Origin of the sequence: Mesorhizobium sp. M0833 (assembly GCF_040319905.1) — a bacterium.
Lineage (GTDB): Bacteria > Pseudomonadota > Alphaproteobacteria > Rhizobiales > Rhizobiaceae > Mesorhizobium.
Genome location: NZ_JAMYOQ010000018.1, coordinates 55,911 through 113,581, shown reverse-complemented (window position 1 = coordinate 113,581; position 57,671 = coordinate 55,911). Strand labels below are relative to the sequence as shown.

Annotated in this window: 49 protein-coding genes and 1 pseudogene (2 of these 50 cut by a window edge); 29 read left to right on the top strand and 21 right to left on the bottom strand. The window is 62.9% G+C overall.

Translation table 11 applies throughout. From position 1 onward, the window contains the following. From NKH98_RS20805 to NKH98_RS20780, 6 genes are all read left to right on the top strand, one after another. Nucleotides 1–135, top strand: partial view of a hypothetical protein gene (locus NKH98_RS20805; protein ID WP_352901151.1) — the 3' portion only. It extends 51 nt beyond the left edge of the window; the window shows 135 of its 186 coding nt (coding positions 52–186); its start codon lies beyond the left edge, outside the window; it ends in the stop codon at nt 133–135. Between the two features lie 61 nt (nt 136–196). Next, the gene (locus NKH98_RS20800) at nt 197–1,498 is read left to right on the top strand and encodes an MFS transporter (RefSeq protein WP_352901148.1); all 1,302 of its coding nucleotides are present in this window, start codon (nt 197–199) and stop codon (nt 1,496–1,498) included. Between the two features lie 19 nt (nt 1,499–1,517). Further along, nucleotides 1,518–3,968, top strand: a complete 2,451-nt coding sequence (nirB, locus tag NKH98_RS20795) for a nitrite reductase large subunit NirB (RefSeq protein ID WP_352901145.1) — start codon at nt 1,518–1,520, stop codon at nt 3,966–3,968. Nucleotides 3,969–4,034: 66 nt separating this feature from the next. Further along, a complete protein-coding gene (gene nirD / locus NKH98_RS20790; RefSeq protein WP_352901142.1) occupies nt 4,035–4,364 on the top strand; it encodes a nitrite reductase small subunit NirD in 330 nt (109 codons plus the stop codon). A 3-nt stretch (nt 4,365–4,367) separates the two neighbouring features. Further along, nucleotides 4,368–7,229: a nitrate reductase gene (locus NKH98_RS20785; protein WP_352901139.1), complete on the top strand. Its 2,862-nt coding sequence runs from the start codon at nt 4,368–4,370 to the stop codon at nt 7,227–7,229. A 103-nt stretch (nt 7,230–7,332) separates the two neighbouring features. Further along, a complete protein-coding gene (locus tag NKH98_RS20780) occupies nt 7,333–7,818 on the top strand; it encodes a hypothetical protein (protein WP_352901136.1) in 486 nt (161 codons plus the stop codon). Between the two features lie 25 nt (nt 7,819–7,843). On the opposite strand, the gene NKH98_RS20775 is transcribed toward NKH98_RS20780, so the two are convergent. Continuing rightward, entirely contained in the window at nt 7,844–8,875 is a 1,032-nt protein-coding gene (locus NKH98_RS20775; RefSeq protein ID WP_352901133.1) for a hydroxyacid dehydrogenase, read from the bottom strand. Between the two features lie 178 nt (nt 8,876–9,053). Between NKH98_RS20775 and NKH98_RS20770 the strand changes: the two genes are divergently transcribed. Both NKH98_RS20770 and NKH98_RS20765 read left to right on the top strand, forming a co-directional pair. Further along, on the top strand, nt 9,054–10,490 hold the full coding sequence (locus NKH98_RS20770) for an aldehyde dehydrogenase family protein (protein WP_352901210.1): 1,437 nt from the start codon (nt 9,054–9,056) through the stop codon (nt 10,488–10,490). A 38-nt stretch (nt 10,491–10,528) separates the two neighbouring features. Continuing rightward, the gene (locus NKH98_RS20765) at nt 10,529–11,110 is read left to right on the top strand and encodes a DUF1349 domain-containing protein (protein WP_352649794.1); all 582 of its coding nucleotides are present in this window, start codon (nt 10,529–10,531) and stop codon (nt 11,108–11,110) included. A 40-nt stretch (nt 11,111–11,150) separates the two neighbouring features. Here the strand turns inward: NKH98_RS20765 and NKH98_RS20760 are convergent, their stop codons facing one another. Beyond that, nucleotides 11,151–11,903, bottom strand: a complete 753-nt coding sequence (locus tag NKH98_RS20760) for an SDR family NAD(P)-dependent oxidoreductase (protein ID WP_352901129.1) — start codon at nt 11,901–11,903, stop codon at nt 11,151–11,153. 329 nt (nt 11,904–12,232) lie between these two features. On the opposite strand from NKH98_RS20760, the gene NKH98_RS20755 reads away from it, so the two are divergent. Further along, the gene (locus NKH98_RS20755; RefSeq protein WP_352901126.1) at nt 12,233–13,504 is read left to right on the top strand and encodes an O-antigen ligase family protein; all 1,272 of its coding nucleotides are present in this window, start codon (nt 12,233–12,235) and stop codon (nt 13,502–13,504) included. Nucleotides 13,505–13,581: 77 nt separating this feature from the next. Here NKH98_RS20755 and NKH98_RS20750 read toward each other — a convergent pair whose 3' ends face one another. Then, nucleotides 13,582–14,829, bottom strand: a complete 1,248-nt coding sequence (locus NKH98_RS20750; RefSeq protein WP_254816387.1) for a polysaccharide biosynthesis/export family protein — start codon at nt 14,827–14,829, stop codon at nt 13,582–13,584. Between the two features lie 171 nt (nt 14,830–15,000). Then, complete coding sequence (locus tag NKH98_RS20745; protein WP_352479827.1) at nt 15,001–15,678, bottom strand: sugar transferase; 678 nt, start codon at nt 15,676–15,678, stop codon at nt 15,001–15,003. Nucleotides 15,679–16,236: 558 nt separating this feature from the next. Here NKH98_RS20745 and NKH98_RS20740 point away from each other — a divergent pair. The 8 genes from NKH98_RS20740 (at nt 16,237) to NKH98_RS20705 (ending at nt 25,050) form a co-directional block, all read left to right on the top strand. Further along, nucleotides 16,237–16,557: an exopolysaccharide production repressor protein gene (locus tag NKH98_RS20740; protein ID WP_352506982.1), complete on the top strand. Its 321-nt coding sequence runs from the start codon at nt 16,237–16,239 to the stop codon at nt 16,555–16,557. A 455-nt stretch (nt 16,558–17,012) separates the two neighbouring features. Further along, a complete protein-coding gene (locus NKH98_RS20735; protein ID WP_352901123.1) occupies nt 17,013–18,035 on the top strand; it encodes a glycosyltransferase family 2 protein in 1,023 nt (340 codons plus the stop codon). Nucleotides 18,036–18,304: 269 nt separating this feature from the next. Next, complete coding sequence (locus NKH98_RS20730; RefSeq protein ID WP_352901120.1) at nt 18,305–18,706, top strand: hypothetical protein; 402 nt, start codon at nt 18,305–18,307, stop codon at nt 18,704–18,706. 132 nt (nt 18,707–18,838) lie between these two features. Further along, a complete protein-coding gene (gene exoK / locus NKH98_RS20725; protein WP_352901117.1) occupies nt 18,839–19,705 on the top strand; it encodes an endo-1,3-1,4-beta-glycanase ExoK in 867 nt (288 codons plus the stop codon). A gap of 85 nt (nt 19,706–19,790) precedes the next feature. Then, nucleotides 19,791–21,122: a UDP-glucose dehydrogenase family protein gene (locus NKH98_RS20720; RefSeq protein WP_254816094.1), complete on the top strand. Its 1,332-nt coding sequence runs from the start codon at nt 19,791–19,793 to the stop codon at nt 21,120–21,122. A 31-nt stretch (nt 21,123–21,153) separates the two neighbouring features. Next, on the top strand, nt 21,154–22,233 hold the full coding sequence (locus NKH98_RS20715) for a glycosyltransferase (RefSeq protein WP_352479830.1): 1,080 nt from the start codon (nt 21,154–21,156) through the stop codon (nt 22,231–22,233). 187 nt (nt 22,234–22,420) lie between these two features. Beyond that, a complete protein-coding gene (locus NKH98_RS20710) occupies nt 22,421–23,590 on the top strand; it encodes a glycosyltransferase (protein WP_352901114.1) in 1,170 nt (389 codons plus the stop codon). Then, nucleotides 23,587–25,050: a lipopolysaccharide biosynthesis protein gene (locus NKH98_RS20705; protein ID WP_352800229.1), complete on the top strand. Its 1,464-nt coding sequence runs from the start codon at nt 23,587–23,589 to the stop codon at nt 25,048–25,050. Before NKH98_RS20710 ends, NKH98_RS20705 begins: the two co-directional genes overlap by 4 nt. Nucleotides 25,051–25,272: 222 nt before the next feature. Here the strand turns inward: NKH98_RS20705 and NKH98_RS20700 are convergent. Next, nucleotides 25,273–26,325 (bottom strand): annotated as a pseudogene (locus NKH98_RS20700) (polysaccharide pyruvyl transferase family protein); the annotation flags it as partial. Nucleotides 26,326–26,627: 302 nt separating this feature from the next. Between NKH98_RS20700 and NKH98_RS20695 the strand changes: the two are divergent. The 6 genes from NKH98_RS20695 to NKH98_RS20670 all read left to right on the top strand — a co-directional run bounded on the left by NKH98_RS20695 (nt 26,628) and on the right by NKH98_RS20670 (nt 34,231). Further along, nucleotides 26,628–27,800 (top strand): glycosyltransferase family protein, encoded by a 1,173-nt coding sequence (locus NKH98_RS20695; RefSeq protein ID WP_352901109.1) that lies wholly within the window; start codon nt 26,628–26,630, stop codon nt 27,798–27,800. Between the two features lie 11 nt (nt 27,801–27,811). Then, on the top strand, nt 27,812–28,804 hold the full coding sequence (locus tag NKH98_RS20690) for a glycosyltransferase family 2 protein (protein ID WP_352901106.1): 993 nt from the start codon (nt 27,812–27,814) through the stop codon (nt 28,802–28,804). Further along, nucleotides 28,804–29,754 carry a glycosyltransferase family 2 protein gene (locus NKH98_RS20685; protein ID WP_352901103.1) on the top strand — a complete coding sequence of 317 codons (951 nt, stop codon included), beginning with the start codon at nt 28,804–28,806 and terminating at the stop codon, nt 29,752–29,754. Before NKH98_RS20690 ends, NKH98_RS20685 begins: the two co-directional genes overlap by 1 nt. Then, nucleotides 29,744–30,694, top strand: a complete 951-nt coding sequence (locus NKH98_RS20680) for a glycosyltransferase family 2 protein (RefSeq protein WP_352901101.1) — start codon at nt 29,744–29,746, stop codon at nt 30,692–30,694. Before NKH98_RS20685 ends, NKH98_RS20680 begins: the two co-directional genes overlap by 11 nt. 70 nt (nt 30,695–30,764) lie before the next feature. Continuing rightward, nucleotides 30,765–31,661 (top strand): UTP--glucose-1-phosphate uridylyltransferase, encoded by an 897-nt coding sequence (locus NKH98_RS20675; RefSeq protein WP_352649782.1) that lies wholly within the window; start codon nt 30,765–30,767, stop codon nt 31,659–31,661. 149 nt (nt 31,662–31,810) lie between these two features. Beyond that, entirely contained in the window at nt 31,811–34,231 is a 2,421-nt protein-coding gene (locus NKH98_RS20670; RefSeq protein ID WP_352901098.1) for a polysaccharide biosynthesis tyrosine autokinase, read from the top strand. 16 nt (nt 34,232–34,247) lie between these two features. On the opposite strand, the gene NKH98_RS20665 is transcribed toward NKH98_RS20670, so the two are convergent. Together NKH98_RS20665 and NKH98_RS20660 are read right to left on the bottom strand one after the other, a co-directional pair. Next, on the bottom strand, nt 34,248–35,012 hold the full coding sequence (locus tag NKH98_RS20665; RefSeq protein WP_352901095.1) for a metallophosphoesterase family protein: 765 nt from the start codon (nt 35,010–35,012) through the stop codon (nt 34,248–34,250). 129 nt (nt 35,013–35,141) lie between these two features. After that, nucleotides 35,142–37,049, bottom strand: a complete 1,908-nt coding sequence (locus NKH98_RS20660) for a propionyl-CoA synthetase (RefSeq protein ID WP_352901092.1) — start codon at nt 37,047–37,049, stop codon at nt 35,142–35,144. A gap of 172 nt (nt 37,050–37,221) precedes the next feature. Between NKH98_RS20660 and NKH98_RS20655 the strand changes: the two genes are divergently transcribed. Next, nucleotides 37,222–38,019, top strand: coding sequence for a DUF2259 domain-containing protein (locus NKH98_RS20655; protein WP_352901089.1), 798 nt, complete (start codon nt 37,222–37,224; stop codon nt 38,017–38,019). A gap of 283 nt (nt 38,020–38,302) precedes the next feature. On the opposite strand, the gene dhaK is transcribed toward NKH98_RS20655, so the two are convergent. The 14 genes from dhaK to NKH98_RS20585 all read right to left on the bottom strand — a co-directional run bounded on the left by dhaK (nt 38,303) and on the right by NKH98_RS20585 (nt 51,025). Further along, nucleotides 38,303–39,289: a dihydroxyacetone kinase subunit DhaK gene (dhaK, locus tag NKH98_RS20650; RefSeq protein WP_352901086.1), complete on the bottom strand. Its 987-nt coding sequence runs from the start codon at nt 39,287–39,289 to the stop codon at nt 38,303–38,305. Nucleotides 39,290–39,315: 26 nt separating this feature from the next. Beyond that, entirely contained in the window at nt 39,316–39,738 is a 423-nt protein-coding gene (locus NKH98_RS20645) for a hypothetical protein (RefSeq protein ID WP_352479842.1), read from the bottom strand. An 8-nt stretch (nt 39,739–39,746) separates the two neighbouring features. Further along, nucleotides 39,747–41,363 carry a phosphoenolpyruvate--protein phosphotransferase gene (ptsP, locus tag NKH98_RS20640; protein WP_352901083.1) on the bottom strand — a complete coding sequence of 539 codons (1,617 nt, stop codon included), beginning with the start codon at nt 41,361–41,363 and terminating at the stop codon, nt 39,747–39,749. Further along, entirely contained in the window at nt 41,347–41,649 is a 303-nt protein-coding gene (locus NKH98_RS20635; RefSeq protein ID WP_023676329.1) for an HPr family phosphocarrier protein, read from the bottom strand. Before NKH98_RS20635 ends, ptsP begins: the two co-directional genes overlap by 17 nt. Before the next feature lie 22 nt (nt 41,650–41,671). After that, on the bottom strand, nt 41,672–42,061 hold the full coding sequence (gene dhaM / locus NKH98_RS20630) for a dihydroxyacetone kinase phosphoryl donor subunit DhaM (protein ID WP_352901080.1): 390 nt from the start codon (nt 42,059–42,061) through the stop codon (nt 41,672–41,674). Continuing rightward, nucleotides 42,058–42,660 carry a dihydroxyacetone kinase subunit DhaL gene (gene dhaL, locus NKH98_RS20625; protein WP_352479845.1) on the bottom strand — a complete coding sequence of 201 codons (603 nt, stop codon included), beginning with the start codon at nt 42,658–42,660 and terminating at the stop codon, nt 42,058–42,060. Before dhaL ends, dhaM begins: the two co-directional genes overlap by 4 nt. An 81-nt stretch (nt 42,661–42,741) precedes the next feature. After that, on the bottom strand, nt 42,742–44,385 hold the full coding sequence (locus tag NKH98_RS20620; RefSeq protein WP_352901076.1) for a dihydroxyacetone kinase subunit DhaK: 1,644 nt from the start codon (nt 44,383–44,385) through the stop codon (nt 42,742–42,744). Between the two features lie 67 nt (nt 44,386–44,452). After that, complete coding sequence (locus tag NKH98_RS20615; protein ID WP_352901073.1) at nt 44,453–45,466, bottom strand: ABC transporter ATP-binding protein; 1,014 nt, start codon at nt 45,464–45,466, stop codon at nt 44,453–44,455. Then, nucleotides 45,459–46,571 carry an ABC transporter ATP-binding protein gene (locus tag NKH98_RS20610; protein WP_352901070.1) on the bottom strand — a complete coding sequence of 371 codons (1,113 nt, stop codon included), beginning with the start codon at nt 46,569–46,571 and terminating at the stop codon, nt 45,459–45,461. The genes NKH98_RS20615 and NKH98_RS20610 overlap by 8 nt, the downstream gene beginning before the upstream one ends. Nucleotides 46,572–46,574: 3 nt before the next feature. After that, nucleotides 46,575–46,775 (bottom strand): hypothetical protein, encoded by a 201-nt coding sequence (locus NKH98_RS20605; protein WP_352901067.1) that lies wholly within the window; start codon nt 46,773–46,775, stop codon nt 46,575–46,577. After that, nucleotides 46,772–47,722, bottom strand: a complete 951-nt coding sequence (locus tag NKH98_RS20600) for a carbohydrate ABC transporter permease (protein WP_352901065.1) — start codon at nt 47,720–47,722, stop codon at nt 46,772–46,774. The genes NKH98_RS20605 and NKH98_RS20600 overlap by 4 nt, the downstream gene beginning before the upstream one ends. Beyond that, nucleotides 47,719–48,666: a carbohydrate ABC transporter permease gene (locus tag NKH98_RS20595; protein WP_302893612.1), complete on the bottom strand. Its 948-nt coding sequence runs from the start codon at nt 48,664–48,666 to the stop codon at nt 47,719–47,721. Before NKH98_RS20595 ends, NKH98_RS20600 begins: the two co-directional genes overlap by 4 nt. A gap of 128 nt (nt 48,667–48,794) precedes the next feature. Further along, nucleotides 48,795–50,126: an ABC transporter substrate-binding protein gene (locus NKH98_RS20590; RefSeq protein ID WP_352901063.1), complete on the bottom strand. Its 1,332-nt coding sequence runs from the start codon at nt 50,124–50,126 to the stop codon at nt 48,795–48,797. 209 nt (nt 50,127–50,335) lie between these two features. Beyond that, nucleotides 50,336–51,025: a PIG-L deacetylase family protein gene (locus NKH98_RS20585; protein WP_352901061.1), complete on the bottom strand. Its 690-nt coding sequence runs from the start codon at nt 51,023–51,025 to the stop codon at nt 50,336–50,338. A gap of 27 nt (nt 51,026–51,052) precedes the next feature. Here NKH98_RS20585 and NKH98_RS20580 point away from each other — a divergent pair, with 27 nt between their 5' ends. The 5 genes from NKH98_RS20580 to nhaA all read left to right on the top strand — a co-directional run. Continuing rightward, nucleotides 51,053–51,943: a DMT family transporter gene (locus tag NKH98_RS20580; protein ID WP_352901058.1), complete on the top strand. Its 891-nt coding sequence runs from the start codon at nt 51,053–51,055 to the stop codon at nt 51,941–51,943. Between the two features lie 75 nt (nt 51,944–52,018). After that, complete coding sequence (hrpB, locus tag NKH98_RS20575; protein WP_352901055.1) at nt 52,019–54,601, top strand: ATP-dependent helicase HrpB; 2,583 nt, start codon at nt 52,019–52,021, stop codon at nt 54,599–54,601. A gap of 93 nt (nt 54,602–54,694) precedes the next feature. Next, nucleotides 54,695–56,020: an ActS/PrrB/RegB family redox-sensitive histidine kinase gene (locus tag NKH98_RS20570; RefSeq protein ID WP_352901052.1), complete on the top strand. Its 1,326-nt coding sequence runs from the start codon at nt 54,695–54,697 to the stop codon at nt 56,018–56,020. A 63-nt stretch (nt 56,021–56,083) separates the two neighbouring features. Beyond that, nucleotides 56,084–56,647: an ActR/PrrA/RegA family redox response regulator transcription factor gene (locus NKH98_RS20565; protein WP_023676342.1), complete on the top strand. Its 564-nt coding sequence runs from the start codon at nt 56,084–56,086 to the stop codon at nt 56,645–56,647. Nucleotides 56,648–56,740: 93 nt separating this feature from the next. After that, on the top strand, nt 56,741–57,671 hold the 5' portion of the coding sequence (gene nhaA, locus NKH98_RS20560; RefSeq protein ID WP_352901049.1) for a Na+/H+ antiporter NhaA. Its footprint extends 263 nt past the window's final position; the window shows 931 of its 1,194 coding nt (coding positions 1–931); its start codon is at nt 56,741–56,743; its stop codon lies beyond the right edge, outside the window.

The following is a 57,671-nucleotide window of genomic DNA, read 5'->3' as shown; positions in this document are numbered from 1 at the left end:
CATTTTTCTGGCCAGCAACGCGCTGTTCACCGCCGCGCTCGTCCTCTTCCCGCCGGCGCCAAGACTGACGGCAAAGGTTTCGAAGTGACCGTGCACAGCTCGGTTTCAACCAGTTCGCCGATGCCGCGCCGCTGACAGTCGCGAACGAACAGCCAAGGGCGGTGCCTCCCCCCACGCCGCAAACCGGAGCCAGAAAATGACCGCAAATCTCCCAGCCGCGCCCAGCCAGGACACTGCTCCCCGGCAGGCGCTTCTGATGTCCACCATCGCCTTCACCGTCTGCTTCGCGGTGTGGACGATCTTTTCAATCATCGGCGTGCGCATAAAGCAGGAGCTGGGGCTGAACGAGACGGAGTTCGGCCTGCTCGTCGGCACGCCGATCCTCACCGGCTCGCTTGTGCGCATGGTGCTCGGTGTCTGGACCGACCGTTTTGGCGGTCGGCTGGTATACACCGCGACCATGCTTGCAGCGGCGGTCGCGACCTTCCTGCTCGCGTTTGCGCACACCTACGGACAGATGCTGGTCGCTGCGCTAGGCGTTGGGCTCGCCGGCGGTTCCTTCGCCGTCGGTGTCGCCTATGTCTCGCGCTTCTTCCCGGCCGGCAAGCAGGGTACGGCGCTTGGCATTTTCGGTGTCGGCAATGTCGGTGCCGCGGTCACCAAGTTCCTGGCACCGTTCGTGCTTCTCTCCTGGGGCTGGCAGTCGGTCGCGCTGATCTGGGCGGCAGCACTTGTCGTCATGGCCGCCGTCTTCTGGTTCACGACTGGCGACGATCCGGTCATTCGCGAGCGCCGCGACGGCAAGGCTGCACCCGCGAGAAGCTTCTTGCAGGAATTCGCGCCGCTCAAGAACCTGCAGGTCTGGCGTTTCGCCTTGTATTATTTCTTCGCTTTCGGTGCATTCGTGGCGCTGTCGCTGTGGCTGCCCCGCTACCTGATCGGCGTCTACGGCTTCGGACTTGCGACCGCCGGCATGATCGGCGCGGCCTATTCAATTCCGGCAAGTATTTTCCGCGCCTATGGCGGCGTGCTTTCCGACCGGATCGGCGCCCGCACCGTGCTCTACTGCACCTTCGCTGTCAGTGCCGTCGCGACTCTCGTTCTGTCTCTCCCCTCGGCAGACTACGTCGTGCGCGGTATCAGCGGGCCGATCGCCTTCCATTTCGAGATCGGCCCGCTCGCCTTTATAGCCGTGGCCTGTGTGCTCGGCTTCTTCATGAGCCTTGGCAAGGCCGCCGTCTACAAGCACATCCCGGCTTACTATCCGCAGAGTGTCGGCGCGGTCGGCGGCGTTGTCGGCATGATTGGCGGGCTCGGCGGCTTTATCCTGCCAATCGCCTTCGGCGTGCTCAACGACCTCACCGGCGTCTGGTCCAGCTGCTTCATGCTGCTCTTCGTCATCGTCGCCACCTGCTTTGCCTGGATGCATTTTTCCATCCGGCGGATGGAGCGCACGGCGTCTGCCGAAGCTTCAGGCCTTTCCTACGCGGCTGAGTGAGAGCGGAGTGGATCAGGACATGACCGAGAAACTTGTCATCATCGGCAACGGCATGGCCCCCGGGCGCATGCTGGAGCATCTCCTGGAAAAGGCGCCTGGGCGCTACCAGGTCACCATCTTCAACGCCGAGCCGCGCGTGAACTACGACCGCATCATGCTGTCGCCGGTTCTGTCGGGCGAAAAGGCCTATGAGGAGATCATCATCCATGGCGACGGCTGGTACATCAAGCACGGCATCACCCTCTACAAGGGCCACAAGATCGTCGCCATCGACCGGCAGGCAAAGACCGTCACCTCCGATCATGGCGTGACCGAGCCTTATGACAAACTCGTCATCGCCACCGGCTCGGTGCCGTTTATCATTCCGGTGCCCGGCCATGACCTGCCGGGCGTGCTCACCTATCGCGATCTGGACGACGTCCGGGCCATGATGCTTGCCGCCCAGTCGCGGGCCAAGGCTGTCGTCATTGGGGGCGGCCTGCTTGGGCTCGAGGCGGCAGCGGGCTTGAACTCACAAGGCATGGACGTCACCGTGCTGCACGTCATGCCGACGCTGATGGAGCGTCAGCTCGATCCGGCCGCAGGCTATCTTCTGCAGCGTGCCGTCGAGCAGCGCGGCATCAAGGTCATCACCAAGGCCAACACGCAGGCGATCACCGGCAACGGCAAGGTCGAGCGGGTGGAGCTTGCCGACGGCACCGTCATTCCCGCAACGCTCGTCGTCATGGCGGTGGGTATCAGGCCGAACGCGGTGCTGGCGAAGGAAGCCGGCATTGCCGTCAATCGCGGCATCGTCGTCGACGCCGGCATGCGCAGCAACGACCCGGACATCTACGCAATCGGCGAATGCGCCGAGGTCAACGGCCAGGTCTACGGGCTGGTCGCGCCGCTCTATGAGATGGCGCGCGTCGCCGCCAGCCAGCTGGCTGGTAACGAGGCGGCAGCTTTCGTCCATATGGACACGCCGACCAAGCTCAAGGTCACCGGCATCGACCTGTTCTCGCTCGGCGACTTCGCCGAGGGCGAGGACCGCCAGGAGATCGTGCTGCGCGATGCCGCCGCCGGCGTCTACAAACGCCTGGTGCTGAAGGACGACCGCATCATCGGCACCGTGCTCTACGGCGAGACGACGGACGGTGCCTGGTTCAACGACCTCAAGAAGAAGCAGACCGACATATCCGAGATGCGCGACACGCTCATCTTCGGCCAGTCCTACCAGGGAGGCGCCCCCCTGGACCCTATGGCGGCCGTTGCAGCCTTGCCGGATGATGCGGAAATCTGCGGCTGCAACGGCGTATGCAAGGGAAAGATCACCGGCGCGATCACGGCCAAGGGCTTGACCTCGCTCGACGATGTGCGCGCCCACACCAAGGCGTCGGCGTCCTGCGGTTCCTGCACCGGGCTGGTCGAAAAGCTCATGGTGCTGACCATCGGCGACAAATACAACCCCGCGGCGGTCCAGCCGATGTGCAGCTGTACCTCGCTTGGCCATGACGAGGTCCGCCGGCTGATCAAGGCCAAGGGCCTGAAGACCATTCCCGCCGTCATGCAGGAGCTGGAGTGGAAGACCTCTTGCGGCTGCGCCAAATGCCGGCCGGCGCTCAACTATTATCTCGTCTGCGACTGGCCCGACGAATACGCCGACGATTATCAGTCGCGCTTCATCAACGAGCGGGTCCACGCCAACATTCAGAAGGACGGCACCTATTCGGTAGTGCCGCGCATGTGGGGCGGCGTCACCAACGCCGCCGAATTGCGCGCCATCGCCGATGTCGTCGACAAGTTCGACATTCCGATGGTCAAGGTCACCGGCGGCCAGCGCATTGACATGCTCGGCATCCGCAAGGAAGACCTGCCGGCAGTGTGGGCCGATCTCGGTCAGGCCGGCTTCGTCTCCGGCCACGCCTATGCCAAGGGACTGCGCACGGTGAAGACCTGCGTCGGCTCGGACTGGTGCCGCTTCGGCACGCAGGATTCGACCGGCTTGGGCATCCGTATCGAAAAATTCATGTGGGGCTCTTGGACGCCGGCCAAGGTCAAGATGGCGGTGTCGGGCTGTCCCCGAAACTGTGCCGAGGCGACCTGCAAGGATGTCGGCGTGATCTGCGTCGACAGCGGCTATGAGATCCATTTCGCCGGCGCCGCCGGCCTCGACATCAAGGGCACCGAAGTGCTTGGCCTGGTCAAGACCGAGGACGAGGCGCTGGAGCATATCGTGGCGCTGACGCAGATGTATCGCGAGCAGGGCCGCTATCTCGAGCGCATCTACAAATGGGCCAAGCGCATTGGCATCGCCGAGATCAAGCGTCAGATCATGGACGATGGCGAGAAGCGCAAGGCCTATTTCGACCGCTTCGTCTTTTCGCAGAAATTCGCGCAGATCGACCCGTGGTCGGAACGTGCTTCCGGCAAGGACAAGCATGAATTCCGGCCGATGGCTTCGGTCGGTTTTGCGCAGGCGGCGGAGTAGGCGCGTGTCCCCGAAAAGTGGAATGCGGTTTTCGGACAAGAATACGCGCAAAAGAGGAATGGCCACATGAATTGGGTATCGATCGGCTCCCTGTCTGACATTCCGCGTCGCGGTGCGCGCTGCGTCGCAACGCCCGAAGGCAAGATCGCCGTCTTTCGTACAGCCGACGATCAGGTCTTTGCCATTGATGACCATTGCCCGCACAAAGGTGGGCCGCTCAGCCAGGGCATCATCCATGGCACGGCGGTGACCTGTCCCTTGCACAATTGGGTGATCTCGCTGGAGACAGGCAAGGCGCTCGGCGCCGACGAGGGCGCGGTGCGCACCATTGCCGTGCGGATCGACGGCGAGCGGCTGTTCATTGCGCTGGAAGCGCTGGCCAGCCGCGCGGCGTGAACCATGCAGATTAATGAAGCGCGCGAGGTGAGGACCACCTGTCCCTATTGTGGGGTGGGTTGCGGCGTGCTGGCGAAGGTCGCCGCGGACGGTGAAATAACCGTTCGTGGCGACCCGGACCACCCGGCGAATCTCGGCCGGCTCTGCTCCAAAGGCTCGGCGCTGGCCGAGACCACCGATCTCGAAGGCAGGCTGCTTCATCCGGAAATCCACGGTCGCCGCACCGACTGGGACGAAGCGCTCGACCTTGTCGCTTCGACCTTCTCGCAAACCATTGCCGAGCACGGCCCCAACGCGGTCGCCCTCTACGTCTCCGGCCAGTTGCTGACCGAGGACTATTACGTCGCCAACAAGCTCATGAAAGGTTTTATCGGCTCGGCCAATATCGACACCAATTCGCGCCTGTGCATGGCATCGTCCGTCGCTGGCCACCGCCGCGCCTTTGGCTCGGACACCGTTCCGGGAAATTACGAGGATCTGGAACTTGCCGACCTGATCGTGCTGGTCGGCTCCAATCTCGCCTGGTGCCATCCGGTGCTCTACCAGCGCATTGCCGCCGCCCGAGAAAAGCGGCCCGAGATGAAGGTGGTGCTGATCGACCCACGCCGCACCATGACGTCAGACATCGCGGACATGCATCTGGCGATCGCGCCCGATGGCGACGTCGCTTTGTTCACCGGCCTGCTCGCCTATCTCGGCCAGCACAACGCGTTGGACCGCACCTATATCACGGCGCACACGACCGGCTTCGGTCAAGCGCTTTTCGCCGCCTCGGCGCTCGACCTGGCCGGCATCGCCGCGGCCACCGCCCTTGGCGAGGATGAACTGGTCCGCTTCTACAGTCTGTTTGCCGCGACGGCGAAGACGGTGACCGTCTACAGCCAGGGCGTGAACCAGTCGTCTTCGGGCACCGACAAGGTCAACGCTATCATCAACTGTCATCTAGCCACCGGCCGCATCGGCAAGCCCGGCGCCGGGCCATTCTCGGTGACCGGCCAGCCTAACGCCATGGGCGGCCGTGAGGTCGGCGGCATGGCCAACATCCTGGCCGCCCACATGGAGATCGAAAACCCCGAGCACCGCAACCGCGTGCAGCGCTTCTGGAACGCGCCAGCCGTCGCCGAAAAACCCGGCCTGAAAGCGGTCGAGATGTTCGAGGCGGTGGCCGACGGACGCATCAAGGCGCTGTGGATCATGGCGACCAACCCAGTCGATTCTATGCCGGATGCCGATGCCGTCGAAGCGGCAATCAAGGCCTGCCCGTTTGTCGTGGTGTCGGACGTGCTGGGCGAGACCGACACGGTCCGCCACGCCCATGTCCGGCTGCCGGCGGCGGCATGGGGCGAGAAGGACGGCACCGTCACCAATTCGGAACGCCGCATCTCGCGCCAGCGAGCCTTTTTGGCCACGCCCGGCGAGGCAAGAGCCGACTGGTGGATCATCGCCGAAGTGGCCAAGCGGATGGGTTTTGGCGAGGCGTTTTCGCATGTGTCGCCGGCCGACATCTTCGCCGAGCACGCGGCGTTGTCGGGCTTCGAGAATGATAGTGCTCGCGATTTCGACATCGGCGCTTATGCCGATGTGGACGCAGAGACCTATGAGGAGTTGGCGCCATTCCAGTGGCCAGCGCCGAGCCAAGCCACCCCCCTCTGGCCTGCCGGCCATCTCCCCCGCAAGGGGGGAGATCGGCTATCATCACGGCCTTCGCTAATCTCCAATGCCGCAAGGGGAGAGCCGGCGCCAAAGCTGCCAATCTCCCCCCTTGCGGGGGAGATGGCCGGCAGGCCAGAGGGGGGTGCTCAGGCTGAAAGTGAAAAAGACTTGGGGGTTCAGGCAAGACGAGCCTCACTTACCACCCGCTTCTTCGCCAACGGCAGCTTCTACACGCCCGACCGGAAGGCGCGCTTCATTGCCATCCGCCCAGCCGCACAAACCCGCACCAGCCCGGACTACCCGCTGGTGCTCAACACCGGGCGCGTGCGCGACCATTGGCACACCATGACGCGGACCGGCAGGAGCCCGCGCTTGTCGCAGCACATGGCCGAACCGTTCGTCGAAATCCACCCGTCGGATGCGCAGCACTTCGGCATCGGCGATGCCGAGATCGTCCGCGTCTCGACTGCCCATGGCGAGGTGCTGGTCCGCGCCCTGGTGACGGTGCGTCAACGCCAAGGCTCTGTATTCGTACCGATGCACTGGACCGATCAGTTCTCCGCCCGCGCGCGCGTCGATGCGTTGGTCGCGCCGACGACCGATGCGATTTCAGGCCAACCGGCCTCGAAGAATGTTGCTGCCCGCATCGAGCGGTTCGCCGCCACAGCCTTCGGCTTCGCCGTGCTTGCCGAACGGCCCGCATCGATCGACGCCGATTACTGGAGCCTCGCCCGCAGCCCCGCCGGCTGGCGGCTTGAAATTGCGCTGCAGGACAGCCGCGACTGGACGGGGTTGGCCGCCGCGCTGTTAGGCATGGAAGGCGAGACGCTCGCCTATCACGACATCGCCGGCGGGCACCATCGCTTCGCCCGTTTCGCAGGCAATCGGCTGGTCGGCGCGCTCTATCTTGCGCCTACGCCGGTAGCGGTGTCGCGCGGCTGGGCGGTCGAACAACTTGGTGCTGACCATGCCGATCGGCAGGCGCGACTGGCGATTGTCGCCGGGCGGCCGGGCGGCAACAGCGTCGACCGCGGTGCTATCGTCTGCGCCTGTTTCGGGGTCGGTGGCAACCAGATCGCGGAAGCGGTACGCGGCGGCTGTACCAGCGTCGCGGCAATCGGAGCCGTCCTTCACGCCGGCACCAATTGCGGCTCTTGCCGCGCCGAGATCAAGACCATTATCGACGGGCGGCGTCTGCAAGCTGCGGAGTGATGCGCCGAGGAACTCTGCCGCGCCGCTGCATGATGCTTACTAGCAATTTACAAACCATGGGCTACCAACGTTCTGACTTCGATTCGCTCGGAACGGGAGCCTCATGAGCAAAGCCCTGACCTCATTCGCGCTTGCCGCCGTGCTGACGGCCTTGCTGATGGCGCTCAGCCTGGCGGTGGCCAGGCATGGCTATCCCTATGGCGCGATCGGCGCCAAGCGCTTGAGCGACGTCGCCGATGCGGGGGCGTTCATTCCGCTCGCGGCGGTCTACTTTCTCAGCGCACTGCTGATGATGGTTCTGCCGATCAGGCTCGCCGGCATCGTCCTGACACATGCCGCCGGTGCGATCTTCTGGACGATCATCGTGTTGTTTGCGGTCATCGTTGGATGTCTCGCCGCCAGATTTGCCTTCGGTCAGCGCGATGTGCTCCCGGCACTGCTGAACTGGCGGTTCCTGTTTGTCGCAGCCGTCGTCGGATGCCATCTCTTCATCAACGAGCTGCGCCGCAACATCCTGTTGCGAAGCCTGTTCTTCGTCGTCTTCGCCACAGCAACATTGGCCTGCCTGTTTTGGTCCTTCACCGTCTGAGCATGTGCGACCGTCGGCAGGCGGCTTAATTCTTGTCGACCGGCTTTGAGCGCATTCGCGAAACGGTCTCACGCTCGGCCCGCTTCGAACGCATCGGCGGCAGGCCGCGGTCGACCAGGTCCATGTCTTCCAGCACCATGTCGCCCATCCGCTTGAAAGCGATGTCGAGCGCACCGGCCCGGTGGGCGGAGCGCAGGAACCCCGGCAATGTGCGGACCGGGTGATCCTGGGCAAGCGGCTCCTCAGGAAAAACATCGCTGGCGGCGACGATATGGCCGCTGCGGACGGCGTCCATCAGTGCCGGGAAATCGACCACGCCGGCTCGGCTGAGCAGGATGAAAGCGGCTCCCTTGCGCATCCTGGCAAACGCCTCGGCGCCGAGGAAGCCCTGGTTTTCGCTAGTCACCGAAGCGACGACGAAGACGAAATCGCTGTTCGACAGAACGTCGTCGAGAGAGGCCGGCTCGACGCCGTTTTCGATCAGGATCGACGGCGGCAGCCACGGGTCGAAGACTTTTGTCCGCGTGCGAAAGCCCGACAGCAGCCGGTTGAGCGCACGGCCAAGATCGCCGAAGCCGATGATGCCGACGTTCGCGCCGGAAAGAAGCCGCGCCGTCCGGTTGCCGTCGCCGCCCCAACGCTCCTTGCCCTGTCGAAAGGCGAGGTCGGCGTCGACGATGTCACGGGCGAGGTTGAGCGCCATGGCAAGGCCGAGTTCGGCCACCGGTTCTGCAAACACCAGCCCGGTGGTGACGACATGGATGCCGCGCGAAAACAGCGTCTCGTAGGGCATGTTGTTGATGAGGTTGCTCTCGACATTGAAGATGCAGCGCAGCGCCTTCATTTTTTCCAGCGTCTCCGGCGCGATAGGTGGCTGGCCGACGATGTAGCGCGCCTCGCCAAGGATATCGGCCGGCAGCGCCGCCACCGCTTCGGGCGATGTTTCGACGATGCGGTATTTCGATCGAAAGTTCGCCAGCGCGGCCGGCGTGAAGATCAGGTCGAGCGTGCGCGGTTCGGGTGCGCTGATCACCAGGGGCAAGGCGCTGTCGGACATGATACTTCACCTCCCGTGCGATCCGCGTCGCACCACACTAGAATCGTCTTTTCCCGCCCCCGACACCTATCACATGCCTGTCGAGAAGGAGAAGTTTGCCTTCTTCGGGCCTTGCGGTGTGGCGGTCGGTGGTCCAGATAGACGGCGATCGAAGGACGACAAGGAAGACAGTGACATGATCCCGTTTCGAAAGAACCTCATCGATGGCGAGTGGGTAGGCGATGCCGGCTCCCGCAACATCAACCCCTCCAATCTCGACGACGTGGTCGGCGAATATGCATCGGGGGGCGCGGAGCACGCTCGGCAGGCCATCGCGGCGGCGAAAGCGGCATTTCCGGCATGGTCTCGATCGGGCCTGCTGGCCCGCCATGCGGTGCTGAGGAAGACGTCGGACGAGATCACCGCGCGGAAAGATGAAATCGGCCGGGCGTTGGCGCGCGAGGAAGGCAAGACGCTGGTCGAGGGCATCGGCGAGACCGTGCGGGCCGCCCAGATATTCGATTTTTTCGCCGGCGAGGCGTTGCGCCTGTCGGGCGAGCTGGTGCCGAGCGTGCGGCCCGGCGTCGGCGTCGAGATCACCCGCGAAGCAGTCGGCGTCGTCGGCATCATCACGCCGTGGAATTTCCCGATCGCCATTCCGGCTTGGAAAATCGCTCCGGCGCTGGCCTACGGCAACACCATCGTCTTCAAGCCGGCGGAACTCGTTCCGGAGAGCGCCTGGACTATTGTCGACATCCTGCACCGCGCCGGGCTGCCCAAGGGTGTGCTCAATCTGGTCATGGGCAAAGGTTCGGTGGTCGGCCAGGCCATGCTCGACAGTCCTGACCTCAACGCGATCACCTTCACCGGATCGGTCGGCACCGGCAAGCGCGTCGCCGCCGCCAGCGTCGAGCACATGCGCAAGTTCCAGCTCGAAATGGGCGGCAAGAACCCGCTTGTAGTGCTCGACGATACCGACCTTGCCGTCGCCGTCGACTGCGCTATCAACGGTGCCTACTTCTCGACCGGCCAGCGTTGCACGGCGTCGTCCCGGCTGGTGGTGACGGACGGCATCCACGACCGCTTCGTCGAGGCGCTCAAGGACCGCATGGCCAAGCTGGTCGTCGGCGACGCTCTCGATGCCAAGACCCAGATCGGGCCGGTTGTCGACCAGAGCCAGCTCAAACAGGACGAAGACTATATCGCCATCGGCCGTCAGGAAGGTGCGGACCTTGCCTTCGGTGGCGAGCGGCTCGATCGTGAAACCCGCGGCTTCTATTTGCAGCCGGCGCTGTTCACCGAAACCACCAACGCCATGCGCATCTCGCGCGAGGAGATTTTCGGACCGGTCGCCAACGTCATCCGCGTCAAGGATTATGACGAGGCGCTGGCGGTGGCCAACGACACGCCGTTCGGCCTGACCTCCGGTATCTGCACCTCGAGCCTCAAGCATGCCACGCACTTCAAGCGCAATTCGGAAGCCGGCATGGTCATGGTCAACCTGCCGACGGCCGGCGTCGACTTCCACGTGCCTTTCGGCGGACGCAAGGGATCGAGCTACGGCCCGCGCGAGCAGGGCCGCTATGCCGCAGAGTTCTACACAACAGTGAAGACCGCTTACACGTTTGCCGGCTAAGAAAAGACGGCAGACCAGCCAGGCAGGCGAGCAAATCGATGACATCTGAGAATACGGCCCTGACCTGGCTCAATCCGCCGCCGCACCACGCCTTCGGCAACAATACGGTGCATGTACGGACCGGCAAGGAGACCGACTTCTGGCGCGAGACGTTCTACGGCTTCTGGCGCGACAATGGCCATTTCCTCTATCGTGAGGTCGAGGGCGATTTCAGCGCCGAAGTCACGGTCAAGGGGCACTATGAGGTGCTTTACGATCAGGCCGGGCTTATGGTCCGCCTGAGCGAGACGCACTGGATCAAGGCCGGCATCGAATACACCGACGGGCTGATGTATTTTTCCGTCGTCGTCACCAACGATGCCTCCGACTGGTCGCTGGCCAGCATTCCCGCCGACCCCGACGGGGTCAGGATCCGCCTGACCCGCCATGCCGAGACGATCCGCGTCCAGTATCTGGACGCGTCCGACAAGCACTGGAAACCGGTGCGGCTTGCCTATTTCCCGCCATCGAAAACGGTCGATGTCGGCATGATGTGCTGTTCGCCGCAGCGCGAGGGTTTCGAAGTGACATTCAGCGATTTTTCGATCGGCCCGCCGATCTCGCGGGAGCTTCACGACTGAGGCGCCGCGATGCGGTCGGGCGGTTTGCGTCGGGCCGGCCTCAGTAGGTCGCCCGGCCGCCAGAGACGTCGAAGACGGCAGCCGTCGTGAACGAGCATTCCTCGGAGGCGATCCAGCAAATCAGCGCCGCCACCTCCCCGACCTCGCCGAAGCGCGCCATCGGTATTTTGGACAGCATGAAGTCGATGTGCTGCTGGCTCATCTGCTGGAAGATCGCGGTGCGCACAGCCGCCGGCGTGACGCAGTTCACCGTCACCTTGGTCTTGGCCAGTTCCTTGCCGAGCGATTTGGTCATGCCGATCACCGCCGCCTTGGAGGTGCTGTAGGCCGAGGCGTTCGGGTTACCTTCCTTGCCGGCAATCGAGGCGATGTTGACGATCCTGCCGTAATTGCGTTCGAGCATATGCGGGACCAGCGCCTTGTTGCAGAAGAAGACGCCGTTGATGTTGATGTCGATGACCCGGCGCCAATCCTCTACGGAATACTCCCAGGTCGTCATGTTAGGCCCGGTGATGGCAGCACTGGTGACAAGGATATCGACCGCGCCCAGCGCTTCGATCGTCTCTCCGGCGGCGGCTTCGACCGCTATGGGGTCGGCGACGTCGAGGGTGACGCTGTGCAGGCCTGGAACAATGGCCTTGGCCTGCTCGATCTGGGCGGCATCGCGATCCCAGACCGAAACACGTCCGCCTTCGTCAGCAATCCTTTGCGCGACGGCCAGGCCGATGCCTGAGGCGCCGCCGGTGATAACAGCAGATCGTCCGGCAAATCGTCCCGCGAAACTCATCGGCATGTCGTCTTCCTCCCAATCGGCGGCGAATGTGAAGTCAACGGCGGACAAGTTCAAGCGCGGACTCGCAGCCTCAGAACAGCTTGTGATGGGCCAGCACCGGGCAATTGGACGGCACTGCCTCCTGGCCAAATCGTCTCGTCCGGTATTGCGAGAACTGCAGGAACGACGCGCCCAGTTGGCATTCGGGTGACAGGCGGCGCCGGATGCGTTATATTGCACTGCACAATGCGAGCGCCTGCAGGCGAGGCTCCTATCGATCCCGATGAATCGCCCATGAAATGGGCTCATGAATCGGCATTGAGCTGCAAGGACGGAAAACCGATACCGAGATGAAGATTCCAAAATCTCTGTTGATCGATCCGGACAAGAACACGGTCTATGGCAGCTTTGCCGTTGCCGTCTCGATCTGGGCGTTCTCCTACTCGACCATTTTCGGCCAGGCCATGATCCTGGCCTACTATGCAGTCTGGCTGCCGCTCATCATGGTCGACTACCGCAAGATATTAAGGCACGCTTCCAGCGCCTGGCTTCCGCTGGCCTTTGCAACCTATGTCTGCTTCTCGGTGTTCTGGTCGGCAGCTCCCGGCACCACGGCCAGGACGGCCGTCCAATATTGTTCCCATATCGCCTGCGCCTACATTGCCGCACGCACCGTCAGCGTCCGGACCTTGACCATAGGCGCCCTGATCGGGATTTTCATCGTCCTGCTCTACTCGCTCAAGGTCGCGAGTTATTCCTACGACGTTCTCGATGGGACGTACAATTTCGTCGGCGCGTTCAGCTCCAAGAACCAGATCGGCTTTGTCGCATCGCTTGGCATTTATTTCTGCGTTGTCTACCTCGCCTTTCTCAGGCGGGGCCGGACAAGCTTTTTGTTGATCGTGCCGATTGTCCTTCTATCAGGCTATCTACTGGTCGTGTCGCATTCGGCCACTTCGATGGCATCGACCCCGGCGGTTCTCGCTCTGGTCGCCCTGCTTTCCATCGGCAAGGTGCTTTCGCTCCGCCATCGCCGGGTGATTTTCATGATCGGTGCGGGCGGGCTGGTCGCCTGCACCGTGATTGCGCTGAATCTCGGGCTGATGGACTTTGTCCTTGGCCTTTTCGGCAAGGATTCGACGCTCACCGGACGAACCTACCTCTGGCAGCAGGGCTGGAATGCCGCGCAGCAATCGCCCATGCTCGGCGTCGGCTACGCCGCCTATTGGGTGCAGGGCTTCTCCGAGGCCGAGCGGCTGTGGAACGAATTCTACATCGCCGCGCGAAGCGGCTTCCACTTCCACAACACCTACATCGAGACCTTGGTGGAACTCGGCTTCGTCGGCGCGACACTGCTTTCGCTGATTATCCTGCGCACGCTCTGGGGTCACGTCTCGGCGCTGATATTCAGGACATGGCAAGCCGACTCCGTGATTCTTGCCGGCGTCATGGTGCTTCTGTTCATCCGATCCTTCGTCGAGGTCGAGACCCTCAATCCCTACATCATGGGATCGTTCCTGCTGTACTATAGCTACTTCAAGCTGGTGAGGGTGCCGGCCGTCGCTGCTTCCCGGTGGAACGCCGTGAATCATCTGGAGGAACCGGACGCCGTGCGAGGTTAGAGCGGGCGGATCCCAAACAGCAAAAACCCCGCAGACCGCTGCCCACGGGGTTGGTGCTTCGCTCCGGTGGAAAGAAGCTACTGGATGGCCAGGGGCGCCGGTTTGACCTTGATCACGTCCCCTGGCAGCACCGGCGTGTCTTCATCGGCGGTGATTTCGCTGGTCTTGCCGTCGACCACCCGCACCAGGGAAAAAGACAAGGCCGCTGGTTCGTTGTTGCCATAGAATTGCGGCATGGGGCTGCCCGACAAGGCTTCGGACATCAGGGCCTTTTCCATGTTCAGCTTCAGCGTCACCTCGTTGAGATCGGCTTCCGTCTGTTGCCGGTCGGTCGCGAGGCTGGAGTTCTGAGTGTTCTCGAGATCGATGGCGTCCTGGGTGGCCTTGCTGATCGACTGCTTGGCCGTGAGAATCGCCGTTTCGTAATCCAGGATCTGGCCCTCAAGGTCGGCGATGGTTTGCTGCGAGTTCAAAACCCGCGTGTTGACGACCAGGCCCTTTTGCGCCAGCGAGCCGATGCCGTTGAGCTGCTCCTTCGCCAGATCAACCTGCTTCTGCTGGTTGACGATCTTTTTCTGCAGCGAATCGATCTCGCTCTGCAGCAGCGCCTTCAAATCGTCGAGCGCCTGCAAGCGCAGCTTGAGTTTCTTCTGGTCGGCCGCCAGGATCGCCGTCTCATCGGCAACGATGCTGGGCAGCTTCGGATCGTCGGCCACCTCTTTCGGCACCGCGAATGTCGGCTTGTCCGCCAGTTCCGCTTCGATGCGGGCGCGCTTGACGGTCAGCCTGACCAATTGGTCTTGTAGTACGTCGAAATTGCCCTTGGCATTGATCAGGTCGCGATCGTAGCGCTGTCCGCTCTCCGGGGTCCGCCGGGCTCCGCCGGCAATGCTCATCGCTTTCAGCACGGTCAACCCAGGCACACAAGGATACTGGCCAGGCGCTTGCACCTCGCCGGAGATGTAGAATGGCCGGTACTGCGCCATTTCGACGGAAGCCTCCGGCCTGTCGGCCAGAGCGAGCTTGCGCTGCAGCGCCTCGCCGAGCGATGCGGCGATCTCCGAAGTCGTCTTGCCGGATGCGGGCATCTCGCCGACGAAGGGAACCGACAAGGTTCCAGCGGGCCCGACCGTGTATTCTCCATTGATGGCCGACCAGTCGCGGAACGTGCCTTCGACGGTCTGCCATTCCGCCACGCGGATGGTCAGCTTGTCCTGTGCTCCAAGCCGATAGTCGTCGGCGAAGGCAAACTGTGGCAGGGCTAGCGACAGCGTCAGGCCGGTCGCCACTGTAAGGCAAGTCGTCAAAAGTCGTACTCGCCGCATGCGTCTGGAGAGAATGCCGGTGCAAAAAATATCGATTATATCTGCTTTCAACTGAGCGTTTCCGATCTGGTTTGCCCCGCCCGATGAACTGCCGATGCCTGAGTTAGGGGCCTGAGTTTCGGGCCCGAATTCTGGACAGCTGCTCCTCGATGTACGGCCAGCAAGCGGCCGTCAGTAGCAGCCTCGCGACATCCAGACCGCAGGTACGGTCTTGATGATGATGCGAATGTCTTCGAACATCGACCAGTTCTCGACATAGTGCCTGTCGAACGCGACGCGGCTGTCGTAGGAAACGTCGTTGCGTCCGCTGACCTGCCATAGCCCGGTCAGGCCGGGGCGCGATTTCAGGTAATAGACGGCCGAATTGCCATAAATCTCCAGCTCGTCGCGCACCACGGGACGAGGCCCGACCAGGCTCATATCCCCCTGCAGGATGTTGATGATCTGCGGCAACTCATCGAGGCTGAGCTTCCTCAGCACCGCTCCGACGCGGGTGATCCGCGGGTCGTTCTTCAGCTTGCGGGTCGCGATCCATTCGGCGCTGGCCTCCGGATTCGCGGCGAGATAGGCAGCAAGCACCCGCTCGCCGTCTGGAACCATGGTGCGGAACTTGAGGCACGGAAAAATCCGTCCTCCGCGGCCGATCCGGCTATGACCATAGAAAATCGGCCCGCCATCGGAAAACTTGACAAGCAGCGCTATCATCACGAACAGCGGGCTGAGAGCGACCAGGCCGATCAGCGAACCGGCAATATCGAAGCTGCGTTTGAGCAGGCCGCCGATCGGTGGCGGAAAATCGACACCGGCCTGCGAAAAATCCGCATCGGCCGGCTTGGCTACGTCCCTCATGCGTAAACTCCATACGTTGAACGGATGGTTTACCGCACGATACCAAAAAAATGCTGCAGCGCAACACACAATTTCCCAGACGGCTGTAATAGTCGCGTCATGAACTGACTAAATAATAAACTCGTCCTGCACAAAATTTCGCCTTTATGTCGCAAAAGAGACGGATTATGGGCAATTTTGGAAAAGCTAGTCCAATTTTGAGGCTGATTTTAGGCGAATCGCTCATTATACCCTGCTGTGGAGCTTTGTCGTCATTTAGAATTTCAAAGTAACGACTGATGTTGCAATAAAATACTAGTCGATATCGTAAATATTACTGGAGAGAGTCGATATCCGGCAATCAGTGGTGATGCCGACGTGTGCATTGCACCATGGCAGAGTCGATCCCGAGGATTCGTTTAAAATTTATTCCGCAGCTGCCCTTGCCGGCTATTGCGCAGCTCAATAGAGTTGCAAATTGTTTCTGTCGGACTATGGACAGATTGGGCTAGGCCGGAAGCAACCGGCCAGAAGCGGGCAACCTAAATAAGCTCGCAGAGTTTAAGGGAGGTGCTCGGGGTGGGCTTGTCGACATTTTTTCCCGAGCCGGTGGATGGGCTATCGGGTATGTCACTGCCAAAGTTCATTATCGGAATGTGTTTTGCGCTGGCGATCGTGATCGTCTGGTCCTATTTGGGCGGCGCCTCGCTCGGTACGACGCTGTTTCGCGTCATCGGCTGTGCCATAGTCATCCAAATGGGTTATTTTCTACTGGTCTTTGCCATGGTCGCCAGAAATGCCCCGACCCCGGCCGACAAAATTCGCGACGCTGAACGAAAGCTGAGTTCGAACGAGGCGGCCGAAGGCGAGAAATTCAGCGCAAGGAGAGGCCTTCACTGATTTCGGGCCTGGCCGGGTCTGCGATGTCCATGTGACCTGTGGTTAAGCTCGCCGGTCCTCTGACGAATTGCGCGCCTCGACAACACCGGCAGTCGGCATTCCTGTTCTTTCGTTTCCTTGACACTGCGGGCCTCGACGCGCTCGCTCCGCCCCGCCGCAGTCCGGTCGGCCAGGACCAGCAACTGGTTTTCCGCCAGTCGAGCGCTCTGATGGAGCGTGTAGGAACGGCTCTGCCAAGCGGCGCATTTCTGGAGCCATCCCGATTGAGGCTCGCCGCCTGCCCAGCCGGGCCATGACACCCAGCAAAATGAAAAACTGGACGGCGCCGCTGATTTTGGCGATGCTTGCTTCGCACTTGCAGCATAGGCGTTTGGGCCGATGCATTTCAGGTTGGGCGGTGGGCCATTGAGCGGTCGGGGCGAGGAAATCCGCAACGACTTCTGCAATCGAGAGGCATGTCCATGACATCATTCCAGGTCTGCGTGATCATCGCCGCACGCAATGCGGCGCGGACAATCCCGGCTGCCATTGCATCGGCATTACGCGAACCTGAGGTTGCGGAAGTTGTCGTCGTCGATGACGCGTCCACCGACGATACGGCGAAAGTCGCCCACGCAGCCGGCGACGGCACGGGCCGCCTGTCCGTCATCCGCTTCGACGTCAATCGCGGCCCCTCCTTTGCACGCAACGCCGCGATAGCCGGTTCCAGGTCGCCGTTCATCAGCATTCTGGACGCTGATGATTTCTTTTTCGAAGGCAGGTTTCACAGACTGTTCGCCAGCACCGATTGGGATTTCGCCGCAGACAACATCATGCTTGTCAGGGATGACGCGGCAACTGACGTTTCGAAAATCGTTGCTCCACCGTTCTCGCCCGAGCCGGAATTCCTCGATTTCGAGGGCTTCGTCGATGGCAATATCTCCAGGCGCCGTGTGCAACGAGGGGAACTGGGCTTCCTCAAGCCAGTGATCAGCCGCGCCTTCCTCGATCGGCATGGGCTGCGCTACGACGAGAAGCTGCGCCTGGGTGAAGACTATGAACTCTATGCGCGCGCGGTTGCCCATGGCGCGCGCTTCAAGGTCATCAGATCCTGTGGCTACGGCGCGATCGTGCGCGCCGATTCGCTGAGCGGACGGCACAAGACCCAGGACCTGAAGCATCTGGCCGATGCCGACCTGGCACTGCTTGCGATCGACAGTTTGCCGGAGGCATCGAAGGCTGCGCTGAGAAGGCACGAGCGGCACATCCGCGACAAATACCGGCTGCGGAAGTTTTTAGACGTGAAGGCTGAGCGCGGGTTGGCACCGGCCGCGGCCTACGCCTTGGCCGGCTCGTCCAACCTCACAGCCGTCGTCCGCGGCGTTGCCTCCGACAAGCTGGATGCGCTGTTTCGCCGCGCTGGCCTCGCCGCGAAGCGTCAGCATGTGCCGCCGCTGCGCTTCCTCATGGCCGGAACCAGCACGGCCAGCGATAGCTAGGCCCGTCAACGTGCGATGGCGGTAGCCACTGCGTTACCCTTAGGTCGGCTCGCACCATTTCAACGAGATTCATGAGTTTACGATCTAGGTGGTTGCCTATGCGCGCCGGGAATGGCAATCTATGTTGCGGTGCAGCAATTTTGGACGGCCAACCGAACTGGCCCGAGACATACCCTGTCGGAGGAGCTGGACGATGCAAGAAATGTCTTTTGAATGCGGACGGGCTCTAAGGCCGTTCACCAGCTCGACGATGATGGGGCGCTGACTACATGGCCTCGATCTTTCGCTTCCGATCGAGAGATCCGGCGCGCGACACGCAGACCGACACCTCGCGCCTCGATCGCTTGGCAAAGCTGCTGGACCAGATCGCGGCCGAAGTCGAGGCGGAGAAGAGCGGACTTGAGAACCGCTACAGGACAACGGCCACCAATGCCGCCTTTCTGGTCGAGGCGATGGAGAACGGTTCGGTCTCCTCGCGCAGGTCTTCCGAAGTCGGCGAACTGACCAGGTCGATTCTGAATTGCGAGCGGCGCATCGCAGCGCTGTCGCGCCAGATGCAGATGATGAAGGATCTCCGTCATTCGCTGGATGAAATCTTCGAGCCGAAGCGGCAGAACGGTCCCGACATCAGGACTGATTTTGTGAAGCCCGCCGATTCCGGCACGGGCTGAGCGAACACCCCGGGTCGGCGCAATGGTTTAGGCACAACACGGAGCTTGGGAGCGACAGAGGTCAAGATCAGGTTGTTTCGTCACGGTTCGAACGATCGCTTTGGGGGCGCATAGCACAAGGTGAGTTTTGATATGAATGCAGATCTTAAAAGCACGTCCGCCCCGGCACCCCGCGGCACCCCGTTCACGCGCCCGATCCCAGGCAAGCTGCGGCCGCTCCGTTCAGACGGCGCGTTTCTGCTGATCGTTCTCGTCAGTCTGGTTGCGGGCCTTGTGCCCGTCCGTGCCCAGGATCTGCCAACCGCGCCGTCTTTTGTCGATGATTTCACCAGCCTCAGTCGCGCGCGCTGGTACATTTCCGACGGCTGGACGAACGGCAAGCATCAGAATTGCACCTGGTCCAAAAGCCTGATCGGGCTTTCCGACGGCATGCTGACGCTCGGTTTCGAGAAGCGCAAGCTGAAGGATCGCGAATTCGCCTGCGCCGAGATCCAGACCAAGCAGCGCTTCGGCTACGGCACCTACGAGGCGCGGATGAAGACCGACACGGGCTCCGGCGTCAACGCGGCATTCTTCAGCTTCGTCGGCGATGCCGACAAGCAGCCGCATGATGAAATCGACTTCGAGGTGCTGACCAAGGACACGTCCAAGGTTCAGGTCAACGCCTACATAGCCGGCAAAGGCAAGAACGAGAAACTGGTCGACGTCGCCGGCGGCACCGACAAGGCCTTCAATGACTACGCCTTCGTCTGGGAAAAGGACCGGCTGCGCTGGTACGTCAACGGCAAGCTTGTCCACGAGATCACCGATCCGGCGAAGCTGCCCACCCATTCGCAAAGGATCTATTTCAGCCTGTGGGGCAGCGATACGATGAAGGGCTGGATGGGGCCGTTCTCGGATCCGGGCCGCAAGCTCACCATGCAGGTGGATCGCGTTGCGTTCACCGCACTCGGCCAGCCCTGCCAATTCCCGGAATCGCTGGCATGCAACATAAACTAGAAGCGCATCTGAACCGGCCGGGCCGAAGGTGGTCGGAAAACCGAAGCTTGAACAGGCCCGAAGCCTTGAACAGGAATGAAACCGAATGAATTTGACTGTCTTTGGAATCGGCTATGTCGGTCTTGTACAGGCGGCGGTGCTTGCCGAAGTCGGCCATCAGGTGGTCTGTGTCGACATCGATGCAAAAAAGGTCGAACGGCTCAACCAGGGCCATGTCCCGATTTTCGAGCCCGGGCTCGAAAACATGGTCAAGGAGAACCATGCCGCCGGCCGCATCAAGTTCACCACCGACGCCGCGGCGGCGATCAAACATGGACAGATCCAGATGATCGCCGTCGGCACGCCGCCGGGCGAGGATGGTTCGGCAGACCTCAAATATGTGCTGGCCGTCGCCGAGGCCATCGGTCGTGAGATGGACGCGCCCAAGATCGTCGTCGGCAAGTCGACCGTGCCGGTCGGCACCTGCGAAAGAATAAAGGCCAGGATCGCCGAGACGCTGAAGGCGCGCGGGCGCGAGGATCTGGTTTTCGACGTCGCCTCCAATCCGGAATTCCTCAAGGAAGGGTCCGCTGTGAGCGACTGCATGAAGCCCGACCGCATTATCGTCGGCACCAGCAACGAGGACACCGAGGCGGTGATGCGCGAGCTCTACGCGCCGTTCAACCGCAACCACGAAAAGATGATCGTGATGGACGTGCGCAGTGCCGAGTTCACCAAATACGCGGCCAATTGCATGCTGGCGACCAAGATAAGCTTCATGAATGAAATGGCCAACCTGGCCGAGCAACTGGGCGCCGACATCGAGGAGGTCCGCAAGGGCATCGGCAGCGACCCGCGGATCGGCTACCACTTCATCTATCCGGGCCTCGGCTACGGCGGCTCGTGCTTCCCGAAGGATGTGCGTGCCCTGATCAAGACCGCCGAGGCCGTCAAGTTCGACGCCAAGCTGCTGCGTGCCGTCGAGGAGCGCAACAACCAGCAGAAGTCGGTCCTGTTCGAGAAGGTGCACCGCTATTTCAAGGGCAATCTCAAAGGCAAGACCTTTGCGCTGTGGGGCCTCGCCTTCAAACCCAATACCGACGACATGCGCGAGGCCCCGGCCCGCACGCTGATGGAAGCGCTCTGGGCCGCCGGTGCCAATGTCCAGGCCTATGATCCGGAGGCGATGCAGGAATGCCAGGCAATCTACGGGCTGCGCGACGACCTGCAACTGTGCGGCACCAAGGAGGCCGCGCTGCGAGGCGCCGACGCGCTCTTGATCGTGACCGAGTGGAAGAGTTTCAGCGCGCCGTCCTTCGATGCATTGAAGAACGCGCTGACCAGGCCCGTCATCTTCGACGGACGCAATCTCTACGACCCCAAGGTCATTGCCCGCCACGGCATCGAATACCACAGCATCGGCAGAATGGCGGCGTGACGCTAGGGCGGTCCAGCAAGGAGCCAGGTCCATGAAAGTTCTGTTTGCAGGCGGCAACGGCTACACACCGCAGTTCAGCGGTGGCGTTCAGTCGAGCACGCACCATCTGGTCGAGCAGCTGCGCGAGCACGGTCATGACGCCTCGGTGCTGGCGGCGCTGTTCGGTGACGGCATGTTCGGTTTCAAGGCGCGCGCCAAGATGAAGCTCCTTCGCCAGCGCGCGGTCATCGACAGCTATCCCGGCTATCCTGTCGTGCGGGCGTGGTTTCCCTGGGAGGCGGCCCGCTTCGCCGTCGAACGGCTCGATCCCGATGTCGCCGTCGTGCAGTGCCACAAATCGGTGCCGATCGGAAAGGCGCTGCAGGCGCTCGGCGTGCCGCTGGTGGTCTATCTGCGGAACGTCGAATTCCACGAATTGGCCGGCGACCTGCGCGAATTGCATTCGGCGCTTTATATCGCCAACTCCGAATTCACCGCGCGCACCTATAAGGAAAAGTTCGGCATCGACTCGACCGTAATCCCGCCGACCATCAATCCCGGGCTCTACAGCACGCCGACCACCGGTGAATTCGTCACGCTGATCAATCCTTACAATGAAAAAGGGTTCGAACTCGCCGTGCGCATCGCCGGCCAATGCCCCGAAATCCCGTTCCTGTTCGTCGAAAGCTGGAAGCTCGACGACGACCACCGGGCGCAGATCGAACGGATCATCGCGCCGCTACGCAACGTCAGGCTGGAAAGCCGCACCAGCGACATGAAGACCGTCTATGGCCGCACCAAGATCCTGCTGGCGCCCAGCAAATGGGAAGAAGCTTGGGGGCGGGTGGCATCCGAGGCCCATTGCAGCGGCATTCCAGTCGTCGGATCCCGCCGCGGCGGCCTGCCGGAAGCGATTGGCGCCGGCGGCGTTGTGCTCGACTATGACGCACCGCTCGACGACTGGGTCGCCGCGGTCAGGCGACTATGGAGCGACAAGGCCGAGTACGATCGGCTGTCGGCGGCGGCGCAGCTGTTTTCGGAGCGGCCGCAAATGAACCCCGACAGTCAGTTCACGACCTTCCTCGGCGTTCTCGACAACGCCAGGCAAGGCGCGCTGGAGCGTGCCGCCTGATGCATTTCGTCCAAAATCGTTTATGTCGCCCAACAGCCCGCTTTTGCGCCTGACCGGGGTGTGAGCGGCTTTGGGACAACAACATGCACAACACCAGACGCTTGAAGCGCCTCGCACGGCGGCGACGGGCGTCAGCCCTCATCCGTGCGAGCAGATCGCCGACCGGCCTCGAAAGATCGTCCATTCGATGAAGATTTGCTTCGTAGTTGATAAGTTCCCCTCTTTGTCGGAGACCTTCGTCCTTGACCAGATAGAAGGGTGCCTCGAGCGCGGCATGCAAGTCGGCGTCGTCTGCAACGAGACGTCCTTCGGCAAGGACAGCAACACCGACGATCGCCGCTGGCAGGCTCTCCCTGGCAAGGTCGTCTGCTGGTGGGGCGGGCTGGGGCGCTTTCGCCCGACGCTCAGGAAATGGTCGGGCAGGTTCTGGGATAAGCTCTCGACCGCTGTCGACATCGCTTTTGCGCGCAAATTGCAGAACGCCGATGTGATCGTCGCGCATTTCGGCAATAACGGCATGCGCGTCGCCCGCGCCATGAAACGAGGCCGGATTTCCGCTCCTTTGGTGACCATATTCCACGGCCGCGATGTGGGGGAACCGCTGCATGACAACACACTCACGCGCTATAAGGTTGTCTTCGACAAGGGCGTTCTCCAGCTCCCGGTGAACGCGTTTTTCCGCGATGCCCTGATCGGCGTCGGAGCACCCCCGGCGCAAGTCATGGTTCACCATATGGGCGTGCGGCCCGGTGAGATCGGCTACCATTGGCGTTCCTGGGAACGGGACACACTGTCCTTCATCTCGGTCTGCCGGCTGACCGAAAAGAAGGGCATCGAATTCGCCCTTCGGGCGCTCGCCAGCCTGCCGCGGCGCGACTGGGTCTATTCGGTGATTGGCGGCGGCGAATTGCTGGAAGAGTTGAAGAAGCTCGCCGCAAATCTCGGCATTGCCGACCGGGTGACTTTCCTCGGGCCGCGTCCGCACGCCGAGGTCAAGCAGCGCCTGCGCGACGCCCACGTATTCCTGTTGCCGAGCGTTGCCGCGCGAGACGGCGATCTCGAGGGTATTCCGGTGGCCTTGATGGAGGCTATGGCCGCCGGGCTGATCGTCGTCAGCACCTATCACTCGGGCATTCCCGAACTGATCGAGGACCAGGAGACAGGCTTCCTCGCGCCGGAGCGAGACGTTGCGGCGTTGGCCCGCAAGCTTGTCTGGGTGGCCGAGAACCCGGACAAATGCGAGCGCATCGCACGTGCGGCGCGCCGTAAGATCGAGCAGGATTTCAACGCAGACGTGCTCAACGAACGTTTTGCGCAGATCGTTGCCCAGCTGGCCGAAGCCAGGCGCCCGGCATGAACGCCAACCCGCCCCCCCAGTTCGGTCGTGTCGCCCTGCGCGGCGGCGTGGTGACGATCGGCGCGCAAGGCTTCAAGATGGCGATCCAGTTTCTCTCCGTCATCGTGCTTGCGCGTCTGCTTGTGCCCGAGGATTTCGGCCTGGTGGCTTCCGTCGGTCCGATCGTGGCCTTTGTGGGGCTGCTTCAAAACCTTGGCCTGCAGCAGGCTGTGGTCCAGCGCAAGGATATCAGCACGGAGCAGCTCAACCAGGTATTCTGGATCAGTGCGTTGGTTGGGCTGGGCAGTGCCGCGATGGTGGCATGCCTGGCGCCCGCCATCGCCGCCTTCTACGGCGATCAACGCATGGTCGGGATCACCATCGGCTCTGCCTTGCCGCTGCTGCTTGGCAGCCTCGCCGCGGTGCCGCTGGCGCTGATGAACCGTCACTTGCGCTTTGGCCAGCTCGCGCTGAACGACGTGATTACCGCCGCTGCCGGACTTGCGACTACCGCAATCGCCGCCTATGCGGGACTGGGCTATTGGTCGCTGGTCATCGGCCCGGCGGTATCGGCTGTTGTCGCGCTGGCCGCGGCATGGCAGGTGGCGCGCTGGACGCCGTCTCGGCCGGACCTGAAGGTCGATACCGACATATTGTCCTTCGGCGCCAATCTGACCGGCTTCAATCTGGCCAACTTCTTCTCGCGCAATCTCGACAACATCCTGATCGGAAAATATTCGGGCGCGATCGAGCTCGGCTATTATGACCGCGCCTACAAGCTCCTGCTGTTTCCGCTGCAGAACATCAACCAGCCGCTGACACGCGTGATGGTGCCGCTGCTGAGCCGCATCCATGAGGACAAGGCGCGGTTTCGCGACATCTATGTGCGAACCAACTGGATGCTGGCGGCCGTCACCATGCCCGGCATCGCGGCGCTGACGCTGACGTCGGACCAGGTGGTGGGGCTTCTCTTCGGCGAGCGCTGGGCGGCGGTGGCGCCGATTTTCGCCTGGCTGGGCATCGCCAGCCTGATCCAGTCCGTCTCGAGCACCACGGGATGGATCTTCATCTGCCAGGGCAAGACCAAGACCATGTTCCACTGGGGCATCTACTCGTCGCTGACGACGGTCGCCGCCTTCATCATCGGATTGCACTGGGGCGCCGTCGGTGTCGCGGCGGCCTATGCAATCAGCGGCTATGTGCTGCGCGTCCCGGTGCTTGCCGTCCTGGTCCACCGGGTCGGCCCGGTGACCGCAGCCGACTTCCTGATCATGCAGGGGCTTTTCATCGTATCGTCGCTGCTTGCCTGGTCCGTGTACCGCGAGTTGCCGGCATCGCTGACCGGCCAATCAGACCTGCTCGCGGTGGTCCTGGCGGTTGCCCTCAACTATTCGATCGGCCTGATCCTCATGCTTGCCCTTCGCCAGTCGCGCAGCGCCCTGTTCACCACGCTTTCCAGCGCCATGCGCAACGCCCGCTAGGCGAGCGATCGCCGGCCTCAAAAGCTCACCTGCCGACATCGCCGACGCATGCTCCTCAAGCACTGCCTGAAGGCTCGTCCTGCGATAGAGGTCGAGATTGGCGGTAAGTCTGCCGAGCTTCTCGCTCGCTTCCTCGGGCGTCACCGTATCGATGTCGAGCAGCAGGTCGGCGACGCCGATCCGCTTGGCAAGCTCCTTGGTCTTGAATTCATAGGCGATCGGCAGCACCGGCGTGCCGACGCAGAGCGACATGATCATCATATGCATGCGTGTTGCGACGACAAAGTCGAAGCCTTTCACCAGGGCCATCAATTGCTCCGGCGTGTGGAACGAAGCGTCCACGCTGACATGTTCGGCGATCTCCGGATCGAGTTCGGCAACGATAGCCCGCGCCGTCTTGGAATCGTCATGGGCGTATTCCGGCACGCCCTGGCAGGTGGAGACGAAGGTGACCTCCTTGGCGTGGTCCCTGACCAGGATAGTCGCGATCTCGCGGATCGAGTCGATGTAGCGGCGCATGCCGCCCTCGCCGTCGCTGACATAGTTCCAGTGACGGACGGAAATGGCGACGCGGCCGGTGACGGTCGCCGACTGGCCAGAGCCCAGAATCTTTCCGATCCTGTCGGTGTCGGCCAGGGCAAAAACGGCGTCGGCCACGACGTGGCATTTGCCGGGGTCTTTTACCATGTCCACAATGTGGCCCCGCGAACGTTCGTCGCGCAGCAGGATGAGCGGGCTCCGGTCGAAGATCGGGCTCAACTCCTGGCGATTGTAACTTTTGTTGAACGGGCCAAGCGATTGTGTGAAGAAAACCGGGTCCTTGCCCAGAATCGCGTCGATCCTGAATTGATTGAGGCGCCGCTCCAGATTGTAGGTCTCGACAAGGTAGGTTCCGCCTGTCGTGACCACGAGGTCGGCGTCTTTGTAGATCTCGAGACCACGGCGATTGCTTGAGCTGAACAAACGCCCGAGAACGCCGTGGATGCCGAACCGCCGCAGGGCATTGAGGACGAGCCGATTGTAGATCGGCTTGAACAGGTTCTTCAGCCCGCTGCCGTATTTGTAGCGGAACAGCGATTCCGACAGCAGCTTGTGGAATTCGAGATCCGGATAGTCCTTCTTCGTGTAGAGCCTCGCCGCCACCTCCGGCTGGCTGTCGAAGACGTAGAACTGGATATCATCCTGCACGATCGTCTTGAAAACATGGCGAATCGCCAGGAGAATCGCTGCATCCCCGGTATTCAGGCAGACGGTGTTTTCAACCGCGATCTTCATGGAATGACCTCATTTCGTGAGTAGTCCCGTGCTTCCATCGACGGGCGCGAAGGGGCGAATTGCAGGCGGGTTGGCCGAAAATGCTGCACGCCAAGGATGGTCCTCGCGTCGTGATTATTGGCGCGCAGCCCGATGGCAGGCCAGCGCGCGGTCCATGCGGCCCAAGCAGAGCGAGATTAACCCATCGATTTTGCAGTGCAACAAAAAACGTGGATCTTTGCTACGCTGCAACCAAAAATGTTGCGATGCAGCAAGAGGTGTACTAGCATCGTCGCGGGCGGGCCAACAGCGGTCGAGTTTTCATGCTGCATGTCTTGTACTTGGTACACGACGTCTCCGACCCGGCAGTGCGCCGGCGGATCATAATGCTCAAGGCAGGCGGCGCCCAGGTTACGCTGGCGGGCTTTCGTCGTACGGCAAGCGCAGTTGCTGATGTCGAGGGCTTGCAGCCGATCGATCTCGGCCCGACTCGTGATGGCCGATTCGCCCAACGTCTGGCCGCGATCATGAAGGCGGTGGTCTCGACCGGCTCGAAGCTGGGCTCAATCCCACGGCCCGACCTCATTATCGCGCGCAATCTGGAAATGCTGGCGCTTGCCCGCCGCGCCAGGTCGGCTTTCCAGGCAACAGTGCCGATCGTCTACGAGTGCCTGGACATCCATCGCCTGCTGCTTCGCGACGATTCGCTGGGCTGGGCGATGCGCGGTGCGGAACGCTTCCTAGCCAGGGATGTGAAGCTTCTGGTGACCAGCTCTCCGGCCTTCATCGCTAACTATTTCAAGCCGTTCGGACAGGTTGCCGCTCCGGTCGAACTGCTCGAAAACAAGCATTTCGAGCCGGCCGCAGCTTCGCTGGATGACCGCATTACGGCGGAGAATCCCGTTGCGCCGCCGTGGCGGATCGGCTGGTTCGGTGCGCTCCGCTGCCGTCGCTCCCTGGAGCTTCTGGCCGAATTTTCGCGCCGCCTCGACGGCCGCTTTGAAATCGTCCTCAGAGGCCGGCCGGCGCTGTCCGAATTTCCCGATTTCCATGGTTTTGTTCAATCGGAACCCTGGCTGTCGTTTGGCGGGCCCTACCGCAATCCCGAGGACATGGCGGCGATCTACCACGAGGTTCACTTTTCCTGGGCCATCGACTTTTTTGAGCAGGGCCTGAACTCCGAATGGCTGCTGCCGAACCGGCTCTATGAAGGCTGCCGCTTCGGAGCTGTGCCGATTTCGATGGGAACCACCGAAACCGGCCGGTTCCTCGACCGGCAAGGCATCGGGGTTCTATTGTCAGAAGCCACGCCCGAGGCGCTCGAAGCCGCCGTCGGCACGATGGAGCAGCATCGGTTCGAGACATTGAGGGCGCGTGTTCTTGCCCGCAATCCGCGCACCTGGAGCCACGACCGCGCCGATTGCCGGGCGTTTGTCGAAAAGCTCCGCGGGCTGACTGCGGCTCCCGGTCCATATGCTGCCGAAGCATTGGCATAGAAGGACTGCCGATGACGCAAACCGACATTCCATCCTGCATGATCGTGGTGCCGTGCCTGAACGAAGCGGCCCATATCGGCGCATTGCTTCGAGAGCTTCGCCCTGCGGCCGAGAGGCTGGGCGCCGTGATCATCGTTGCCGATGGCGGCAGTACGGACGGCACCAGGACGATCGTCGCGGATATCGCCGCAAAAGATCAGCGGGTTACCCTGCTGCACAATGAAAAGCGCTTGCAGAGCGCGGCGATCAATCTCGCCGTCGCCAGATTCGGGGAAGGCGTCGACTATCTCATTCGCATCGATGCGCACGGCGGCTATCCCGCGGATTATTGCGACCGGCTGATCGACGAAGCGCAGGCCACCGGCGCGGATTCGGTCGTCGTCTCGATGCTGACCAGTGGCAGCGGCATGGTTCAGAAAGCAGCGGCAGCGGCGCAGAATTCCAGGCTCGGCACCGGCGGCTCCAAGCACCGGCACCTTTCGGCGGGGGAATGGGTCGATCATGGCCACCATGCGCTGATGCGGATATCAGCCTTCACCGCGGTCGGCGGCTATGACGAGACGTTCAGCCACAATGAGGATGCCGAACTCGACTATCGGCTCCGCCAGGCCGGCTACCGCATCTGGATGACCGGCAAGACGCAGATGGTCTACTATCCGCGCTCCTCGCTGAAGGGCCTCTATTTTCAGTATCTCGGCTATGGCCGTGGCCGGGCGAAGAACGTTCTCAAGCACCGCATGATCCCGAAGATCCGGCAAATGGTGCCGCTTCTGGTATTCCCCGTGGTTCTTCTCGCCGCCTTTTCCTTCGTCCACTGGCTGGCGGCCGTGCCGCTTTTGCTATGGGCGTCGGTCTGCCTCGGCTACGGCTTTTGGACCGCCGTCAGCCAGCGCAAACCCGACATTGCGCTTGCCGGGGTCTCGGCAATGGTTATGCATTTCGGCTGGTCGGTCGGTTTCTGGCTGCAACTGCTCGCACCGCGACCGCAGCGCGAGGTAGCGTGATGGAGCCGGTCAGAAAAAATCGAAGCATCGATATCTGCATCTGCACATTTCGCCGGCCGGAGCTTGCCGACACGCTTCGCTCCATAGCGGCCATGGATATGCCCGTGGGATTCGACGTCGGTGTCATCATTGCGGACAACGACGATACGCCGACGGCCGAAACGCTGGTCGCCAGGCTGGCGGCCGAGTTGAAGCTGCCGGTGACCTACCGGCACGCCCCGGCCCGCAACATCTCGATCGCGCGCAACGCTTGCCTCGATGCCAGTGCGAGGGATTTCGTCGCCTTTATCGACGACGACGAGACGGTCACCGCCGGCTGGCTTGCCGAACTGGTGGCGACGGCGGAAGCAACTGGTGCTGCGGCCGTTCTCGGGCCGGTGCAAGCCCGTTACCGGGCGGATGCGCCCGCCTGGATGCGCAAGGGTGATTTCCACTCGACCCTACCGATCTGGGTCCGCGGCGAGATCCGCACCGGCTATACCTGCAACGTCCTGCTCAGGATTGGGGCTGAGAGCCTGCGCGGCCGGCGCTTCAGCCTGGCACGTGGCCAGACCGGTGGCGAAGATACGGAATTCTTCGACCAGATGGTCAAGGCCGGCGGCCGCATCGCCTTTTCGCCGGAGGCTTGGGTCGACGAAGCGGTGCCACCTGCCAGGGCGGCATTCGACTGGCTCGGCCGCCGCCGGTTCCGCGTCGGGCAGACGCACGGTCATCTTCTGGGGCGCAATGTACACGGCCTTGCCCGGCTCAAGCAGGTCGGCATTGCCACGGCAAAGGCCGCCTACAGTTTCCTGTCGGCAATTCCGGTCGCCATCGACCCCGTGCGCCGGAACCGCAGCCTGCTTCGCGGCATTATGCATGTCGGCGTCGTCAGCGGCCTCGTCGGGGTTCGTGAAATCCGCCAATACGGCCTGTCTTCGCCGCAGCAAGGGGGCAAGCGTGCAGCCTGACGTGAGCTTCGTGATTGCCGCCTACAATGCCGAGGCGACCATCGATCGGGCGATCGCCAGCGCCATTGCCCAGCGCAATGTCAGCGTCGAGGTTATCGTCGTCGACGACGGGTCGGCCGACCGGACGCTCGATCTGGCGAGATCCTACCCCGAAGGCATCGTACGCGTGGTCGCGCTTGAGCAAAACCGTGGCCCCGGCGGCGCCAGGAACGCCGGCCTTGAACTTGCCCGCGGCAGGTGGGTCGCGGTCCTCGATTCCGACGACGCGGTCTATCCCGGGCGAATCTGCACCATGATCGAACGCGCGGAGAAGGCGGGCGCCGAGATCGCGGTCGATAATCTGCAGGTCGTTCGCGAGGATGGCGTTGCCGAAGACACGATGTTCCCGGCCGACTATCTGGAAGGGCTCGGTGAAATCTCGCTGGCGGATTACATCGCCGGCAATGTGGTCTTCGAATCGAGATTCAATCTCGGCTATCTCAAGCCGATCTTCCAGCGCCGGTTCCTGAACGAAAACGGGCTCCGCTACGATGAAAGCTTGATCATCGGCGAAGATTATATCCTCCTGGCCAATGCTCTGGCCAAAGGCGGCAAATGCGTCGTCGAACCGACGACGGGCTATGTCTACCACATCCGCACCGGCTCCATTTCCCGGGTGCTAGAGCTTCATCACGTCGAGGCGATGCGCAGGGCCGATGCCATCTTCGCCGGAACCCATTCCATGGATGCTGCGGCCGCGGCGGCGTTTGCCAGGCGCGCCCGCAGCCTGCGGCGGGCGGCATCATTCCTGTCGCTGGTTCAGCACATCAAGGCGCGGTCCCCGCTCAAGGCGATATGGACGGCGCTCAGCGATCCGGCGGCGGTCCGGCATATGAGCATGCCGATCGCCGTCCGGCTGCGAAGGGTAGCGGCACAGTTTGCCGTAGTGGCGGGGAGGTGAAGGGCTGCGGGCGAATGAAGATAGTTTTCGCCGCCTGCGACGGGTTGAAATCGATCAGAAGGAATATGCAATGAAAAAAGTCAGGAAGGCAGTCATACCGGTGGCAGGGCTTGGAACGCGGTTCCTGCCGGCGACCAAATCCATGCCGAAGGAAATGCTGCCGGTGGTCGACAGGCCTGTCGTGCAATATGCGGTGGATGAGGCGTTCGAGGCAGGTATCGAGCACATCGTCTTCGTTACCGGCCGCAACAAGGCGGTGATCGAGGACTATTTCGACCTGCATCCTGAACTGATCGGAACCCTGGAGCAGAGCGGCAAGAAGGCGCAGCTTGAAGCGCTCGAAAGCCTGCTTCCCGTCGCCGGCGCGACAAGTTTCATCCGCCAGCAGTCGCCGCAGGGCCTCGGCCATGCCGTGTGGTGCGCGCGCGAAGTCATCGGCGACGAGCCCTTTGCATTGCTTTTGCCGGACATGGTGTCCTTTGGCGGGCGCGGCTGTCTCGCCGAAGTCGCCGATCTTTATGCACAGACCGGCGCAAACGTCATCGCCGTCGAGCGTTGCGACCCGACCGAGACCAGCAAATACGGCATTGTCGGCCGCGGCGCGGATGTCGGCACTGGCTTCGAGGTGACGGCCATGGTCGAAAAGCCGGCTCCGGCCAACGCCCCGTCGAACTTTTACATCAACGGCCGCTACATCCTGCAGCCCGAGATATTCTCGCTGCTGGGCAGCCAGCAACGCGGTGCCGGCAACGAGATCCAGCTGACCGACGCGATGGTGCGCCTCGCACAGACGCAAGCCTTCTTCGCCCAGCCTTTCGACGGCCGCATGTTCGACTGCGGTTCGAAGGAGGGCTTTATCCAGGCCAATATCGCTTTCGCGCTAGCGCGGGAGGACATGAAGGGCCAGATCTTCGATATGCTGCAGGAATTCGTGCGGTCGCATCAGCGTCGGGAAGAAGCCGCATAATGTCCATTTTTTTGAGGCATTGTGAGTGCGGCTGATGACGCAGGACAGGCCGTTGCGCCGCGCGTAACGCGCACTGTCCGGCGCAAGGTTTGCACCCTATGTCCCGACCTTCGAGGCGGTAGCGCCTGCAAACTAGAATTGGACCGAAGATGAACTATGCCAATTTTCCTGTCGAGAAGAGGACGCCATTGCCGGCTTCGGGTGCGGCAAACGCCGAAGACTTCATCGACATCGAGCGCCTGCTTGGCATGGCCGCGCGGCAGGCGAAAGTGGTTGCCGCCGGTGCCGTCATCGGTCTCTTTCTCGGCGTCCTCTACTTGCAGACGACGCCTCCAACCTATGTGGCGACGAGCAGCGTGCTGATCGACGAAGGATTGAACAAGGTCGTCGACGACATTTCGGCGGCGTCGGTCAGCATGCAGACCGACTCCGCCGTTCTGAGTCAGATCGAAATTCTGCAGTCGGCCAGGCTGGCGGGGGTGGTCGTCGACAAGCTGAAGCTCGATCAGAACGACGCTTTCATGAACCCTCCGACGTCGGCTCTGTCGAAGGTCGCAGGCTTTGTACGCAGTATCATCCAGTCTGTCCGCCCCAAGCGCGCCGCTAGCACGACGGACGTCACTCAGCTTGATGCTGCGACGCGTGACGCGATCACCGCATCGTCGTCGCCCCGTGACTACGCAATCTTCAAACTGCAGAACCAACTCGACGCCGAGCGGATCGGCCGAAGCTTTGTCATCAGCATCTCCTTCCAGGCGACGGATCCGGCGCTTGCGACCGCCATCACCAAGGCCTATGCCGACGCCTATCTCGCCGATCAGCTCGATGCCAGCTTCGACGCGACCGAGCGGGCGGCGGTCTGGCTGCAAGGCCGGCTGACGGAGCTTCGTGAGAGCTCCCAGGCGGCCGCACTGGCGGTCGAAAAGTTCAGGGCCGAACATGGATTGGCCGTCAATGACGGCCAGCTGATCAGCGATAAGCAACTGTCCGATCTCAACACCCAGCTGATCGTCGCGCAGGCCGATACCGCACGTGCCGGCGCCCGTTATCAGCAGTACAAGTCGATCGTCGAAAGCGGCTCGGACAATGCGTTCAAGGACGCTGCGATATCGAACGACCAGCCGAGCAGCTCGGTCATTACGACGCTGAAGAACCGCTATCTCACCGTCGCCAAGCGGCAGCAGGATGTCGAAGCCAATTTCGGCCCGCAACATCCGCAGGCCGTCGCGCTCGCCAAGGAGAAGGCCGACATATCGGCGCAGATTTTCGGCGAGCTGAAGCAGCTCACCGAAAGCTACCGCAACGAATACGAGGTCGCTTTGGCGCGCGAGACCGCGCTCCGCGCAAATGTCGCCTTGGCGGCAGGCAAGAGCTCCATCGACAACCAGTCGCAGGTCAAGCTGCGTGAACTGGAGCAGAAGGCGACGGCGCTCTCGACGCTCTATCAGACATTCCTGAACCGCTATGAGGAGGCTGCACAGCAGCAATCCTTCCCGGTCGGCAAGATCCGGGTCATCTCCGATGCGACGATGCCGCAGTCGGCCGCAACCCCGCGGACGGCCATCGTGCTGGGGCTTTCGCTGGCGCTTGGCATAATGATGGGGGCTGGGATTGGCGGCCTGAATGAATTCAGGGAACGGTTCTTCAGGACCGGCGAGGATGTGCGCGACCGCGTCGGCCTCAAATTCCTCGGCTACCTGCCGGTCATCGGCAAGGCTGGGAAGGACGACCAGCGCGACGACGGTCAGGCCGACGTCAAGGCCGCCGAAACCAGGACCGCCAAGTCCTCCAAATCCCAGTCCTCCAAGACATTGTCGGCAGCCGAAAAACGTGCGCGCATGCGGGTAACCGTCGATGCACCGGCGTCAATGTTCTCCGAGACGCTGCGCAACGCCAAGATCGCCTTCGATGTCGTGATGGAAGGCCAGGGCAGCCGGGTCATTGGTGTGATCTCGGTGCTGCCCGGCGAAGGCAAGTCGACGGTTGCCGCCAATCTTGCCGGGCTGCTTGCGGCCAACGGATCGAAAACGCTGCTGATCGACGGTGACCTGCGCAACCCCGGCCTCAGCCGCAGCCTTGGCATGGAGGCCGAGCAAGGCCTGATGGAAGCGGTGGTGAGCGGGCGGACCTGGCAGTCGGTCGGCAAGATCGACCGGCAGACCAAGCTGGCGATCATCCCGGCCGTCCTGCGTGGCCATTTTTCGCACACCAGCGAGCTTCTGTCTTCGGCCGGCATGCGGCGCTTCATTGACAATGCCAAGGAAACTTTCGAATACATCATCGTCGATCTGCCGCCGCTCGGGCCAGTCGTCGACGCCAAGGCCTTCGCCCCGCTTGTCGACGGTTTCGTGCTGGTCGCCGAGTGGGGACGCACGCCGCGGGCAATGGTGCAGTCCGTGCTGAGCTCAGAACCCTATATCGCCAAGAAGATCGTCGGCGCGGTTCTGAACAAGGTCGAATTGAAGAAACTGGCCAAGTATGGCTCAATCGGCGGCTCCGAAAGATTCTTCGACAAATATTCGAGCTACTATCTGGAAAAATCGGAAGCGCGCACAAAGGCGGCCGCCTGAGCGACGGATATCGCGCTCAGGAAAATATCAGCCTGGCGCGTTTGTCGGCGATCCTGACTGCGGTCAGCCGGCCGCTTTGGAAGGCGCCCGTGTCGATGCCAAGCCGGCGTCCCTCGAGCTTCGGAAACTCGACCGGCGTATGCCCGTGCACCACATAGCGGTCAAGAAGATGCGCGGCTTCGAAGAACTCCGAGCGGATGTTGAGCAGGTCGTCCTCGTCTTGTGCGGCGAGGTCGATGCCCGGCCTGATGCCGGCATGAACGAATACGAATCTCGCCGAACAGACCATGACCGGCAGCGCACGCATGAAACTGACGTGGTCGGCGGGAATGATCTCTCGAATGCGCCCGTCGACCTCCTCGTTTGAACCGTAGAGATCGGCCATGCGCTCCGGGTCGACGCCGTAGGAAAACAGCGTTTGCAGGCCGCCTATCGCCAGCCACGACTCTCTCGAAATGATCCCGTCGAGATAGTTCAGCATCACGACTTCGTGGTTACCGGCAAGACAGATACGCTGGAAGCCTTGGAGTGGCGGCGCCAGCAGATGATCGAGCACGCGCGCCGACTGCGGACCACGATCGACGTAGTCGCCAAGCATGATGATGAGCTTGCGTCCCTCGAAAGACGCAGAATCGAGCAGAATGTTCTGCTCCAGGGAGCGAAGCTCCTTATAGCAGCCATGCACGTCGCCGATCGCGTAGACGACTGAGTCCCGGATATCGATCTCGAGCCGCTGGCGCGCCGCGGTCCGGGTGTTTCTCGATCGCTGGAACAAGGTCACGAATGGCGTCCCGTATGGCTGTGAATGCGCCTCGATCTCGAAACAACATGGCGACGCAGCGCGTGGATACCATGTCTGGCACCGGTCGTTCCATACCGGAGCTTCGAACGCAACTCGGCTTCGGCGTTCTTACAGGCCGATGCCGCGGCCCTTCAGTGCTGCGGTGATCTCGTCGAGGATGGCGGGGTCGTCGATCGTCGCCGGCATGGCCCATTCCTCCTTGTCGGCGATCTTCTGCATGGTGCCGCGCAGGATCTTGCCGGAGCGCGTCTTCGGCAGGCGCTTGATCGTCACTACCGTCTTGAAGGCTGCGACAGGGCCGATCCGTTCGCGCACCAGCGTGACCACCTCGCTCTCGATGATCCCTGCATCGCGGTCGACGCCCGCATTCAGCACGACGAAGCCGAGTGGAACCTGCCCCTTCATCGCATCGGCAATGCCGACGACGGCGCATTCGGCAACGTCGGGATGCGCGGCCAGCACCTCCTCCATGGCGCCGGTCGAGAGCCGGTGGCCGGCGACATTGATGATGTCGTCAGTGCGGGCCATGACATAGAGATAACCGTCCTCGTCCATCATGCCGGCATCCGCGGTCTTGTAGAAGCCGGGGAATTCCTCGAGATAGGCTTGGCGAAACCGCTCGTCGGCATTCCACAGCGTCGGCAGGCAGCCGGGGGGCAGCGGCAATTTCACCACGACATTGCCAAGCGTACCACGCTTGACCTCGTGCCCGGCATCGTCGAGCACGCGGATGTCATAGCCGGGCATCGGCACGCCGGGCGAGCCGTATTTGACCGGCAGCAGGCCCAGTCCGGCGGGGTTGATGGTCATCGGCGAGCCGGTCTCGGTTTGCCACCAATGGTCGATCACCGGCACGTTCAATTTCTGCTCCGCCCATTTGATGGTTTCCGGATCGGCGCGCTCGCCGGCGAGGAACAAAGTACGGAATTTGGACAGGTCGTATTTTGGGACGAATTCGCCCTTCGGGTCCTGTCCTTTGATGGCGCGGAAGGCGGTTGGCGCGGTGAACAGCGCGACGACGCAGTGCTCGGCAATCACCCGCCAATAGGTGCCGGCATCGGGGGTGCCGACCGGCTTGCCCTCGAACAGCACGGTCGTGCAGCCATGCAGCAGCGGGCCGTAGACGATGTAGGAATGGCCGACCACCCAGCCGACGTCGGAAGCCGCCCAAAACACTTCGCCCGGCTTGACGCCGAACTCGTTTTCCATCGACCATTTCAGCGCGACCATATGGCCGCCATTGTCGCGCACGATGCCTTTCGGCTGGCCGGTCGTGCCCGACGTGTAGATGATGTAGAGCGGATCGGTGGCAAGCACCGGAACACAGTCGACATTGGCGCCGGCGGCCCGCTCACGCGCCACGGCGTCGGCATAGTCGATATCGTGATTTTCCCTGAACTCGCAGCGCAATTGGTCGCGTTGCAGGATGAGGCAGGCTTCGGGCTTGTGCCGCGACATCTCGATCGCTTTGTCGAGCAGCGGCTTATAGGCGACGACGCGCCCTGGCTCCAGGCCGCAGGAAGCGGAGATGATCAGCTTCGGCTTGGCATCGTCGATGCGGGTGGCGAGCTCATGCGAGGCAAAGCCGCCGAAGACCACCGAATGCACGGCGCCGATCCGCGCACAGGCAAGCATGGCGAAGGCTGCTTCCGGCACCATCGGCATGTAGATGATGACGCGATCGCCTTTTTGGATGCCACGATTCTTGAGCACCGAGGTCAGCGCGACCACCTCGCGCTTCAACTCGGCATAGGTGAATTTCCTGATTGTGCCCGAAATCGCGCTGTCATGGATCAACGCGATCTGGTCGGCACGGCCGCCCGCCACGTGGCGGTCGACGGCATTGAAGCAGGTGTTGCAGGAAGCGCCGTTGAACCACCGGCCATAGACACCGGCATTGGCGTCGAACACGGTCTCGAAGGGCGAGAACCATTCGATAGCGCCCGCGGCATCGGCCCAGAACTTTTCCGGGTCGCGTTTCCAGCCGTCATAAACCTCGTGGTAGCGTGACGCCATCCAGCTTCCTCCCCAGGAATGTTTGCTGTCCTTGAAATAGCGTATGCTGGTTTGTGTAACCATGTATTTGTGCGTTTCGTTTGCTGTCGTTCTAATTCGGCCGCAAATGCAAGGTCGTCGTGGTCTGCGGGGCTGGTATCGGCCGAATTTTCGACATTGGGGGCAGGGCGCGATGAAACTGCGATACGAGCTTGGATTTGCCGCGGTTGCGACGCTGGCTGTGGGGCTCGCTTCAGCTGCTCAGGCCGGCGATGCGGCGGCACGGCGTATCATCGGCTTTTCGCCCGACGGCAACTATTTCGCCTTCGAGCAGTATGGCACGCTCGACGCTGGTGCTTCGGATTCGGGCTGGTCGGAGATCGACATCATCGACACCCGCACCGATCAGTTTGTCGGCGGCAAGCCGATCCTCATCGTCGACGAGACGGAGGATTCGACGCTGACACTTGCGCAGGCGAGGGCACAGGCCGCGGGGCAGGCGGCGCCCTTGCTGGCCAAATATTACATAGCGCCGCGTGGCGAACGGACTGGCTTCGACAAGTTCACCTTTCCCGAGGACATGGTCGCCTACAACGACATTGCGCGCCTCGAGCAGGTTTCGCAACAATGGCTTTCGCCGACCTATGACGAGCTTGGCATCTCGACCATTCAGCTCGAGCAGATTCTTGCCGATAGCACGGCGGATTGTTCAGCGAGTTTCGACGGGGCGCAGCAGGGCGAGACGACCGGCAAGGCGCTCGGCTTTCGCCTGACGCTGCAGAGCCAGGACGGCCATCCGATCACGGTGTTGCACGAGGACAAGGCCGTACCCAGTTCGAGGAATTGCCCGACCTCCTATAGCCTGTCGGAATCCTATGCCTTCACCCCAGACGCCAAAGCGGGCGTGGTTGTCGTGCTCGTACAGCGCTTCAGCCATGGATTTGAAGGGCGTGACCGCCGTTTTCTCGCCGTGACAGGCCGGGTGCACTGAGGCAACGCGCTGAGAAGTAGTCCGCTACCCGAGTTGTTGCCCCTAAAGCGGGAGGGCAGCGAGCATAAGTCCGACCCCGCCGGCGATCAGCAAGGCGGCTGCCAGCATCTTTCCATGGCGCTCGAAACCCGTCGGCGCCCGATCCCAATTGTAACGCATCCTCGAACTCCCCAAACCCGCAGATTCTTTATCTTACGCAGGGTGAGGAGGGCAACTGTCTGACGGTACGCGGCGTTGCCGATGTCGGTCCTATCACCGACTATTTCTGGGGCATTCTCCGCCGCTACATGCCCCAGCGCAGCGCGGCCGTATGTACCGGTGCATCCCACCAAACAGCCGCCTCGTCGTCGAGCATGCTCAGCGTGATCGAACAGCCGGCCATGTCGAGCGAGGTAACATAGGACCCGACCAGCGACCGGGTTACCGTGACGCCGTGCTTCTCGAAGATTTTGCGGGCGCTGTTATACATCAGGTAAAGCTCCATCAACGGTGTGCCGCCAAAGCCGTTGACGAAGAGCAGCGCCTGGCCTCTGGCACCGTCGCCCAGGTCACCCAGGATTGCGGTACAGATCTCGTCGGTGATGGCATCGGCGCTTTTCAATGTGTCACGCCGCCTTCCGGGCTCGCCATGGATGCCGACCCCGAACTCCATCTCGCCGTCGCCGATATAGAAGGTCGGCTTGCCCGCCGCCGGCACGGTGCAACTGGTCAGCGCCACGCCCATCGAGCGCGTCGCGCCGTTGACGCGCTCGCCGAGCGCCTTCAAGGGCTCCAGTGGCATGCCTTCTTCGGCCGCCGCGCCGACGATTTTCTCGACCACCAGCGTACCGGCGACGCCGCGCCGGCCGGTGGTGTAGGACGAGTTTTCGACCGCGACGTCGTCATTGGTCACGATTTGCATCACGCCTTCCGACATTTCAGCGGCCATGTCGAAATTCATCACGTCGCCCTCGTAGTTCTTGACGATGAACAGGCAGCCGGCGCCCGTATTGACGACTTCGGCCGCCGCCATTATCTGGTCAGGCGTCGGCGAGGTGAATACCTGGCCGGGGCAGGCGGCATCCAGCATGCCGTGCCCGACGAATCCGCCATGCAGCGGCTCGTGACCCGAGCCGCCGCCGGAGATCAGCGCCACCTTGCCCGGCTTGAGCAGCTTGCGGCGGATGAATTTGTGTTCCTCGCCAAGCGCCAGGATATCGGCATGCGCGGCAACGAAGCCGTCGAGGGCCTCGGTCAGCACCGTATCGACCGAATTCAGAAATTTCTTCATGGCTGTTCTCCCGAAATAGCCCAGCGTCAGCTGCCCTTGCCGGCGATGCTGGTGATCTTCTGGATGAAATCGTTGACCGCCCGGTCGAGCGCCGCGTTCTGCTTGTCGTCGCCGAAATCGGGAACGATCAGCGAGACATGACGTGTCTTGCGCATGCCTGCGGCCAGCGACATCTTTCCCGGATGAGCCCGATGGTAGGCCTCAAGGAAATGGTCGCGTTCGACCGGGCTGAAATGGCAGACGGAGAAGATAGCCGGCAAATGCTTCGACGGGATCGGCGTCGAGTAGGCCGGGCTTGAAATCTGCGTGACGAAGCTGCGGTGCTTGCCAAGCGCGTCGGCGAGACGCTGGCGCATGCCGGACGGGCGCTGGTCGATCACCTGTGACAGGATCGTCTTGTAGGCGCGGATCGCCTCTTCGGGGCCGGATTGCGACGCCTTGTCTGCCATGCCGGGGCCTAGATCGAAACGTCCGCGATGGCCGCCTTGGCCATCGCGAGTTGGGCGGGAGCGACGGAGAGGTCACGCAGGCCGGTTTCGAGCAGCGCCGGGATCGAGGCGGGGTCGCCGCCGGCATCGCCACACAGGCTGACCGGGATATTATGCTCACGGCCGAAGGCCGCAACGGAGGCGATCAGCCGGAGCACGGCCGGGTGCCTGACGGAATTCAGATGTGCGACAGAAATGTTGTCGCGAGCGGCGGCCATCACGTATTGGGTCAAATCATTCGAACCGATCGAGAAGAAGGCGGCTTTGGCGAATGCCTCCGGTGCGATGGCCACCGACGGCACCTCGACCATGATGCCAAGTGGCGGCATTTTGTGCGCGATGCCGCGCGCCAAAAGGTCAGCCTGCTCCTCAGCGAACAGCGCGGTGGCGTGTTCATACTCTTCCGGAACGGCGATCATCGGGAACATCACCTTCAGATTGCCGTGCATGGCGGCACGTAGCAAGGCGCGGATCTGCACACGAAAGACCTCCGGACGCATCAGCGACAGCCTGATCCCGCGCAGGCCAAGGAACGGATTACCTTCCTCGACGGTCAGGCCCGGCACAGGCTTATCGCCGCCCGCATCGACAGTACGGATCGTCACCGGCCTCTCGCCTGCCCATTCCAGCACTTTGCGGTAGGCGCGATATTGCGTCTCCTCGCCCGGCAGCGTCTTGCCGAACAGGAATTCGGTCCGCATCAGCCCGACACCGTCGCACGCCGCAGCATCGATGCTGTCGACATCGGACGGATCGGCGATATTCACCTGCACGCGGACCGCTATGCCGGTCTTCGTTGCCGCCGGCCTTGTCAGATAGGCTGCCGCTTTGCCGCGATGCGCCGCGAAAGACGACGACGATCGCCGGAATATGGCGATCTCCGCTTTCGAAGGCGCCAATACGATGCCACCATGTTCGGCATCGAGCAGTGCGATTCCGGTAAGGTGAGCCGGCGAAGCACCTGGCCTGGCCAGCCCACGCTCCATGAGCCCAAGCCCCACCACCATGGGCACGCCGCGTGAGCGTGCCAGCATTGCGACATGACTTGCGGCACTTCCGGCCGTAAGTGCTATGCCGCCGCCTGCACTCCAGTCGGTTTCGAGGAAGCGCGTCGGTGCGATATCCTCGCCGTAGAAGATCGCACCCGCCGGCGCGGCAATGTCGCCGCCCCCGGTCAGCGCGCGCAGCACCTGGTCGCGTATATCGCGCATGTCGGCGGCGCGTGCCCGGAAATAGTCCTGCTCGGATGTTTCATAGCCGGCTATCTCGGCGTCGAGCGCTTTTCGCCAAGCCACATCAGCAGCCATGCCCTCGGCAATTCGCGCAAAGGCCGGGCCGGTCAGCGCGTCGTCCTCCAGCATGGCGAGCTGGAATTCGAGGATGGCGGCCGCCTCGCTGTCGCTGCTTTCGATCAATGTCGCGAGCCGGCCCGCGGCAATGGAGATGGCGGCCTCAAGCGCCGCCTTCTCGTCCGCGGCAGTCGCCTTGCGGACATAACGCACAGCAGCCTGGTCCAGATCGAACAGCGGCCCCTCGGCATAGCCGGCCGATGCCGAAATGCCCTGCAGCCTAAGCGGTTCGGGCATGGTCCTTGCCTTCGTCGAAATCGCGGCGCACCAGCTCGACCAGTGCTCCGACCGCCTCGCCGGCGCCGTCCCCTTTGGCTCTGATGTGCAGGACAGTGCCTTTCGGCGCTTTCGCAGCCATCACCTTGACGATGCTCTTGGCGTCGAACCATGGCCCGTTGGCGGCGAGCGCAATCTCGACGTCGGCCGAAAACGTCTTGGCAAGCTTGGTGAACTTCACCGAAGGACGCGCATGCAGCCCCACCTCATGGGTGATCAGGACGCTGGCTTCGGCTGCTGCGGACATGCTTGTCAAAATTCCCATTCGTTCACGACGGCGACAATTCGCGCGCCGTCGCCACCACTTCCCTGAGCGAGGCGCCGCCGGACGCCTCGGTCGCCGCCATCACCGCGCCTTCGACGATCGGCGCATTGCAGACGACGATCTTCTGGGCGCGTGGTTCGCCGATCATCTCGATCGCCATCTCGCTATTGGTCTCGGCACCTCCGAGATCAACGAGGATCGCGACACCCGCCTCCGACCAGGCCTTGTCGATGGCGCCCATGATCGCCTCGACATTGGTTCCCAGCCCGCCATGGCCGTTTCCGCCGCACCATGCAAGCGGCACTTCGTTGCCGACCATCTGCCGCACCATGTCGGCGGTGCCTTCGGCGACCAGCGGCGAATGCGACACAATGACGATGCCGACATTGCTCATGCGCGCCTCTCGATTGCTTCGGCTACGGCCCGCACCAGAAGCGCGGTCGAGCGTGCGCCGGCATCCATATGACCGATCGAACGGTCGCCAAGGAAGGAGGCGCGCCCACGCAGCGCCTTCATCGGCACGGTCGCGTCGGCGGCGTTGTCGGCGATCTCGGCGATGTCCGCTGCCGCCTTTCCCTGCACGAGGGCTTCATGTACCGGCTGCAGCACGTCGAGCATGGTTTTTTGCCCGGCCTGCGACTTGCCTCTGGCGGCCACTGCTTCAATCGCCTTGCCGAAGGCCGCCGCCAGATCGACGCGATCCGGCGCGGCGGGAATCTCCTTGCCGAGCACCATGAACAGCGTGCCGAACAAGGGACCGGAGGCTCCGCCGACGGTCATCACCAGTTTGGTGCCGATCGCCTTCAGCGCCTCGGGCAACGGCTTTGCCGCAAACACGCCGGCCTCGGCCCGCACGGCCTCGAAGCCGCGTTTCATGTTGAGCCCATGGTCGCCGTCGCCGATGGCCTGGTCGAGCCTGGTCAGTTCTTCGGCATGGGCGGCGATGGTGTTTGCCGCCGCCTCGATCAGCCTGGAAATATCCGCTGCCGCCATATCACCCATGCTCCTGGCCCCTGCGCTGCCGGCAGTACGAGAAAATTGCGTATCCGGCAATTGAAGCATTCTTTTCCCCAGTCAAGCGGGTTCGAGCAACGCAGCGAGGGCAGTGAAGACCTCGGCGACGGCAAAGGCGCCGGGGTCGACCACGCCGTCGAGCTGGCTGCCAATATAGGCGGACCGCCCGGCCTTGGCCTTGCGCATGGCAGCGGTGGCCTCGGCGCCGCGTCGCGCCGCGACCGCCGCGTCCTCCAGACTGCCGCTATCCAGCGCCTTCAAGGCGGGTTCCAAGGCATCGATCATCGTGCGATCGCCCATCCTCGCTCCACCATAGAAGGACATCCGATCGAGGCCGGCGAGAAGCGCCTTGGGAAGCGTTTCGCCAGACTCCAGCGCCTGCGCGGCGGCGGTGAAGAAGATCGACAGCAGCACGCCGCTAGAGCCGCCCATGCTGGCACTCAGGATGTCGCCCACGGCGGCCAGCGTTGCGGCAGGGTCGGCGAGCGGCAGCGCCGCAAGGCGGCCAAGCACGCTGCGCGCACCGGCCGCCACAGTCGATCCGGTGTCACCGTCTCCCGCCTTGGCGTCCAGTCCGTTCAACGCGCCTTCAAGCGAGATCAGCCGTTCGCAGATGGCGACCACCAGCCGCTCGGTGCGTGCGTCCGGGCTGGCTTTCGACGCGTTGCCCCGGCCGGCGGCTTTGGCCATCGGCACGACGCTGGGTTGGCGAACGGCTCTTGCCGGCAGCCAGGCGTGAGGGCCTACCGGCGCCCGCAACGCCGCTTCGCGCGGCGCATCGAGCCGGATCAGCGACAAGGAAAAGCCGTTCATGTTGAGCGCGGTCATAAGCTGCCCGGGTCCGATCGTCAGCGTGACCTTTCGTGCCAGCGGTGATGCCAACACCGCATTGGCGACAAGCAACATTTCCAGCGGTGGCACCGAACCGAGATTGTTGATCAGCAAGGCGTAGTCGCTGGCGGGATCGAGCCGCGCGGCAAGGCGCTCCGACATGATCGCAACCAGCCTTTCGGCACTTTGCACCGTAATCCGCTCAACGCCCGGCTCGCCATGGATGCCGAGGCCGAGTTCAGCGTCGTCGGCGCCAAATCTTTCGTCATGGCTCTGACCGGGGATCGAGCAGGATGACAGCGATATGCCGAGGGAAACGATATCCGCCGCCGCAGCCCGCGCCGCAGCGGCAACCGTCGCCAGATCGTTGCCGGCTTCCGACAGGTGGCCGGCGATCTTGTGCACGAACAAGGTGCCGGCAACGCCGCGCGGCTGGGCAATATCAGGCAGGGCGATGTCGTCGGCGACGATCACCATCTCGACGTGGAAGCCTTCGGCGCGCGCCTTCTCGGCGGCCAAGCCGAAGTTGAGGCGATCGCCGGTATAGTTCTTGACGATCAGCAGGCACCCGGCGGGACCGGTCACCGCGCGGATGGCCGCCAATACTGCTTCGACGCTCGGCGAAGCAAAGATCTCGCCTGATACTGCCGCCGTGAGCATGCCCATCCCGACGAAGCCGGCATGCGCCGGTTCGTGCCCGGCCCCGCCGCCGGAGATGATGCTGACCTTGCTCTTGTCCCAGTCTGCACGGAGGGCGACCTTGATTTCGGGATAGCCGTCGAGGCGGGCGAGATCGCCGGTGCCGGTCGTGCCGAGAAAGCCGTCCAGGGCCTCAGTTACGATCGTATCTCTGCGATTGAAAAAATGCTTCATTGAATTGGTCCAGTCCGATGCCCGAAATTGCCGGTTGAAAGGTGCCGGGAAAACACTCGCGCAGCGCTCACATCAGCCGTCGCCCATCGGCGCCGAAATACAGCGGCGAGCGATAGCGGATCATGATCCTGTCGCCCTGCGCCAGGTCGGTGTCGGGGCCGGTTAGCGTCACCAGCTTCCTGGTCCCCACCGTCACATGGAGATGGTTCTGGTCGCCGAGATGCTCGACCCAATCGACGACGCCGTCGGCATGGCCGTTCGCCGCCTTCGCGATCGAAAGATGTTCGGTCCGCGCACCGATTGTCCTGGTCCCCGCCGGCGCTCCGCCATCCGGCAGCAGTCCGACCGGCAACAAATTGATTGCCGGTTGGCCGAGCCTGGCCGCGACGTGAAGGTTTGCCGGCTCAGAATAGATCGTGCGCGGCGAACCGATCTGCACCAGCACACCGTCGGCGAGGATGCCGATGCGGTCGGCCATGGTCATCGCTTCGATCTGGTCATGGGTGACGTAGAGCATGGTGGCGCCGAGTTCGGCCTGTATGCGCTTCAGCTCGAGCCTGAGATCGGCGCGCAGCTTGGCGTCGAGCGACGATAGCGGCTCGTCCATCAGGTAGATCGATGGCTTGCGCACCAAAGCGCGGCCGATGGCGACGCGCTGCATCTCGCCGCCCGAGAGTTTGGTCGAGCGATTATTCAGCTTGTGGTGGATGCGCACCATCTTGGCCACGTCCTCGACGCGGCGGCGAATCTGATCCTCCGGCATTTTCCTCGCCGGCGAGCGCAGCGGAAAGGCGAGGTTGTCGTAAACCGACAGATGCGGATAGAGCGAATATTGCTGGAACACGAAAGCGGTGTCGCGCTCGGCCGGCGACAGCGTCGTCGTGTCGTGGCCGGCAATATGGATCGAGCCCGCTTGCGGCCGCTCCAGCCCGGCGATCAGCCTGAGCGTCGTCGTCTTGCCGGCGCCGGTCGGCCCGAGCAGCACGACGAATTCGCCGTCGGCGATATGCAAGTCGAGATTGTCGACGGCGACATGCTCGCCAAAAGCCTTGGTCACGCCTTTGATGTGAACGTCAGCCATGATGCGCTCTCCCCTGGGAGGCCGAGTCATGGATTTCGGTGCGCACCGCACGGCCGGATCCCTTTGCGAACAGCGACAGCCGCGCGCTGTTCAGCGCCAGGCCCACATGATCGCCCGGATTGAGCCGGATTTCGGCCGGCACCCTGGCCTTGATGATGCCGTCTGCCGTCTCCACCGCCACGATCTGGGTAGTGCCGAGATATTCCGTGCCGTAAACAGCTCCGCGCAGCTTCGAAGCGTCGTCGAACCGGATGTGCTCCGGTCGGATGCCAAGCGCCATCTCGGCCGGCGCGACATCCTCGCGCACCTCCGGCACGGCCACCCTCGCGCCCTGCACAACAACTTCCCTGGCGCCCTTTGAAAGGCCGCCGCCGAAGCCGAGGAAATTCATCGGCGGCGAGCCGATGAAGTCGGCGACGAACATCGTCGCCGGCCGATCATAGATCGCGCGCGGGGTGCCGAACTGTTCGATGACGCCGTGGTTCATCACCGCGATCTTGTCGGCCATCGACATCGCTTCCATCTGGTCATGCGTGACATAGACGGTGGTGGCGTGGATGCGGTTGTGCAATTCGCGCAGCTCATGGACCATCAGGTCGCGGAATTCGGTGTCGAGCGTGCCGAGCGGCTCGTCCATCAGGAAACATTTTGGCCGCCGCACGATGGCGCGGCCGAGCGCCACGCGCTGGCGATCGCCGCCGGCTAGCCCGGAGACCGATTTGTTGAGCAGATGGTCGATCCGCAACAGCTTCGCCGTCTCTTCCACCCTGGCCCGAATTTCAGCGCCTGGCATGCCTTGCGCCAGCAGCGGGAAACCGATGTTCTTTCTCACATTCATGTGCGGATAGAGCGCGAACAGCTGGAACACAAAAGCGATGTCGCGCTCGCGGGCACGCCGCATGGTGACGTCCTCGCCGCCAAGCAGGATCTTGCCGCCGGTCGGCAGTTCGAGCCCGGCGATCATACGAAGCGTCGTCGTCTTGCCGCAACCCGACGGCCCCAGCATGACGAAGAATTCGCCGTCCTCGACGACGAAGTTGGAATCCTGCACGGCGACGAAATCGCCGAATGCCTTTCTCAGATGTTCGACCCTGATCTCGGCCATCGTCTACTCCGGAAATTTCGAGACGATGATGAACATCGCCGTGCCAGCCAGCATGGTGACGAACGAATAGGTGTAGAGCGCCAGCGCGAAGGGCTGGAACAGCATCAGGAAGCCGATGGCGATGATCGCCGTGGCGACGTTTTCCATCAGCCCGCGCCTGGCCCAGACGGGCCAGCGCGATTTGCGTTTTACGGTCATGCTCATTTACGCACCGCGCCGAAGGTGATGCCGCGCAGCAATTGCTTGCGAAGCAGGATGGTGAAGACCAGGATCGGCACCAGGAAGATCGTCGTGCCGGCCGCGACCGCCGGCCAGTCCTGGCCGCCTTCGCCGATGATGGTCGGGATGAAGGGCGGCGCGGTCTGCGCCGTGCCCGAGGTCAGCAGCGCGGCGAAGGCGTATTCGTTCCAGGCAAAGATCAGGCAGAAGATGGCGGTTGCGGCAATACCGGTGGTCGCCTGCGGCAGCACGGTGCGCCAGAACGCCTGCAGCCTGGTGTAGCCGTCGATCATCGCCGCCTCTTCATATTCGCGCGGGATCTCGTCGATGAAGCCTTTCAGCAGCCAGACTGCCAGCGACACGTTGACCGCCGTGTAGAGCACGATCATGCCGAGCGCGGTGTCCGACAAGCCGAGCTCCCGATACATCAGGTAGATTGGGATGGCGACGGCGATCGGCGGCATCATCCGCGTCGACAGGATGAAGAACAGAAGGTCGTCGGCGAGCGGCACCTTGAAACGCGAAAAACCATAGGCCGACAGCGTGCCGAGGAACACCGCGCAAAAGGTCGAGCCGAAGGCGATGATCAGCGAATTGACGAAGCGCGGCATGAAGTTCGACGGGCCGGCGATCACCATGTTGCGCTTGCGCACCGTCTCGTCGCAGACCCCCGTCGCCGGTCCCAGGGAGTTGATGTATTCCGGGGTTTGCCGAGTCCGGGTCGAGAACAAGTTGCAGTAGCCCTCGAGGCTCGGCTGGAACAGGATCTTCGGCGGATAGGCGATCGAATCCGGCGGCGTCTTGAAGCTGGTGGCGAAGATCCACAGCAGCGGCACGATCGAGATCAGCGCGTAGGCAACGATGATCGTGCCGGCGACGCGCTTCGACGTGGCCGAGGGTGCGACAACAGAATGGGCTGACGTCAGGCTCATCTCTGCTTCACCTTGTTCAGTGCCTTGACGTAGATGTTGGCCAGGCCGAACACCGCGACGAACAGGATGATGGCGAAGGCCGAGGAATAGCCCGTCCGCCAGCTTTCGAAGGCCTGCCGCTTCAGCGTGATCGAGGCCACTTCGGTAGTCGATCCCGGCCCGCCGCCAGTGAGCAAATTGACCATGTCGAACATCTTGAAGTTCTCGATGCCGCGGAACAGCACCGCCAGCATGATGAAGGGCAGCGCCATCGGCAGCGTGATCGACCAGAACTGCCGCCAGTTGGAGGCGCGATCGACCTCGGCCGCTTCGTAGATGTATTCGGGGATCGAGCGCAGGCCGGCGAGGCAGATCAGCATCACGTAAGGCGTCCACATCCAGGTGTCGACGATTATGATCGACCATGGCGCCAGCGACACGTTGGAGAGCATACTGATCTGCGTTGCCGGAATGCCGGTGACGAACGAGACGGCGTAGGCGAACAGCCCGATCTGCGGCTCGTAGAGGAAGCGCCAGAAATTGCCGACCACCGCCGGCGACAGCATCATCGGCACCAGGATGATGGTCGTCCAGAAGGCGTGCCCGCGGAACTTGCGGTCGATCAGCCAGGCCAGCGTAAAGCCGATCAGCGTCTGCAGCAGGATGGTCCAGAACACGAAATGCGCTGTCGTCTGCATGGCGATCCAGATGTCCTGGTCGGCGAGGATGCGCTTGTAGTTCGCGAGCCCAAGGTTCTTCACCACCTCATTGGGACGATTGGCGCGAAAATTGGTGAAGGACAGATAGATCGCCCAGAACAGCGGGAAGATGTTGATGGCTAAAAGCAACAGGATCGTCGGCGAGATGAACAGCCAGGCGAGGCCCTTGTCGCTGATGCCCCGGACCTTGCGGGCCAACGGCTCGGGCGTAGCCCGGGCAACGCTGTCCGCAGTCCGATTGAGCATGGTCAGTCCTGCTTCGGTCACTTGGATCGTCTCGACAATGGAATTTATCTGAACTGTGTCCCGTGCCAAGGGCGGCACGGGACGGTTCGGTCATGGGCTCGGGAGGAGCCGGTTACATCTTGCCCCGGTTACATCTTGCCATCGTCCTGGAAGACCTCGGTCCAGTCCTTGACGAGGCCGTCGAGCGCATCCTTGGCCGAGCCTTGCCCGGCAACGACATAGTCGTGGAAGCGCTTTTGTGATGCCTGCAGCAGCGGGGCATAGCTCGGCTCGGCCCAGAAGTCCTTCACGATGGCCATCGAGTCGAGGAAGGTCTGCGCGTAGGGCTGGCTGGCCGGGAAGCCCGGATCCTTGACGACCGCGTTGAGGCAGGAATAGCCGCCGAGCGACCACCATTTGGACTGCACGTCCTTGTTGGCAAACCATTTGATGTATTTGAGCGCGGCTTCCTGCTTGTCGGAATAGGAGACCACCGAGATGCCCTGGCCGCCGAGCTGGGCGAACTGGTCGCCGTCCGGACCTTTGGGATTGACGAAATAACCTATCTTGTCGCCGCCGACATTCTCGTCCTTCTGCAGGCCTGGCCAGGTGAAGGCGAAGTTCATGTGCATCGCCACCTGGCCGGATTTGAAGGCATCGACACCTTCGCCCATGTAGCTGTTCGAGGCGCCGGGAGGCGTGCAGCAGTCATAGAGCGCCTTGTAGAACTCCAGGCCCTTCACCGATTTATCGGAGTTGACGAAGCCTTCCATCTCGTAGGGCTTTTTCGGGTTTTCGTACTGGAAGCCGAAGCTGTAGAGTACGTCCATGGCGCCCATGGTGATGCCTTCCGAGCCGCGCTCGGTATAGATCGACGCGCCATAGACGGTCTTGCCGTCGATCGCGCGCTTCTGGAAGAATTCGGCGATCTGTTTCAGCTGGTCGAAGGTCGTCGGCGGGCCGAGATCCCAGCCATACTTTTCCTTGAATTCCTTCTGCAGCTCCGGCTTGGAGAACCAGTCCTTGCGGTAGGTCCAGCCGACGACATCGCCCATCGCCGGCAGCGCCCAGTAATTTGGCGAGTTCTTCGGCCATTCCGAATAGCCGACGACGGTCGCCGGCACGAAATCGTCCATGCTGATCTTCTCCTTGTCGAAGAAGTCGTTCAGCTTGACGTAATGGCCGTTCTCGGCGGCGCCGCCGATCCACTGGCTGTCGCCTATGATCAAGTCGCACAGCTTGCCGTGCGAATTCAGCTCATTGAGAAAGCGGTCGGCATAGTTGGTCCACGGCACGAATTCGAATTTCATGCCGATGCCCGTGTCCTTGGTGAAGTCCTTGGATAATTCCACAAGCGCGTTGGCCGGGTCCCAGGCTGCCCAGCAAAGCGTCAGATCTTCTGCCTGCGCGACGTTCGAAACGGCTGTCGACGCAACGAGTGCCGAGGCCAGACCCAACGCCAGTTTAAAGGTCGATTTCATGCCTTCCTCCCATTTGCGAAACGCGTCCGGATGACGGTTTCAAGAGCCCGCTAAACCCCTCTCCTCCGGGGCCTAAACACAGTGGCGGCAACGCCCGGATGTTTAGTAATTTGTTTAGTGATGCAATTTTTACTAAACAACGCAAGCGAATTCGTTGCTGCGCCGCAGCATGGCGGACGAGAGCGATGTGAGAAGCAGCGGTGGCCGGTCTATGTGACCGTCTTGTTGCTGACCGTCACTGGGCGGATCGCTGGGGCCGGTGGCAGCAGCGCGCGGATGTCGGCGAAGGGGAAGACCGGCTCGAAGCGGAAGGCCTCCGCGAACGCCTCGGCTAGGCCGTTGCACTGGCCGGCGCGAAAGGCGTTCAGCGTGCGCGCCGCGTCGACGAAACGCTCGGGATCCTGCGACTGATGCGCCCGGATCGCCTCCGCCTTGAGATCGAAATGCCCGGAGGTATCGACGTAGTGCGTTGGCGAAAACCCGGTGCCGCCGAACGTGTCGGCATGCAGCACGGGCACCGTGAACGACGCTGCTATGCGCACGCCATCCGACAGCGCGCGGTGGTCGCCATGATAGTCGTTCGACGCATGCGTGATCGCCAGATCCGGCCCTATCTCGCCGATCACTGCTTTCAGCGCCGTGATCAGGGCCGCGTCCGCCACCAGCGCTCCATCGGGAAAGTCGAGGAAGCGCGGCGTCACGCCAAGCAGGCCGGCCGCCGCCGTCGCCTCCATGCGGCGCGTGCGGGCCAGCGCGGCCGGATCGCCATAACCGCCCCTGGCGCCATCCGTGGCTACGGCAAAAAAGAGTTCTGCGCCTTGCGCGGCATAGGCCGCCATCGTACCGAACATGAAGATCTCGATGTCGTCCGGATGCGCGCCAAGCGCCAGTATCTTCACTCTCATCTCTCCCGGAAACGGAAAAACGTGCCCAACGGAATTCTGCTCGCTCTCATCGCCTATGCAAGCTATTCGTGCAGCGACGCCGTTGTCAAAAGCCTGGGCGGGCAGTTCAATGTCTTCGAGATCGGCTTCTTCTCGACATTGTTTGCCGGCTGTTTCCTGCTTTTCGCCAGGCCGCCAGGCGAGCGCTGGCGCGATTTCTGGCGCACGACCCGGCCCTGGGCGGTACAGGCCCGCGCCTGGGCCGGCATCGCGTCGGGCGTGCTCAGCGTCTATGCCTTCACCACCATCCCGCTGGCGGAAGTCTATGCGCTGATCTTCCTGGCGCCGCTATTCGTCACCATCCTGGCCACGCTGGTCCTCAAGGAGAAGGTCGGCCCCTGGCGGTGGCTGGCGGTGGTCGCTGGCTTTGCCGGGGTTATGCTGGTTGTCAGGCCTGGTTTTCGCGAGCTGCATCTTGGCCATCTGGCGGCGTTCATCATCGCTTTCCTGGCCGCCACCAGTGTCATCCTGATGCGTTCGCTCGCCGCGCAGGAAAAGCGCACGACGATGCTCGGCGTGCTGATCGGCTACGGCCTGTTCTTCAACGGCGTCGGGGCGGCGGCCACCTCGTTCTCGCTGCCGGATGGCAGGCAATGGGCGTGGCTTGTGCTGGCCGGCGCCTTCACCGCCGGCGGCCAGCTGCTGCATCTGCTGGCGGTCAAATACGCACCGGCGAACCGCATCGCGCCTACGCATTACTCGCAGATCGTCTGGGCGGTGCTTCTGGGCGCGCTGTTCTTCAGGGAATATCCCGATTTTCTGTCGCTGGTCGGGCTCGCCGTGGTCGGCGGTTCCGGCCTGCTGACGATGGTGCGCGAGGAGGTGCGGCTCGGCACGGTGCGCTGGAACCCGTTTTCGCGGACCAGGCTTTGAATCGGCGCTGAGGTTGCGCCGCGACCGTCACCGCTGATATGCGATCGGCGGCAACTGGCTGCACAGCATAGCCCAATGACCACAAAACCCTTGCCGGACCTGCCGGTCTCCGCTGTCTTGCCGGCGCTCGATGAAGCGCTGAGCCATGGTAACAGCGCCGTGCTGGTGGCGCCGCCCGGCGCCGGCAAGACGACTTTGGTTCCACTGGCGCTGCTCGACGCTGAATGGCTCGGCGCCGGAAAAATCATTCTGCTCGAGCCTCGCCGCCTCGCCGCCCGCGCTGCCGCCCGCCGCATGGCCGAATTGCTTGGCCAAGAGCCCGGCGAAACCGTCGGCTATGCCATGCGGATGGAAAACCGCACGTCCGCAAAGACCAGGATTCTCGTCGTCACCGAAGGCGTGCTGTCCCGCATGATCCTCGACGATCCCGAGCTGCCCGGTGTCGCGGCGGTGTTGTTCGACGAGTTCCACGAACGCTCGCTCGACGGCGATTTCGGGCTGGCGCTGGCGCTCGACGTGCAAAGTGCGCTGAGGCCCGACCTCAGATTGCTGGTGATGTCGGCGACGCTCGATGGCGCGCGTGTCGCAAAATTGCTGTTCGGCGCGCCGGTGATCGAGAGCGCAGGCCGCGCCTTCCCGGTCGACATCCGCTATGACGAGCGGCCGGCCGGCATCGCCATCGAGGACGCGATGGCCAGGGCGATCCGCTCGGCGCTTGCCGGGGAGGAGGGCAGCGTGCTCGCTTTCCTGCCCGGCCAGCGCGAGATCGAGCGCACCGCGGAGCGGCTGGCCGGCAAGGTCGGCGCCGACACCGATATCGTGCCGCTCTACGGCATGCTCGACAACAAGACGCAGGACGCGGCGATCAAGCCTGCGCCGCCCGGCCGCCGCAAGGTGGTGCTGGCGACGTCGATCGCCGAAACCTCCATCACCATCGACGGCGTGCGCGTCGTCATCGATTCCGGCCTGTCGCGGCTGCCGCGCTATGAGCCGGCGAGCGGCCTGACGCGGCTGGAGACGGTGCGTGCTTCGCGCGCTTCCGCCGACCAGCGCGCCGGCCGTGCCGGGCGCACGCAGCCCGGCGTCGCCATCCGGTTGTGGCGGGCCGAGCAGACGGCGGCACTGCCGGCCTTTACGCCGCCGGAAATCCTCGAGGCCGATCTTTCCGGTCTGTTGCTCGATTGCGCCGCGTTCGGCGTCGCCGATCCAACCAGCCTGTCCTTCCTCGATCCCCCGCCGGCTGCGGCGCTCACCGAGGCGAGGGCGCTGCTGCGTGCGCTCGATGCGGTCGATGCGGCAGGACGCCTGACGGATGGCGGTGCCGCGATGCGCAGGCTGGCGTTACCGGTGCGGCTCGCCCACATGGTTGCCGAGGCGGCAAGGACCGGACAGACGCTCGAGGCGGCGATGCTCGCCGTGCTATTGACCGAGCGTGGCCTTGGCGGCGAGGGTGCCGATCTCGAACGGCGGCTGATGCGCTTTCACGCCGAAAGATCGCCGCGTGCCACCGCTGCCCGGCAGCTGGCCGAGAGGTTGGCAAAGCAGGCTTCACCCTCCCCCTCGAGGGGAGGGTCGGCGAACGAGCCGAGCGCAGCGAGACGAGAGAGACGGGGCGGGGTCGCCGATGGCGTGCCCGAATCGACCCCGCCCCGATCCGCTACGCGGATCAACCCTTCCCTCAAGGGGGAGGGTAGCACTGCCGGTTCGCTCCTCATCCATGCCTGGCCGGATCGGGTCGCCAAAGCGCGCGGCGAGCGTGGCCGCTTCGTGCTTGCCAACGGCTCGGGCGCCACGCTCGACGCCTCCGATCCGCTGGCCGGCGAGACATGGCTCGTCGTCGCCGACCTGCAGGGCAAGGCGCAGAACGCCCGCATCACCGCGGCGGCAGCCATCGATGAGACCGATATCCGTGCCGCGCTGGCGGAAAGGATCGAGACGCGCCGCGAGGTCAGCTTCGACCGCGACAGGCGCGCGGTGCGAGTGCGCGAGACGGTTCGCCTCGGGGCCATCACGTTGTCCGAACGCATGCTGCCGGCGCCGACCGGTGCGGACGCGGATCGCGCCATCCTCGACGCCTTGCGCGAACACGGCCTGTCCCTGTTGCCGTGGACCAGGGAGGCGGAGACGTTGCGGCAGCGGCTCGGCTGGCTGCATCGCGGCCTCGGCGCGCCATGGCCCGATGTCTCCGATGCCGCGCTCGTCGAGCGCCTCGACGACTGGCTGCTGCCATTCCTTTCCGGTGCCACAGCCTTTACGGCGATTGATCCTAGCGTGCTTTCGCAAGGCCTGATGACGCTGGTGCCGCACGAATTGCAGCGCAAGATCGACACATTGGCGCCGACCCATTTCGACGCGCCGTCGGGCAGCCGGCTACCGATCCGCTATGACGGCGAATGGCCGGTGCTGGCGGCGCGCGTGCAGGAACTGTTCGGCCTCGACCGGCATCCGGCGATCGCCAACGGCACTGTGCCGCTGACCCTCGAATTGCTGTCGCCGGCGCACCGGCCGATCCAGACGACGCGCGACCTGCCCGGCTTCTGGCGCGGCTCCTGGGCCGATGTGCGGGCTGAGATGCGTGGCCGCTATCCCAGGCATCTCTGGCCGGAGAACCCGCTTCTCGCCGCCGCCACCAGCCGCGCGAAGCCGCGCGGTACCTGATGCTTCCCGGACCATGATCACAACCCGAAGGTCCGCGTCAGCGGTCCCGGTTTTCGGAAAGACCTCCAGCGGTTTCCCCTCTATAATCCCGCCATGATAAACATTCTGCACGCGCCCGACTTCCAGCAAAGCCAGCGGCTGCGCCTCAACACGCTGATCAGGCTGCGCTGGCTTGCCATTGTCGGCCAGAGCCTGACCGTGCTTGTCGTCGCCTACGGGCTGAAATTTCCGCTGCCGGTCAGCATGTGTTTTGCGCTGATCGCCTGTTCGGCCTGGATGAACCTGTTGCTGACCTTCCGCTATCCGGCGGCGCATCGGCTTACCCCGTTCTCGGCCTTTGCCATCTTGACCTTCGACAGCCTGCAGCTTGCCGGCCTGCTCTACATGACCGGCGGCCTTACCAATCCGTTTTCGCTGCTGATGACCGTGCCCGTCGTCGTCTCGGCGACGTCGCTGCCGCTGCGATTGACGGCTCTGCTCGGCGCGCTGGTGATCGTGGCGGCGACGCTGCTGGTCTTCTACCACCTGCCGCTGCCCTGGCATGAGGGGGCGCCATTGGCGATGCCGTTCATCTATGTCGCCGGCATGTGGATGGCGGTGTTCTGCTCCATCGCCTTTACCGCGATCTATGCCTTCCGGGTGGCAGAGGAGGCGCGGCTGCTTGCCAACGCGCTTGCCGCCACGGAATTGGTGCTTCAGCGAGAACAGCATCTCTCGGCCCTCGACGGCCTCGCCGCGGCCGCCGCGCACGAACTCGGCACGCCGCTCGCCACCATCACGCTTGTCGCCAAGGAGATGGAGAAGGCGCTTGGCGAAGATCCGAAATACGGCGAGGACGTGAAGCTGCTGCGTTCGCAGAGCGAGCGCTGCCGCGAAATCCTGAAGCGCCTGACCAGCCTTTCCTCCGAGAGCGAAGTGCACCTCTCGCGCCTGCCGCTGACCTCGCTGGTCGAGGAAGTGACGGCACCGCACCGCGATTTCGGCATTTCGATCAAGCTTCGGCCGGGCGAGCGCATCGGCCCGGAACCGGTGGGCCGGCGCAATCCCGGCGTCATTTACGGGCTCGGCAATTTGGTCGAGAACGCCGTCGACTTCGCCCGCAAGAACGTCACCATACGCTGGGAGTGGAACGAGGCCGCCGTCAGCTTCTCGATCATCGACGACGGGCCGGGCTTTCCACCGGAGATCATCGACCGTATCGGCGAACCCTATATGTCGACCCGACAAGGCACCGAAGCCGGCGGCGGCCTCGGCCTCGGCCTATTCATCGCCAAGACCTTGCTCGAACGCTCCGGCGCGACGCTCGATTTCCGCAATTCGAGCGAGCCCGGCGAGGGCGCTATCGTGCAGATATCGTGGCCGCGCAGCGTCTTCCTTAATCCCGAGCAGGCTTCGGCCACCATGTTCGACACGGCCTAAATTGGACAATAGCGTTGCGAAACTATATTTGCGTAAAAATCAGGCAGCAGGATTTTCAGCGCGATGAGTACTGACGAAACGATTGGCGCAATGGTCGAAGGCGAGGACACCTCGCTGCTGATCGTGGACGACGACAAGCCGTTCCTGACGCGGCTTGCCCGCGCCATGGAAACCAGGGGTTTCGTGGTCGAGACGGCGGAGAGCGTCGAGGAGGCGGTTGCCAAGGCGCGCGCCAATCCGCCGGCCTATGCGGTGGTCGACATGCGGCTGGCCGACGGCAACGGCCTCGACGTCGTCGCTGCCATTCGCGAGAAGCGCGACGATGCTCGCGCCATAATCCTTACAGGCTATGGCAACATCGCCACTGCGGTGACGGCCGTAAAGCTCGGCGCCATCGACTATCTATCGAAGCCGGCCGATGCCGACGACATCTTTGCAGCCCTGACCCGCACGGCGGGCGAACGTGCCGCGCCGCCGGAAAATCCAATGTCGGCTGATCGCGTGCGCTGGGAACACATCCAGCGCGTCTACGAAATGTGCGACCGCAATGTCTCGGAAACCGCACGCCGCCTGAACATGCATCGCCGCACGCTGCAACGCATCCTCGCCAAGCGCGCGCCGCGCTAAAAGGTTCTGACTGCAGGCTTGCCCGGCCAGCGCCGTTTGCGCATCATCGCTGGGCGGTGCGTCGGACCTTGCCGCTGATACGACGGAGGCGACATGCAGGACGAAAAGCGGCTGGTCTCCATGCTGCGCGAATTCCTCGACAGCGAGGCGGCCGGCGGCCTCATCCTGATGGCTGCGGCGGCCCTGGCCCTGATCGTCGCCAATTCGCCGCTGGCCGAAGCTTATTTCTCCGCCCTCCATGCCTATCTCGGACCGCTCAGCGTCTCGCACTGGATCAATGACGGCCTGATGGCGGTGTTCTTCCTGCTGGTTGGCCTCGAGATCAAGCGCGAGATGCTCGACGGCCAGCTCTCGACCTGGCCGCGCCGCGTGCTGCCCGGCATCGCCGCCGCCGGTGGCATGGCGGTGCCGGCACTGGTCTACGTCGCCATCAACCGCAACAATCCAGCCGCTCTGTCCGGCTGGGCGATCCCGACCGCCACCGACATCGCCTTTGCGCTCGGCGTGCTGTCGCTGCTCGGCAGCCGCGTGCCGGGCTCGTTGAAGATATTCCTTACCGCGCTCGCCATCATCGACGATCTCGGCGCCGTGCTCATCATCGCGGTGTTCTATACCAGCGGCCTGTCGCTCGCCTATCTCGGCGCCGCCTTCGCCGTCATCGCGCTGCTGGTGGTGCTCAACCGCATGCTGGTGCTGACGCTGCTGCCTTATATCGTGCTTGGTGTCGTGCTGTGGGTTTTGGTTTTGAAATCGGGCGTCCATGCGACGCTCGCCGGGGTCGCGCTGGCTCTCACCATACCGCTGAAGATCTCGTCGGGCAGCGGCCACGATCTCGACCATTCGCCGCTGCACCGGCTCGAACACGGCCTGCACAAAATCGTACCCTTTTTCGTCATCCCGATCTTCGGTTTTGCCAACGCCGGCGTTTCGCTCGGCGGTCTCAGCGCTGCCGCACTAGTCGAGCCGCTGACGCTCGGCGTCGCCGCGGGTCTCGTCGCCGGCAAACTGGTCGGCGTGTTCGGGT

What these genes read in the sequence shown, in the direction of transcription:
- hrpB (WP_352901055.1), top strand. Translation starts at nt 52,019, where the DNA reads ATGACCACAAAACCCTTGCCGGACCTGCCGGTCTCCGCTGTCTTGCCG.
- NKH98_RS20735 (WP_352901123.1), top strand. Translation starts at nt 17,013, where the DNA reads ATGTCCATGACATCATTCCAGGTCTGCGTGATCATCGCCGCACGCAAT.
- NKH98_RS20800 (WP_352901148.1), top strand. Translation starts at nt 197, where the DNA reads ATGACCGCAAATCTCCCAGCCGCGCCCAGCCAGGACACTGCTCCCCGG.
- NKH98_RS20685 (WP_352901103.1), top strand. Translation starts at nt 28,804, where the DNA reads ATGGAGCCGGTCAGAAAAAATCGAAGCATCGATATCTGCATCTGCACA.
- NKH98_RS20780 (WP_352901136.1), top strand. Translation starts at nt 7,333, where the DNA reads ATGAGCAAAGCCCTGACCTCATTCGCGCTTGCCGCCGTGCTGACGGCC.
- NKH98_RS20620 (WP_352901076.1), bottom strand. Translation starts at nt 44,385, where the DNA reads ATGAAGCATTTTTTCAATCGCAGAGATACGATCGTAACTGAGGCCCTG.
- exoK (WP_352901117.1), top strand. Translation starts at nt 18,839, where the DNA reads ATGAATGCAGATCTTAAAAGCACGTCCGCCCCGGCACCCCGCGGCACC.
- NKH98_RS20655 (WP_352901089.1), top strand. Translation starts at nt 37,222, where the DNA reads ATGAAACTGCGATACGAGCTTGGATTTGCCGCGGTTGCGACGCTGGCT.
- NKH98_RS20775 (WP_352901133.1), bottom strand. Translation starts at nt 8,875, where the DNA reads ATGTCCGACAGCGCCTTGCCCCTGGTGATCAGCGCACCCGAACCGCGC.
- dhaK (WP_352901086.1), bottom strand. Translation starts at nt 39,289, where the DNA reads ATGAAGAAATTTCTGAATTCGGTCGATACGGTGCTGACCGAGGCCCTC.
- NKH98_RS20635 (WP_023676329.1), bottom strand. Translation starts at nt 41,649, where the DNA reads ATGTCCGCAGCAGCCGAAGCCAGCGTCCTGATCACCCATGAGGTGGGG.
- NKH98_RS20750 (WP_254816387.1), bottom strand. Translation starts at nt 14,829, where the DNA reads ATGCGGCGAGTACGACTTTTGACGACTTGCCTTACAGTGGCGACCGGC.
- NKH98_RS20710 (WP_352901114.1), top strand. Translation starts at nt 22,421, where the DNA reads ATGAAGATTTGCTTCGTAGTTGATAAGTTCCCCTCTTTGTCGGAGACC.
- NKH98_RS20590 (WP_352901063.1), bottom strand. Translation starts at nt 50,126, where the DNA reads ATGAAATCGACCTTTAAACTGGCGTTGGGTCTGGCCTCGGCACTCGTT.
- NKH98_RS20765 (WP_352649794.1), top strand. Translation starts at nt 10,529, where the DNA reads ATGACATCTGAGAATACGGCCCTGACCTGGCTCAATCCGCCGCCGCAC.
- NKH98_RS20690 (WP_352901106.1), top strand. Translation starts at nt 27,812, where the DNA reads ATGACGCAAACCGACATTCCATCCTGCATGATCGTGGTGCCGTGCCTG.
- dhaM (WP_352901080.1), bottom strand. Translation starts at nt 42,061, where the DNA reads ATGAGCAATGTCGGCATCGTCATTGTGTCGCATTCGCCGCTGGTCGCC.
- nirD (WP_352901142.1), top strand. Translation starts at nt 4,035, where the DNA reads ATGAATTGGGTATCGATCGGCTCCCTGTCTGACATTCCGCGTCGCGGT.
- NKH98_RS20595 (WP_302893612.1), bottom strand. Translation starts at nt 48,666, where the DNA reads ATGCTCAATCGGACTGCGGACAGCGTTGCCCGGGCTACGCCCGAGCCG.
- NKH98_RS20705 (WP_352800229.1), top strand. Translation starts at nt 23,587, where the DNA reads ATGAACGCCAACCCGCCCCCCCAGTTCGGTCGTGTCGCCCTGCGCGGC.
- NKH98_RS20695 (WP_352901109.1), top strand. Translation starts at nt 26,628, where the DNA reads ATGCTGCATGTCTTGTACTTGGTACACGACGTCTCCGACCCGGCAGTG.
- nirB (WP_352901145.1), top strand. Translation starts at nt 1,518, where the DNA reads ATGACCGAGAAACTTGTCATCATCGGCAACGGCATGGCCCCCGGGCGC.
- dhaL (WP_352479845.1), bottom strand. Translation starts at nt 42,660, where the DNA reads ATGGCGGCAGCGGATATTTCCAGGCTGATCGAGGCGGCGGCAAACACC.
- NKH98_RS20755 (WP_352901126.1), top strand. Translation starts at nt 12,233, where the DNA reads ATGAAGATTCCAAAATCTCTGTTGATCGATCCGGACAAGAACACGGTC.
- NKH98_RS20745 (WP_352479827.1), bottom strand. Translation starts at nt 15,678, where the DNA reads ATGAGGGACGTAGCCAAGCCGGCCGATGCGGATTTTTCGCAGGCCGGT.
- NKH98_RS20605 (WP_352901067.1), bottom strand. Translation starts at nt 46,775, where the DNA reads ATGAGCATGACCGTAAAACGCAAATCGCGCTGGCCCGTCTGGGCCAGG.
- NKH98_RS20720 (WP_254816094.1), top strand. Translation starts at nt 19,791, where the DNA reads ATGAATTTGACTGTCTTTGGAATCGGCTATGTCGGTCTTGTACAGGCG.
- NKH98_RS20730 (WP_352901120.1), top strand. Translation starts at nt 18,305, where the DNA reads ATGGCCTCGATCTTTCGCTTCCGATCGAGAGATCCGGCGCGCGACACG.
- NKH98_RS20615 (WP_352901073.1), bottom strand. Translation starts at nt 45,466, where the DNA reads ATGGCTGACGTTCACATCAAAGGCGTGACCAAGGCTTTTGGCGAGCAT.
- NKH98_RS20675 (WP_352649782.1), top strand. Translation starts at nt 30,765, where the DNA reads ATGAAAAAAGTCAGGAAGGCAGTCATACCGGTGGCAGGGCTTGGAACG.
- NKH98_RS20610 (WP_352901070.1), bottom strand. Translation starts at nt 46,571, where the DNA reads ATGGCCGAGATCAGGGTCGAACATCTGAGAAAGGCATTCGGCGATTTC.
- NKH98_RS20760 (WP_352901129.1), bottom strand. Translation starts at nt 11,903, where the DNA reads ATGCCGATGAGTTTCGCGGGACGATTTGCCGGACGATCTGCTGTTATC.
- NKH98_RS20645 (WP_352479842.1), bottom strand. Translation starts at nt 39,738, where the DNA reads ATGGCAGACAAGGCGTCGCAATCCGGCCCCGAAGAGGCGATCCGCGCC.
- NKH98_RS20785 (WP_352901139.1), top strand. Translation starts at nt 4,368, where the DNA reads ATGCAGATTAATGAAGCGCGCGAGGTGAGGACCACCTGTCCCTATTGT.
- NKH98_RS20600 (WP_352901065.1), bottom strand. Translation starts at nt 47,722, where the DNA reads ATGAGCCTGACGTCAGCCCATTCTGTTGTCGCACCCTCGGCCACGTCG.
- ptsP (WP_352901083.1), bottom strand. Translation starts at nt 41,363, where the DNA reads ATGCCCGAACCGCTTAGGCTGCAGGGCATTTCGGCATCGGCCGGCTAT.
- NKH98_RS20715 (WP_352479830.1), top strand. Translation starts at nt 21,154, where the DNA reads ATGAAAGTTCTGTTTGCAGGCGGCAACGGCTACACACCGCAGTTCAGC.
- NKH98_RS20670 (WP_352901098.1), top strand. Translation starts at nt 31,811, where the DNA reads ATGAACTATGCCAATTTTCCTGTCGAGAAGAGGACGCCATTGCCGGCT.
- NKH98_RS20660 (WP_352901092.1), bottom strand. Translation starts at nt 37,049, where the DNA reads ATGGCGTCACGCTACCACGAGGTTTATGACGGCTGGAAACGCGACCCG.
- NKH98_RS20570 (WP_352901052.1), top strand. Translation starts at nt 54,695, where the DNA reads ATGATAAACATTCTGCACGCGCCCGACTTCCAGCAAAGCCAGCGGCTG.
- NKH98_RS20565 (WP_023676342.1), top strand. Translation starts at nt 56,084, where the DNA reads ATGAGTACTGACGAAACGATTGGCGCAATGGTCGAAGGCGAGGACACC.